Genomic DNA, 56274 nt, shown 5'->3' with positions numbered 1-56274 from the left:
GTCCGCGCTGGTGGCGTCCTCGGCGACCCGGGCGCAGGCCGTCCGCGGCGCGGGCGGGTTGTCGTCGTGCGGCGCGTCCCGCGGCAGCCCGAAGTCGATGACGAGGGCGACCCGCTTGCGGCCGTCCTCGGCGGGGGTGCGCCGGCAGATCTCCTTGAAGTCCGCGGGGCCGCGCGGCTTGGCGGCGTCCTTCGAGTCCTCGGAGACCGAGAAGCGGAACCCCTGCACATCGCCGTCGTCGGGCCGTGCGGTGCCGGGTCCCTGACTGGCGTACGTCCAGGTGCCGCCGTCCCGGTCCCAGAACGACCAGTAGCGGTAGCCGGCGGCCTGGGAGGGCGCGGCGGCGAGGACGCCGAGCAGGGCGGCGACGAACGCCACGACCGCCAGGCGCCCGCGCCACACGCGCCGGGGCGCCAGACCCGTCCGGCCGCGCGTCACAGCTGCTGCTTCTTGCGGTTGGCGCTGTAGAGGAAGCCGATGCCGATGCCGGCGACCATGCCGACGCCGATGATCCACCAGACGCTGATGCCCTTGTTCTCGTCCTTCTTCTCGTCCGAGTCGGCGGCCGAGGAGGAGTCGGACGCGGTCTGCGCGGGCGGGCCCTGGGCGCCGAGCTGCTCGACGAGGTCGGCGCCGCCGAAGTCGCGGGGGTCCATGCCCGCGGCGTGGGCGGCGAGGATCAGCTGGGCGTAGGCGGCGGGACCCGACTCCTTCGCCCACTTCGCGGAGTTCTCCGCGAGCCACTTGGCGGACTTCTCGGCCTGGTCGCGCTGCCCGGCGGCGGCCAGCGCGAGCACGGCGTCGGCGGTGTTGCCGAGGTCCGGCTGGTCCTTGGCGCCCGGCATCGCGGACATCAGGTGGCCGTCGTTGTCGCCGAGGACGTCCAGGAGGTAGCCCGTGCCGTTGCTCGCGGCCTGCGAGGCGGTGTCCGGCTTCGCGCACTTGGGGGCGGAGTCGTCGGTCTTCTTGGCGGGGGCCACGACCAGGCCCTTGCCGAGGCTGCCGAGGACGCCGGCCGCGGTGGCGTCCGCGTTCGGGCTGAGCTTCTTGGACTTGGCGTCGGCGAGGCCGAAGGCGCCGCCGCCCTTGCCGCAGTCCATGGCGAGCTTCGGCAGCGCGTCGTAGGCGGACTTGCCGTCCCGCGACTTCACGCTCGCGGGGTTCTCGCCCGCGGCGACGAGCGCGCCGACCACGATGCCGGTGGAGTTGGCGTCGGTGGGCAGGCCCGGGTTGTAGCCCCAGCCGCCGTCCTTGTTCTGGACGGACTTCAGCCAGGCCACGCTCTTGTCGACCGTCTTGCCGAGGCTCTTGTCCTCGCCGCCGAGCGCGGCGAGGGCCTGCACGGCGGCGGCGGTGGAGTTGCTGTCGACCATCGTCTTGGAGTCGCAGGGCTTGCCCGCGTCGGCGCGGTAGGCCGCGAAGCCGCCGCTCGCGCACTGCTGCCCGGTCAGCCAGGCCACGGCCTTGTCCGCGGGCTTCACACCCGCGGTGTCCTGGGCGAGCAGGGCGTACGACTGCCGGAAGACGCCGTCGAACTTGGGGTCGGACTTGCCGTACAGGCCCGAGGGGAGCGCTTTCGAGGGCGACGGCGAGGCGTCGTCCGCGAAGGCGGCCGGTGCGGCGGCCGTACCGAACACGGCGACGGCGGCCAGGACCGCTGCGCTGCGGCGAACGTTCATGATGCGGCGGGTTGCCTCTCCCTGCGGGGAGCTGGGCGGCACGGACCGTGCGCGCGGGCACGGCTTCCGGGCGGCTCCGGCTCCGTATACCTCGACGGTGCCGCTCATCGGGGGCCCCGATGAAGCGAGCCGGTCACGCTCCGCGCCGGGCATTCCGGCTCACCGCTGGACGCGGTGCACGGAATGGGGCCTCCCCTGCTCGAGCGAAGCCGAGAGCTTGGGGAAGGGTCAGTGCCGGATTCGCACCGGCTTCCCCCTGCGCGGGCGTGAGGACGACCCGGCCACTCTACCGGCCCCCCTCACACCGCCACGTACGTCACCGGATCACTGCCCGGCACCGCCTCCGCCCGCCCCAGCTTCACCAGGCGCCGCACATGGGCCTCCGCCTCCGAGACCGCGATGGTGCGTGAGCCGTAGGGGATCTCGGCCCAGGGGCGGTTCCACTCCATGCGCTCGGCGAGCCGCCACGGGGTGAGGGGTTCGGCGAGGAGGGTGCGGAGGCCGGTCAGGCGTTCCTCGTGGTGGGCCAGGAGTTCGCGGACGCGGGCGGGGGCGTCGGTGAACGCGCGCTGGTGGGCGGGCAGCACCTCGGCCGGGGCCAGGCGCCCGACGCGCTCCAGGGAGTCGAGATAGTCGCCGAGGGGGTCGGTGACCGTGTCGTCCTCGGGATCCTCGTACAGGCCGATGTGCGGGGTGATGCCGGGCAGGAGGTGGTCGCCGGAGAAGAGGCGGCCGTTGCCCCGCAGCCCCGCCGGGTGGTCCTCCTCCAGGTGCAGGCAGACGTGGCCGGGAGTGTGGCCGGGCGTCCAGATCGCGCGCAGGCGGCGGCCCGGCAGGCCGAGGAGTCCGCCCGGGGTGATCGCGCGGTCGGGCAGGGCCGGGTCGAGGCCGGGCAGCTTGCGGGGAAGGCCCTCGTCCCTGGCGCGGACCAGCGGGGCGACGTGCTCGGCGGGGGCGCCCGCGGCGGTGAGCTTCGCGGCCAGGTAGCCGTACCAGCGCGCGGGGGGCTGGGCGCGGGTGCGGCGCACCACGGCGGCGTCCGCCTCGTGCATCGCGAGCCACGCCCCGGACGCCTCGCGGACCTTCGCGGACAGGCCGTGGTGGTCGGGGTGGTGGTGGGTGATGACCACGCCGTGCACGTCCTCGACCGCGACGCCGCACGTGGCGAGCCCGGCGGTCAGCGTGGACCAGGACGCCGGGTCGTCCCAGCCGGTGTCGACGAGGACGGGCCCGGCGTCGGTGTCCAGGAGGTGGACGAGCGTGAAGCCGAGGGGGTTGTCGGGGATCGGGACCTTGATGCTCCAGACGCCCCCGCCGTGCTCGATCACCGGCGGTTCGGTCAGCTGCGGGGTCATGGAGGCCTCGTCTCTTGTCGCCGGGTGCCGCCACTATAACTAGAACTAGTTTCAATAGCCGCCCAAGTCCACTGACCCGGTGGCGAGTTGTCCGCCCCGCCCGTGGACTCCATCAACTAGAACTGGTATCAGTTCTGAAGCAGTGTCAGGCAGGGTCGGGCAGGGTCGGGAAGCGCCCCGCGGGAGGCAGTCAGCCATGACGGAGCTTGTGGAACACGGACAGCTGTTCATCGGCGGGGAGTTGGTGGACCCGCTGGGCAAGGACGTCATCGACGTCGTCTCCCCGCACACCGGGCAGGTCTTCGCCCGCGTGCCGCACGCGGCCCCTGCCGATGTGGACCGCGCCGTCGCCACCGCGCGCAAGGCGTTCGACGAGGGCCCCTGGCCCCGGATGACGCTGGACGAGCGGATCGAGGTCGTCACCAGGATCAAGGACGGCTTCGCGGTACGCCACGAGGAGATCGCCCGCGTCATCAGCTCCGAGAACGGCACCCCGTACACCTCCGGCGTGCTGGTGCAGGCCCTCGCCGCGATGATGGTCTGGGACGCGGCGCTCACGGTCGCCCGCGACTTCTGCTACGAGGAGAGCCGCGAGGGAATCCTCGGGAAACTCCTCGTCCGCCGCGAGCCGATGGGCGTCGTCGCGGCCGTCGTCCCCTGGAACGTCCCGCAGTTCACCGCCGCCGCCAAACTCGCCCCCGCGCTGCTCGCCGGCTGCCCGGTCGTCCTGAAGACCTCGCCCGAGGCGCCGCTCGACGCCTACGTCCTCGCGGAGATCGCCGCGGAGGCGGGCCTCCCGGAGGGCGTGCTCTCGATCATCTCCGCCGACCGCGAGGTCAGCGAGTACCTGGTCGGCCACCCCGGTGTCGACAAGGTCTCCTTCACCGGATCCGTCGCCGCGGGCAAGCGCGTCATGGAGGTCGCGGCCCGCAACCTCACCCGCGTCACCCTGGAGCTGGGCGGCAAGTCCGCCGCGGTGATCCTGCCCGACGCCGACGCGGCGAGCGCGGTCGCCGGGATCGTGCCGTTCGCCTGGATGATCAACGGTCAGGCGTGCGTGGCCCAGACCCGCATCCTCGTGCCGCGCACCCGTTACGACGAGTTCGCCGAGGCCTTCTCCGCTGCGGCCCGCGCGCTGAAGATCGGCGACCCCCTCGACCCCGCCACCGAACTCGGCCCGCTCGTCGCGAAGCGCCAGCAGCAGCGCTCCCTCGACTACATCCGCATCGGCCAGGAGGAGGGCGCCAAGATCCTCGCGGGCGGCGGCCGCCCGCCCGGACTCGACCAGGGCTGGTACGTCGAGCCGACCCTCCTCGGCGGCGTCGACAACGCGATGCGCGTCGCCCGCGAGGAGATCTTCGGGCCCGTCGTCTGCCTGCTGCCGTACGGCGACGAGAGCGAGGCGGTGAACATCGCCAACGACTCCGACTACGGACTCAGCGGCAGCGTCTGGACCGCCGACGTCGAGCGAGGCATCGACATCGCGCGCCGCGTGCGCACGGGAACGTACTCCGTGAACACCTTCAGCCTCGACATGCTCGGGCCCTTCGGCGGCTACAAGAACTCGGGCATGGGGCGGGAGTTCGGGCCCGAGGGGTACGGCGAGTACTTCGAGCACAAGATGATCCACCTGCCCGCCGGCTATGAGGGGAGCGGTGCCTGATGGGCGACCGCTGGCACGTCGAGGTCGACCGGTCGGTCTGCATCGGCTCGGGAATGTGCGCGGTCACCGCACCCGGCGGGTTCACTCTGGACGCCGCCCGGCAGTCCCACCCCACCACCCCCGAGGGCGACGCCGACGAACAGGTCCTGGAGGCCGCCGAGGGCTGCCCGGTCGAGGCGATCACCATCACGCTCGCCGACAGCGGGGAGGTCGTCTTCCCACCGGAGGACTGACCCGGGAGGGATGCCCCAGGAGGACTGACCCGGCGCCCGCGAGGGCTATCCGCGAGGCTCGGCCGTCAGGTCGATGAGGCGGCACACCGTCTCGATGTCGATCTTCACCTGGGCGATCGAGGCCCGCCCCGAGAGCCAGGTGATCAGCGCCGAGTGCCAGGTGTGCTCGATGACCCGCACCGCGGAGAGCTGGCGCGCGCTCGGCGGCTGCTCCAGGCCCATCGCGTCCAGGATGATCGCCGTCGTCAGACGCGAGACCGTGTCGACCTCGGGGCTCACCGAGCGGTCGGCGAAGGTCAGGGCCCGCACCATCGCGTCCGCCAGGTGCGGCTCGCGCTGGAGGGCACGGAAGGCCCGCATCAGCGTCTCGGCGACCCGCTCGGCGGCCGTCTCACCGGCCGGGGGGCGCTTGCGGATCGTCGTATGCATGTGCTGGAGCTGGTCCTGCATGGTCGCGACCAGCAGATGGACCTTGGAGGGGAAGTAGCGGTAGAGGGTGCCGAGGGCCACGCCCGCCGCCTCGGCGACCTCGCGCATCTGCACCGCGTCGAAACCGCCCCGGCTGGCCAGTTGCGCGCTGGCGTGCAGGATGCGGCGGCGGCGCGCCTCCTGACGCTCGGTGAGGGCCGGCGTCGCAGGGCTCGCCGCCTTGGCTTCCGCTGTCATGTAGATGCCCCTCCGAAACGCCTCGCGCGATCGCACAGCATGGCAGGGAGGCCGTCGTGGCGCGAATCACCTGATCCGGGCCCTACACCTCGCCTACCTGCCGGTAGATTCAAAGCTCGTCCAGCGATCAAGTCTGTAACTTGTTCTAGATTACCGTCCCGGCGTAACCTCGCGGACAACTGCACGGAGAAGGGGGCCGAGAGTGACCGCTGAGGCCATGGAGGCGGGCCCCCGGAAGGGCGCCGACGCCGACGGCGACCGACCGTTGCGCATCGCCCTCCTGACGTACAAGGGGAACCCGTTCTGCGGGGGACAGGGCGTCTACGTCCGTCATCTCTCGCGCGAGCTGGCCCGGCTCGGCCACAGCGTCGAGGTGATCGGCGCCCAGCCCTACCCCGTACTCGACGAGGGCGAGGGCCTGGAGGGCCTCAGGCTCACCGAGCTGCCGAGCCTGGACCTCTACCGCTCGCCGGACCCCTTCCGCACGCCCGGCCGAGACGAGTACCGGGACTGGGTCGACGCCCTCGAAGTGGCGACCATGTGGACCGGCGGCTTCCCCGAGCCCGCCACGTTCAGCCTGCGCGCCCGGCGCCATCTGCGGGCGCGGCGCGGCGAGTTCGACGTCATCCACGACAACCAGACGCTCGGGTACGGCCTGTTGGGCGACCTCGGCGCCCCCCTGGTCACCACGATCCACCACCCCATCACCGTCGACCGGCGCCTGGAGCTGGACGCCGCGCCCGACTTCAAGCGCCGCATGTCCGTCCGCCGCTGGTACGCGTTCACGCGCATGCAAAAGCGCGTGGCGCGCCGCCTCCCGTCGGTCCTGACCGTCTCCGGCACATCCCGCCAGGAGATCATCGACCACCTCGGGGTGCGCGAGGACCGTATCGACGTCGTCCACATCGGCGCCGACACCGGCCTCTTCTCGCCGGACCCCGCCGTGCCCGAGGTGCCGGGCCGGATCGTGACGACGTCCAGCGCCGACGTACCGCTCAAGGGCCTGGTCCACCTCGTCGAGGCGCTGGCCAAGGTGCGCACCGAGTACCCGGGCGCCCATCTCGTCGTCGTCGGCAAGCGCGCCGAGGACGGGCCCGTCGCGCAGGCCATCGAGCGCTACGGCCTCGAAGGCTCCGTCGAGTTCGTCAAGGGCATCACCGACGCCGAGCTGGTCGACCTCGTCCGCTCGGCGCAGATCGCCTGCGTCCCCTCGCTGTACGAAGGGTTCTCCCTGCCCGCCGCGGAGGCGATGGCCACCGGCACGCCGCTCCTCGCCACCACCGGCGGAGCCATCCCGGAGGTCGCGGGCCCCGACGGCGAGACCTGCCTCGCGGTGCCCCCGGGCGACGCGGGCGCGCTGGCGCTCGGCCTCAAGCGGCTGCTCGGCGACCGCGAGCTGCGGGCCCGCCTCGGCCACGCCGGCCGTGAGCGGGTGCTGAGGAAGTTCACCTGGGCGCAGGCCGCCAAGGGAACCGCGGAACGCTACCGCGAGGCCATGAGCCGCCCCGCCGCCACGAACCCCGGCCGCCCCGCGGCCACTCCGACGTACTCCGGGAGCCCTCGCTGATGCTGACCGTCGACTTCACCCGCTTCCCGCTCGCCGCGGGCGACCGCGTCCTCGATCTGGGGTGCGGCGCGGGCCGGCACGCCTTCGAGTGCTACCGGCGCGGCGCTCAGGTGGTGGCCCTCGACCAGAACGGCGAGGAGATCCGCGAGGTCGCCAAGTGGTTCGCCGCGATGAAGGAGGCGGGCGAGGCACCGGCGGGGGCGACGGCCACCGCCATGGAGGGCGACGCGCTCAACCTGCCCTTCCCCGACGAGTCGTTCGACGTCGTGATCATCTCCGAGGTCATGGAGCACATCCCCGACGACAAGGGCGTCCTCGCCGAGATGGTGCGGGTACTCAAGCCGGGCGGGCGCATCGCGGTGACCGTCCCGCGCTACGGCCCGGAGAAGGTCTGCTGGGCCCTCTCCGACGCCTACCACGAGGTCGAGGGCGGCCACATCCGCATCTACAAGGCCGACGAACTCCTCGCCAGGATGCGGGAGTCGGGCCTCAAGCCGTACGGCACGCACCACGCCCACGCGCTGCACGCCCCGTACTGGTGGCTGAAGTGCGCCTTCGGCGTCGACAACGACAAGGCGCTGCCGGTGCGCGCTTACCACAAGCTCCTCGTCTGGGACATCATGAAGAAGCCGCTGGCGACCCGGCTCGCCGAGCAGCTGCTCAACCCCGTCGTCGGCAAGAGCTTCGTGGCGTACGCGACCAAGCCGCACCTCCCCAAGGCCGCGGCCGGTGCCGACGCCGCCGCGGTGGCCGCCAAGTGACGAGCCCGGAGCGTACCGAACACCTCGTCCTGCCCGGCGTCCTGACGGCCGATCAGGCGACGGCGACCGTACGGGGCATCCTCGCCGTCCAGCGCGAGGACGGCGCCATCCCGTGGTTCCGCGGCCACCACCTCGACCCGTGGGACCACACCGAGGCCGCCATGGCCCTGGACGCGGCGGGCGAGCACGCGGCCGCCGAGCGCGCCTACGACTGGCTGGCCCGCCACCAGAACCCGGACGGCTCCTGGTACGCGGCGTACGCCGACGGCGACCCGCACGACGTCACCGACCACGGCCGCGAGACCAACTTCTGCGCCTATATCGCGGTCGGCGTCTGGCACCACTACCTCGCGACCGGCGACGAGGCGTTCCTCGACCGCATGTGGCCCGTCGTGGTCGCCGCCGTCGAGTTCGTCCTCGGGCTCCAGCAGCCCGGCGGGCAGATCGGCTGGAAGCGCGAGCCCGACGGCACGCCCGTCGCCGACGCGCTGCTCACCGGCTCCTCCTCGATCCATCAGGCGCTGCGCTGCGCCCTGGCCATCGCCGAGCAGCGCGAGGAGCCGCAGCCCGACTGGGAGTTGGCGGCCGGCGCCCTCGCCCACGCGATCCGCCGCCACCCCGAGCGCTTCCTCGACAAGAGCCGCTACTCCATGGACTGGTACTACCCGGTCCTGGGCGGCGCGCTGACCGGCGAGGAGGCCAAGGCCCGTGTGGAGGAGGGCTGGGAGCGCTTCGTGGTGCCGGACCTCGGCGTGCGCTGTGTCGATCCGAACCCCTGGGTCACCGGAGGGGAGAGCGCCGAACTCGCCCTTGCCCTGTGGGTGTTGGGCGAGTCGGACCACGCCCTGAAGATCCTCCAGTCCATCCAGCACCTGCGCGACCCGAAGAGCGGCCTGTACTGGACGGGTTACGTCTTCGACGACAAGGCGATCTGGCCCGAGGAGCTGACCACCTGGACGGCGGGGTCGCTGCTGCTGGCCGTGGCGGCGCTCGGCGGCGATGAGGCGACCTGCGCGGTTTTCTCCGGCGAGCGGCTGCCGGGAGGGCTCGACCCGGAGTGCTGCGGCTGACCTCCGCCGGGGTGCGGGTCGACCTGCGGGTCGGATTGGGCTGGGCGCGCAGTTCCCCGCGCCCCTTCGGGGCGCTTCCCCTCGGGGCGCTTCCTTTGGGGCGCTTCTCAGTAGCGGCGTAGGCGGCCCGCGATCGCGTGGCCTACCAAGAGGTAGACGACCGCCGCGAGGCCGTAGCCCGCCACGACCCTGGCCCACTTCTCGTCGAAGGTGAACAGGTCGTGCGACCAGCCGGCCAGCCACCGGGCCACGTCGTGGATGAACTGGACGAGGTCGTTGGCGCGGTTCGCGTCCAGCAGGTACATCAGGATCCACAGGCCGAGTATGGCGGCCATGATGTCGGCGACGAGCGCGATGACCCGTGCCGCGGTGCTGCCGTGGGAGTGCCGCGTGGGAGACATGGCGGCCGGGTACCGGGGAGCGCCCTGTTCGAAACCCGTTCGGGTCCGCCCCGCTGGCGGCACCGCGCGCCGGGGGTGAGGCTGCCCGGAGGACCGCTCATCTCTGGAGGCCGCTGCCGTGCCAAGCTCCGTACCCGTCCGCCGTGCCGGAGTCTCCCTCGCCCTGTGCTGCACCCTGCTCGTCGGCGGGACGGCCTGCGGCAGTGACGACAGGGAGACCAAGGCCGCCGCGCCCTCGGCGAGCAGCAGCGCCGAGAAGCAGAAGTTCGCCAAGACCAGGTTCGTCGCCAACGCGGGCCTCGCCGCCGGGGCGACGTATCAGTGGATCGTGAAGCCGTTCCGCGCGGGCAAGTTCAAGAAGGGCGCGAACGGCCGGACCCTCGCCCTCGTCAAGGCGGGCCTCGCGGGAGCGTTCACGTACAACAGGCTGAAGGCGGCGACGAAGAACGCGCAGGGCGACCCGGCTCTCGCCAAGGCGGTGGCCCCGCTCACCGCAGGCATCGACGCCCTGAAGGACCTGCCGTCCAAGCTCCGCAAGGGCGAATCGACGGATTCGATCGTCAACTCCTTCGACGGCGTCATCAACTCCGTGAAGGACGCGGGCAAGGGCGCGGGCGCGGAGGTCAAGGACAAGGTGCCGTCGGCCGGGGAGCTGCGCAAGGGGTAGGTATTTCCTAGGAGTTGAGGTCGGCCAGGACGCGGAGGGTGTGCGGGTCCGGTGCCAGTACCAGGAGGTCCGTGACCGGGCCCGCGCGCCACAGCTCAAGGCGCTCCGCGATCCGTTCGCGGGGTCCCACCAGGGAGATCTCGTCCGCGAAGGCGTCGGGGACGGCACGCAGGGCTTCCTCCCTGCGCCCCGCGAGGAACAACTCCTGGACGCGCCGGGCCTCCTCCTCGTATCCCATGCGGGCCATCAGGTCGGCGTGGAAGTTGCGGGTGGAGTGCCCCATGCCGCCGATGTAGAAGCCGAGCATGGCCTTGACGGGCAGCAGGCCCTCGGCGACGTCGTCGCAGACCTTCGCCCGGGCCATCGGGGCGATCGTGAAGCCTTCCCGCAGGTCGCTCAGCGAGGCCTCGTACGCATCCGTGCGCGTCGGCGACCAGTACAGCGGCAGCCAGCCGTCCGCGAGCCGGGCCGTCTGCGCGATGTTCTTGGGCCCCTCCGCGCCGAGCAGGACGGGCAGGTCGGCCCGGAGCGGATGGGTGATCGACTTGAGCGCCTTGCCGAGGCCGGTGCCGTCCGCGCCGCGATAGGGGTGGGTGTGGAAGCGGCCGTCCAGCTCCACCGGGCCCTCGCGGCGCAGCACTTGCCGGATCACCTCGACGTACTCCCGCGTGGCGGTCAGCGGCGACTTCGGGAACGGCCGCCCGTACCAGCCCTCCACCACCTGCGGTCCGGACAGCCCGAGGCCGAGCATCATCCGGCCGCCCGACAGATGGTCGAGCGTGAGGGCGTGCATGGCCGTGGTGACCGGGGAGCGCGCCGCCATCTGCGCGACGGCCGTGCCGAGCCGGATCCGCGAGGTCCGGGCCGCGATCCAGGTCAGCGGGGTGAAGGCGTCCGAGCCCCAGGCCTCGGCCGTCCACACCGAGTCGTAGCCGAGCCGCTCGGCCTCCTGGGCGAGGGCGACGTGCCCGGGGTCGGGGCCGCGTCCCCAGTAGCCGAGTGCGAGCCCGAGCCGCATACGTCCTCCCGTCCCAGGAGTACCTGACGGTACGTCAGCTGAATGCCGGGACTGTACGACAACGGCCCCCCGCCCGGAAGGGCGAGGGGCCGCGAGGTGCCTGTGGGGTCAGCCGCGCTGGATCCCCGTGGTGTCCTGGAGGACGCCGCGACGGCCGTCCTGCGTCTGGGCCACCAGACCCTGGCCGCGCTGCTCGACGGCCAGGTACCAGGTACCGGGCGCCAGTTCGGCGATCGGCGTCGGCGAGCCGTCCTCCGCGTACAGCGGACGCGGCACCGGCACGGCGAACCAGAACGGCGAGAAGTCGCCGGACGCCTGCGGCTGCGCGGGCGGCGGGGTCTGCCCGCCCTGCGGCTGCGGCTGGCCGCCGAAGGACTGCCCCTGCGGCTGGCCGGGCTGGCCGGGCTGGCCGTAGGGAGCACCCGGCTGCGGCTGGCCCGCTCCGGCGCCCGGGTAGCCGTAGCCACCCTGCGGCTGACCGCCGTAGGGCTGCGGGGCGGCCGGACGCGGGGCGCCCATGAGCGGGGCCTTCAGGGCCGGGACGAGCTGCGTGGCGACCGCGCCGGCGGCGAGCACCAGGGCGCCGATCAGGCCGAGGATGAGGCCGACACCGGCGTCGGGGGACTCGCTGTTGCCGAGGCCGGCACCGACGAGATCGATCAGGAAGCCGTACGACTGGTCGGTGTCGAAGATCGCGCCGAGCGAGCTGAGTGCGGAGGCGATGGTGAACGCCACACCGAGCTGGCCGAGGTCGAGACCCGCGACCTTGCGCTGCTGCGGCATCGCGCGGCCCACGACGATGAGCGCCGCACCGATGATGCCCAGCAGATACACGCTGATCAGCAGGTTGCCGTTTTCCCAGGCGTTGGGCAGCTTGTCACTGTCGCCGCCGTCGGGGTCCAGCGTATTGAGGAACGAGGCGATGAAGAGCAACACCGCTGCTCCGATCACCACGCCGTCGCCTCGAGTGAGGGAGCGGAAATTCACTTCAGGTCCTTCGTCAGTCGTCTCGTCAGTGGAGGCGTCGCTGTCGCCGTAGTCGCGTTCGTGTCGCGGTGCGCGAAGCGCGGGGGTGGCCCCTCATCGTAGGGAGGACAATATCGTCCGTACACAGGGGGTGTCTGCTCGGGATAAAGACGTGCACGTGTGAGTTCGAGGACGTGCACGCGCTAGCCCCGCAGGAATCCGCCGATTCCGTTGGAAATGCCCTGCGCCGCCTTCTGCCGCCACTCGCCGCTCTTCAGGAGCGCCGCGTCCTTCGCGTCCCGCATGTTGCCGCACTCGATGAACACCTTGGGGACGGTGGACAGATTGAGGCCGCCGAGGTCGCTGCGGGTGTCCAGGCCCGTGCCGCCGCCCACGTAGTTGGAGGGGGCGCTGCCGGTCGCGCTCACGAAGGCTCCCGCGATGCGCTCGCCCAACTCCTTGGAGGGGCCGACGATCGCGGAGGTGTCCGCCGCGCCGCCCTTCACCTTCGCGGGCAGGATCACGTGGTAGCCGCGGTTGCCCGCGCCCGAGCCGTCCGCGTGGATGGAGACCACCGCGTCCGCGCGGGCTTCGTTGCCGATCCGGGCGCGCTCGTCGACGCACGGGCCCCAGGGCCGGTCGCCGTCCTGGGTGAACTTGACCGTGGCGCCCTGCTGGAGGAGCAGCGTGCGCAGCTTGCGGGCGACGTCCAGAGTGAACTTCGCCTCGGTGTAGCCGTCGTTGGTCGACGTGCCGGTGGTGTCGCACTCCTTGTGGTTCGTCCCGATGTCGACCTTGCGGTTGATCTCGGTGGCGTGCTGGAAGTTGCCCGGGTTGTGGCCGGGGTCGACGACGACGACCTTGCCCTTGAGGGGGCCGTCCGGGGCGGGGTCGGGGACCGACGGCTTCGTACTCGAATCGTTGTCGTCGCCCTTCCCGTCCCCGCCCTTCTTGTCGCCCTTGCCGTCCTTGTCGCCGTGTTTCCCCTCGCCCGATGCCGAGGGGGAGGACGGACCGGCCTCGGAGGGCGTGGTCCGTTCGGCGGACGCGCTCGGGGAGGACGGCAGGGATCTCGCCGCTTCGCCGCCGTCGGGGCCGCTGGTCGACTGATAGACGAGCCAGCCCGCCAGACAGGTCGGCACCAGCGCGGCCACCATCACCGTCAGCGGACGGCCGAGCCCGCGCTTGGGCGGCGGCTGGGAGGGATCGAATTCCGGACCTACGTACGACACGAGGGCGAGCCTATAGGCGAGGTCAGATCCCCGCTCCCGTTCGCCGCAGCACGCGCAGCGAGTCCGCCGCCGAGACCTCGGTGAACGCACCGGACGCCAGGGCCCTGAGATAGACGCGGTACGGCGCCTGGCCGGTCATGATGTCGACCGGGTCGGGGAACACGTCGTGGATGACGAGCAGCCCGCCCTCGGCGACGTGCGGCGCCCAGCCCTCGTAGTCGGCGGTGGCGTGTTCGTCCGTGTGGCCCCCGTCGATGAAGACCAGGCCGAGCGGCCCGCCCCACACCTTCGCCACCTGCGGCGAGCGGCCGACGACCGCGATCACGTGCTCCTCCAGGCCCGCGCGGTGCAGCGTGCGGCGGAAGGCGGGGAGCGTGTCCATCAGACCGACCTCGGGATCGACCGTTCGGGGGTCGTGGTACTCCCAGCCGGGCTGCTGCTCCTCGCTGCCGCGGTGGTGGTCGACGGTGATCGCGCTGACCCCGGCCCGCCGGGCCGCGTCGGCGAGCAGGATCGTGGAGCGCCCGCAGTAGGTGCCGACCTCCAGGAGCGGCAGGCCGAGCGCGGCGGCTTCCGTGGCCGCCGCGTACAGCGCGAGCCCCTCGCCGCGCGGCATGAAGCCCTCGGCGGCCTCGAACGCGGCGAGAATCTCCGGTCGGGGCTCGGTCTTGGGCTCGGCGGCCATGGGGTTCCTCCAGGTCGTACGCGGGTCGTAGGCGCGGGTCGTACGCGGGTTGTACGTGTGCGCGGCTATGGGCGCCCATGATGCACGCCACCCCCGCCACGGGAGTGACGGGGGTGGCGTGGGAGGTCAGGCCTCAGGCCGGTACGTCGCTGCCGTCCGGCGAGCCGGACAGGGCCAGGTCCACCTGGACCGGGCGCTCGTCGCCGTGGTGGGCCGCCGCCGAGGCGAGCGGGGCGTGGCCCGCCGCGGTGGCCGCGAGGACGTAGGAGCCGCCGGCCGGGACGGCGAGGGCGTAGCGGCCCTCGTCGTCGGTGAGGGCCGCGCCCGCCTGCTTGCCGCGATGGTCGATCAGTGTCACCTTCGCGCGGGCCAGCGGGGCGCCGTCCGCGCTGTGCACGCGGCCCCGGAAGGCCGCGAGGGCCCGGGTCGCGCGCTCCAGGTTGGCGTCCTCCTCGCTGCTGGCGCGCAGCTGCGTGGTGGTGGAGCGGCGCGCGGAGGGCAGCAGCAGGGCGAAGAGCAGGCCGATGGCGACCGCGCCCGTGGCGATCAGGAAGGAGACGCGGAAGCCGTGCATGGTCGGCACGGCGACGCCGCCGACGTGGTCCGCGGTGTTGGCGAGGACCATGCCGATCACCGCGGACGACACCGAGGTGCCGATGGAGCGCATCAGGGTGTTGAGGCCGTTGGCCGCGCCCGTCTCGGACGGGTCGACCGAGCCGATGATGAGCGCGGGCAGCGAGGAGTAGGCGAGGCCGATGCCCGCGCCGAGGACCACCGAGATCACGATGGTCTGCCAGGCGGCGCTCATCAGGCCGAGGCCCGCGCCGTAGCCGATCGCGATGATCAGCATGCCGAGGATGAGGGTGGTCTTCGGGCCGTACTTCGCCGAGAGCCGGGCGTAGACGGGCGCGGTGAACATCATCGTCAGGCCGAGCGGCATCACGCACAGACCCGCGACGACCATGGACTGGCCGAGGCCGTAACCGGTGGCGGCCGGCAGCTGGAGCAGCTGCGGCAGGACGAGCGAGACGGCGTAGAAGGCGACGCCGACCATGATCGAGGCGAGGTTGGTGAAGAGCACCGAGCGGCGGGCCGTGGTGCGCAGGTCCACCAGCGGCGCCTGCACGCGCAGCTCCATCACGCCCCACAGGACCAGCACGACGGCCGCGGCGGCGAACAGGCCGAGTGTGGTGCCCGAGGTCCAGCCCCAGTCGCTGCCCTTGGTGATCGGCAGCAGGAAGAGCACGAGCCCCGCGGAGAGGCCGATCGCGCCGAGCACGTCGAAGGTGCCCTGGGCGCGCATCGGGCTCTCCGGTACGAAGGCGACGGTGAGCGCCATCGCGAGGACGCCGAGGCCCGCCGCGCCGAAGAACAGGGCGTGCCAGTCGGCGTGTTGCGCGGTGAGCGCGGCGAGCGGCAGCGCGAGCCCGCCGCCGACGCCGATGGAGGAACTCATCAGTGCCATCGCGGAGCCGAGCTTCTCGCGGGGCAGCTGGTCGCGCATGAGGCCGATGCCGAGCGGGATGGCGCCCATGGCGAAGCCCTGGAGCGCGCGGCCCGCGATCATCACCAGGAGATTGTCGGTGAATCCGCAGATCAGCGATCCGACGACCATGACGGCGAGGCTGGCGAGCAGCATCCTGCGCTTGCCGAAGAGGTCACCGAGGCGGCCCATGATCGGCGTGGAGACGGCACCGGCGAGCAGGGTCGAGGTCATGACCCAGGTGGCGTTCGAGGGCGCGGTGTCCAGCAGGGCCGGCAGGTCCTTGATGACCGGCACGAGCAGGGTCTGCATCACCGCGACGACGATGCCGGAGAAGGCGAGTACGGGGACGACTCCGCGTATGCCGCGTGGATGGGTCGTCGTCATCGACATTGCGTGGGGCCTCCGGGGCGGAACTCGGGCTCGGCGGGAGCGCGGGTGGTCGGCAGGGGTACGTGTAGCTCGAACCGGTTTCCCGGGGCGACTATTCCGATGGATGTCGTACGAGGTGAAGCCTTGACCGTCTATTGACCCGCTCATCACTCCCGGGCGGCGCCCGCCGCCGAGGGCGCCCCGACTCGGCCGGTATCCGACCTACCGTCGGAGTGGAACACGTTCTACTCTGGCGCGGTCCCGGTCAGGTGCCACCGGCCCGGAGGGGCGAGGGGCGAGGGGTGAGGGGTGAGCGCGTCATGAAGAGCTATGTCGTCGGCGTCGGAATGACCAGGTTCGAGAAGCCCGAGACGCGGGAGTGGCAGTACTGGGACATGGCGAAGGAGGCGGGCGGCAAGGCCCTTGACGACGCCGGGATCGCGTACGACCAGGTCGAGCAGGTGCCCGTCGGCTACTGCTTCCAGGCCTCGACGGCCGGGCAGCGCGCCGTCTACGAACTGGGTCTGACCGGCGTCCCCGTCTACAACGTCAACAACAACTGCGCGACCGGCGCGACCGCGCTGATGATGGCGCGGCAGTTCGTCGAGGGCGGCCTGAGCGACTGCGTGCTGGCGCTCGGCTTCGAGAAGATGGCGCGCGGCTCGCTGGGGGGCGGTGGTGGGGGCGCGGGCGGTGGCACGGGTGACTTCGCGGTGTCTCCCGTGGCCCGCCACTACGGGATCATGGCCGCGCGGCACGGCTTCGAGACGACCCCGCCCACCGCGCAGATCTTCGGCAACGCGGCCCGCGAGCACATGGAGAGGTACGGCACGACCGAGGCGCAGCTCGCGGCGGTCGGCGCCAAGAACCACCGGCACTCGGTGAACAACCCGTACGCCCAGTTCCAGGACGCGTACACGGTCGACGAGATCCTCGCGGCCAGGACGGTCCACCGCCCGCTCACCAAGCTCCAGTGCTCCCCGACGTCGGACGGCTCGGCGGCGGCGGTCGTGGTCTCCGAGCGGTTCGTGGAGCGGCACGGCCTCGCGGAGCGGGCCGTGGAGATCGTGGCCCAGGCCATGACCACGGACACCGATGAGTCCTTCGCCTCCGGATCGTGCGTCGACGCGGTCGGCGTGCCGATGTCGCGGCAGGCGGCATGCCAGGTGTACGAGCGGTCGGGGCTCGGCATCGAGGACGTGGACGTCGTCGAGCTGCACGACTGCTTCTCCATCAACGAACTCCTGACGTACGAGGCGCTCGGCATGTGCGCGCCCGGCGAGTCCGGCAAGCTCGTCGAGAGCGGCGCGACGACGTACGGCGGCCGCTGGGTGGTGAACCCCTCCGGCGGCCTCATCTCCAAGGGGCACCCGCTCGGCGCGACCGGCATCGCGCAGATCGCGGAACTGACCTGGCAGCTGCGCGGCGAGGCGGGAGCACGGCAGGTCGAGGGGGCCGGGGTGGGCCTCGCGCACAACATCGGACTGGGCGGGGCGGCGGTGGTGACGCTCCTTCGCCGGTAGTGGTGACGCTTACGGAGTGTCCTGCTTACGGGCTGTTCGACCTAGGTCTGCCGGACGAGGTCAGGAGGAGCGAATTTCCGATGCACCTTTCGGGTTCCGCTTGAGAGGATGCCCGTCATGGTCCAGACGCCCTCCACCACTTACACCCACGACTCCACCACCGCCCCGCCGAAGAAATCCGTACCGGTGTGGGCCGTCCTCCTGACCGCCTGCGCCGGTCAGTTCCTGGTCGTCCTCGACGTCTCGGTGGTGAACACCGCGCTGCCGTCGATGCGCTCCGACCTCGGCATGAGCGCCATCGGACTCCAGTGGGTCGTCAACGCCTACTCCATCGCCTTCGCCGGGTTCATGCTGCTCGGCGGCCGCGCGGGCGACCTCTTCGGGCGCAAGCGGATGTTCCTGCTCGGGCTCGGTCTCTTCACCGCGGCCTCGCTCGGCGGCGGCCTCGCGCAGGCCGAGTGGCAGCTCCTCGCGGCGCGGGCCGTCCAGGGCCTCGGCGCCGCGGTCCTCGCGCCCTCCACGCTGACGATCCTCACCTCGGCGGTGCCGGAAGGCCCGGCGCGGATACGGGCGATCGGCATCTGGTCCGCGGTCGGCGCGGGCGGCGGCGCGGCGGGCGGCCTGGTCGGCGGCGCCCTCACCGACCTGCTCTCCTGGCGCTGGGTGCTCCTCATCAACGTACCGATCGGCGTCCTGGTGATCTTCGCGGGCGTGGCCTGGCTGGCCGAGAGCAGGGCGGGGCAAGCACGTCGCCTGGACGTGCCGGGCGCGGTCCTCGTCACGGCCGGGCTCGCCACCCTCGCGTACGGGATCGTGCAGACCGAGGAGAAGGGCTGGACGGCGGCCGCGACCCTCGTGCCGCTGGCGGCCGGGCTGGCGCTGCTCGCGGCCTTCCTCGTGGTGGAGGCGCGCACGCGGGTGCCGCTGATGCCGCTGAAGCTGTTCAAGGTGCGTTCGGTGTCGGCCGCGAACGCCGCGATGTTCGTGTGCGGCGGCGGCATGTTCGCCATGTGGATGTTCATGACGCTGTACGCCCAGAACGTCCTCGGCTACTCCCCGCTGAAGGCGGGCCTCGCCCTCATACCGTCCTCGCTCACCATCGTCCTCGGCTCGATGCTGGCGCCGCGCGTGATGCCGGTGCTCGGCGCGAAGAACGTCTCCATACTCGGCATCGTCGTGGCCGCCGCCGGCTTCGGCTGGCAGTCGACGATGACGGTCGACGGCGCGTACGTCACCACGATCATGCTGCCCGGCATCGTGATGATGTTCGGCGCGGGCCTCGCCACGACCCCGCTCGCCTCGCTCGCCACGTCGGGCGCGCAGCCCGGTGACGCCGGGCTCGTCTCGGGCCTGGTCAACACCTCCCGCACGATGGGCGGCGCGCTCGGCCTCGCGGTGCTCTCCACGGTGGCGGCGGCGCGGATGGACGGCTCGACGTCACGGCAGGCGCTGACCGACGGCTACGCGATGGCGTTCCGCACGAGCGGGTTCATCCTGCTGGCGGGTGTGGTGGTGCTGCTCCTGTGGATGCCGCGGCAGCGAGCGGCCACCGAGCGCTGAGGCGACGGAGCTGAGGCGGCGGTGACGAGTGCCCGCGCGCGTCAGGGGTTGTTCAGATAGGCGAGGACGGCGAGGACGCGGCGGTTGCCGGCGTCGTCGTCGGTGATGCCGAGTTTGCCGAACAGCGAGGTGGTGTATTTGCCGATGCTGCTCTCGCTGAGGAAGAGCCGCCGGGCGATGGCCTGGTTGGACAGTCCCTCGGCCATGAGGCCGAGTACGGAGTGTTCGCGTTCGGTGAGCCCTTCCAGCCGTCGGTTCGACGATCCGCTGGACAGCAGCTTGGCGATGACGGCCGGGTCCATGGCGGTCCCGCCCGCGGCGACGCGCTCCAGGGCGTCGAAGAACTGATCGGCGTCGAACACGCTGTCCTTGAGGGTCATGCCGATCGCGATCATCGGCGTCGATCTGATCCCGGGCGTCTGCCCTCCGTGGTACGCCGTGACGCAGGGCGTCTGCATGCTGCCCGTCATCCGAGCCGCGTTCCTCACCCGCGGCGGTGCGCTGCGCGCGGCCTTCCCCGCGTCACGCCGATCCCTGTCGCGCCCCGCTCCAGCCGCCGCTGCCCCTACGGCCGCCTCCGCGACTCGGCCGCGGCGAGTGCCGGGTCGATGACGGTCTCGCCGCGCAGTGCCTGGCGGATGGCCTCCGCAAGCTCCGCGACGGGCCCGTCCTTGACCAGGAAGCCGACCGCGCCCGCCGCCATGGCCCGGCGCAGATAGCCGGGCCTGCCGGAGGTGGTGAGGATGAGGACCCGGCAGTCGGGGCACTCCTCGCGCAGGTCGGCGGCGACGTCCAGGCCGCCGCGGCCGGGCAGTTCGACGTCGAGCAGCGCCACGTCGGGACGGTGGGCCAGGGCCGCGGCCACGACCTCGTCGCCCGCCCCGGCCTGCGCGACGACCTCGATGTCGGGCTCCATCCCGAGCAGCAGCGCGAGCGCGCCATGCGTCATGCCCTGGTCCTCGGCGAGGAGGACCCTCACACACTTCGCCGGGCGGTGGTCCCGGGGCATCTCCGTCACAGCAGAAGAGTAGGGGAGCGGTCGCATCCCGGCAGGCCGGCGAGGGGGCGCCGCGCCGGGTCCGGTGCGCGCCACGCCACCGCGCGGATCCGGGGGCATAGAGACCGGGGATAGGGGGCATGGATCTGACGTCCCGTCAGGAGCCTTCACAACTCCCCGGGGCTCGGCTATACATGGGACGCCGGACTGGAACGCGTTCTAGAACGGCCCTGTCGCGACCTCGGTGCGGTCGACGGTGCGGACGGCCGCACCGAGGTCTTCCGCGCCGGCCAGGAGCCCAAGGAGCTGCCACCCCATGCCCATTGACGCCGAGAAGGCCGTCGCCGCCGAACCCCGGTCCACCGAGATCGCCTGGGACCACAAGGACATCCAGCTCTACCACCTCGGCCTCGGCGCGGGACTGCCCGCCACCGACCCCGCCGAGCTGCGCTACACCCTGGAGTCCAGGCTGCACGTCCTGCCCAGCTTCGCCACCGTCGCGGGTGCGGCCATGGGAGTCGTCGGCGGCCTCTCGGCCCCCGGCATCGAGGTGGACCTCGCCGCGGTCCTGCACGGCGGCCAGAGCATCACCCTGCACCGCCCCATCCCCGTCAAGGGCAAGGCCGTCAACACCTCGAAGGTCGCCGCGGTGTACGACAAGGGCAAAGCGGCGATCCTCGTCCTGCGCTCCGAGGTCACCGACGACGAGGGCCCGCTGTGGACGAGCGACGCCCAGATCTTCGTACGCGGCGAAGGCGGGTTCGGCGGCGACCGCGGCCCCGCCACCCGCCTGCCCGCCCCCGATGGCGACCCCGACCTGGCGGTCGAGCGCCCCGTCCGCGAGGACCAGGCGCTGCTCTACCGCCTCTCCGGCGACTGGAACCCCCTGCACGCCGACCCCGAGTTCGCCGCGCTCGCCGGCTTCGACAGGCCGATCCTGCACGGCTTGTGCACCTACGGGATGGCCCTGAAGGCCGTCGTCGACACCCAGCTCGGCGGCGACGTCTCCCGGGTGCGGAGCTACGGCACGCGCTTCGTCGGGGTCGTCTTCCCCGGCGAGACCCTCCGCATCCGCATGTGGCGCGGCGAGGGCCGCGTCCAGGCCACCGTCACGGCGGTCGAACGGGACGACGCGCCGGTCCTCGCCGACACCGTCGTCGAACACGTCTGAGCCGCCTTCGGACCGCTCCCCGAGGGCCCGAACCCCGCCCGCTTCCCCAATGTCGACGCGTACGTCGATCCGTACGCCGAGAGGAGCCGTACCGCCATGCGCGCAGCCGTACTGCACGAGACGGGCCAGGACAAGCTCGAAGTCCTCGACGACATGGAGGCGATGGGTTTCGGCCCCGGCAAGGTGAGGATCCGGGTCCGGGCCACCGGCCTGTGCCACTCCGACGTCTCCGCGATGAACGGCGTGCTGCCGCAGCCCGCTCCCTTCGTCCCGGGCCACGAGGGCGCCGGCGAGATCATCGACGTCGGCGACGGCGTGACCGGCCTCGCGCGGGGCGACCGGGTGCTGATCTGCTGGCTGCCCGCGTGCGGGGCCTGCCCGGCCTGCAAGCGCGGCCAGACCCAGCTCTGCCTCGCCGGTTTCCTGAACGCGGGCACCCCCAACTTCCGGCGCGCGGGCGGTGACGTCTTCGGTTTCGCGGGCACGGGCACCTTCACCGAGGAGGTCGTCGTCGACGCCGGGTGCGCCGTGCCGATCCCCGACGAGGTGCCCTTCGACATCGCGGCGCTCATCGGCTGCGGGGTGACGACGGGTCTCGGCGCGGCGATCAACACCGCCGAGGTGACGGCCGGTTCGTCGGTCGCCGTCATCGGCTGCGGCGGCGTCGGCATATCCGCGATCCAGGGCGCCCGGCTCAGGGGCGCGGCGCAGATCGTCGCCGTCGACCCGGTCGCCTCCCGCCGCGAGGCGGCGCTGCGGTTCGGCGCGACGGAGGCCGTCGCCCCCGACGCACTGGCCGACGCCAAGCAGCGGATCACCGCGGGCGAGGGCTTCGACTACGTCTTCGAGGTCGTCGGCAAGTCCGCCACGGCCCGCACGGCGTACGAGATGACGCGGCGCGGCGGCACGCTGTGCGTGGTCGGCGCGGGCGCCATGGACGACCACCTCCAGCTCAACATGTTCGAGCTGTTCTTCGACGAGAAGCGGATCCTGCCGTCCATGTACGGCGGGGGCGACGTCCTGCGTTCGTACGAGAGGACCATCGCGCTCTGGCGGGCGGGCCGCATCGACCTGGAGAACATGATCACGCACCGGGTGCGGCTCGGCGAGATCAACGAGGCCCTGGAGCAGATGCGCACCGGGACCGCCCTGCGTACGTGCATCGAGATCTGAGGGGCCGCACGGGATCCGGGAGGACACTGATGTCACTGCCACTGGAGGGCCGCTCCGCGATCGTCACCGGCGCGGGCCGCGGGCTGGGCCGCGCCGAGGCCCTGGAACTGGCGCGGCTCGGCGCGAGCGTCGTCGTCAACGACTTCGGGCAGCCGGGCCGCGACGGCTCCGGGGAGGCGTCGGCGGCGCCCGCGGAGGAGGTCGCCGCCGAGATCCGGGCCGCGGGCGGACAGGCCATCGCCCACACCGGGGACGTCGCCGACCACGAACAGGCCCGCGCGCTGGTGCGGTCGGCGGTCGACACGTACGGAAAGCTCGACATCCTGGTCAACAACGCGGGCATCCTGCGGGACCGGATGATCTTCTCGATGAGCGAGAGCGAGTGGGACTCGGTCATCCACGTCCACCTCAAGGGCCACTTCAACACGACCCACTTCGCGGCCGTCCACTGGCGTGAGCGCTCCAAGGCGGCGGGCGGGCCCGTATACGGGCGGATCGTCAACACCTCGTCTGAGGCCTTCCTCGCCGGGTCCGCGGGCCAGCCCAACTACGCGGCGGCGAAGGGCGGCATCGTTGGCCTGACGACGTCGACTGCGTCGGCACTCGCCAAGTACGGCGTGACGGCCAACGTGATCTGCCCGCGCGCGCGGACACGGATGACCGAGGACGTCTTCCAGGGCTTCCAGGAGCCGGCCGACGGCCACCTGGACCCGCTGGCGCCCGAACACGTCTCGCCCCTGGTCGGCTACTTGGCCTCGCCCGCGGCCGCGCACGTCAACGGCCAGCTCCTCGTCGTGCACGGCGGCATGGTCGCGGTCGTCGAACGCCCCAGGATCGCGGCGAAGTTCGACTCGGCGAAGGAGGCCTTCACCTTCGAGGAGCTGGATGAGCTGCTCTCGCCGTACTACGCGGGCCGGCCGCCCGGAGAGACGTTCGCGGCGTCCGAGGTGCTCGGCCTCAAGCGGGGGTAGGGCGCGCGGGTCGGGCAGGGCGGCCGGGGGAGGGGCGCAGAAAAGTCCCGCCCCCGCGCCGCTTTTGGCGGCACGTGAGCGGGACTTCCGTTCTTGCTTTGCGCCCGTCGAGCTTGTGTCAGGCGTCCGACGTGTGCTTGCGGTGGCGCCCCCGCGGAGTCGTGGCCTCGTCGTGCTCGGCCACCGGGCCCCGGTGCCTACCGGCGCCGCTCCGCGCGGTCGTGTTCGCGGCCGCCGCCTGGCGCGGCTCGGTGTCCCACCGCGGCTCCGTACTGGTCTCGGTCGACATCTCTTTACTCACCCCGTAAGAAGATCCTTCGTACAGCCGGGCGAGTCTAACCGGCCGCCACCCGCCCGGTGAGGGGTGCCTGCTGCAACGGAATGGGGCGGGCCGCGGCGGGCGGCGGCTGCTTGATGCGCGGCGGCTCCACCGGCCCCTGCGCGGGCGCCGGCACCCGCGCGACACCGCAGGGCATCGTGCCCGTCACGTACGGGAGTTGGAGTACTCCGTCCTTTGTCCAGCGGCCGGAACCGGCCAACCAGCCCTCGGGTGCGCGAAGTTGACGCATGCGGCGCTCGGCGGGCCGCCAGACGCCGAGCCAGGTGCCCGCCGCGCCGTCGATCCGCAGCGCCACCGCGCAGCCCTCCGGGAGCAGCGTCTGCCCCGGCTGGATCGCGAACGGCGTGACCGCGCAGTCCGCGAGCCGCAGCGACTCGGGGAAGCGGACGGGCCGGGTGCCGCCGAGCACGCCCCAGCCGAGCCGGTCGTGACCCGGCGCGTTCGAGCGGATGAGGAGCAGGCCGCTGTCCGTGTCGGCGAGCAGCAGCCGGTCGTCGCTCTCCTCCGTGATCTGGAGCAGCGGTGAGACCTCGCCGTCGCGCTCCAGGTCGACCGCCACCGTCTTGACGCAGCCGTCGGACTCCCGGTCGAGCGCCAGCAACCGGCCCGTGCGGTCCAGCCAGACCCCGCCCGAGCAGCGCCCCGGCACCTCGGCGAGGTGCTCGGGCCCGAAGGAGCCGCCCGCCACCAGCCATACGTCCGTCGAGCGGGCGCCGACCGCGAGGGCGTAGGCGCGGGTCCCGTCCGGCGCCGGCGGCAGCAGGCTCAGCTCGCCCTCGCACTCCACGGCGCCCAGCGGGATCTCGCCGGTGTCCGGGCCCGTGGGGTAGAGCAGTGCGAAGGTGTGCCGCCCGTCCACCAGGCGGTGGATGAGGACGCGTCCATCGGTCATCGGCAGCACTTCGGTGCCGGGCTCCTCGGGCTGGTGGCCGGCGAGCGGCACCACGTAGGGCTCGGGGGAGTCCAGCGTCCAGCGCTCGGGAAACCAGCACTCGCCCCGCCGTGCGAGCCGGGCCGCGTAGGAACCGTCCACCGTGATCGTTGCCGCTGTCATCGTCGGTGTCACCTCCGGCCCCGAAGCTAGTTTTCGTACGCGCTGGCGGGGGTTGTGTGGCTGTCCACTTCACACAGAAGGGTGGAGATGTCCTGGTTCGCCTGAGGGTGCGGGGCCGGGTGTGCTGGGCGAGGCGGCCCTGCTTAAAGTTAGGGGAACCTAAGCTCGGCTGGATCCGAGCGGCGCACCCCCTTGGAGCCCCCGATGTCCTTGTCCCCACGGCCCCCGCGGCCCGCACGCTCTGCCCGCACTACGCGATCCGTGCTCCGTTCCGTGCGGGGCGGCCACCGCCGCGGTACCGCCGCGGTCGCTCTCGCCGTGACCGCCGCGCTCACCCTCGCGGGCTGCGGTTCGGGCGACGACGGCTCGGCGAAGTCCGACAACGGCAGCGGCAGCAAGGCCGTGGCCCAGGGCGGCGACGCATTCGCCGAGGCCGCCGAGCAGACGGCGAAGATGGGCACGTCGGCGAAGCAGGGTGAGTTCCCCCGCACCATCAAGCACGCCCGTGGCACGACCGAGCTGGACAAGCGGCCCCAGCGCGTCGTCGTCCTGGACGTCGGCGAACTCGACAACGTCGTCTCCCTCGGCGTCAAGCCCGTCGGCTACGCCCCCACCGAGGGCGACGACGGCATCCCCGGCTACCTGAAGAAGGAGGCCGGCACCCCCAAGAACGTCGGCACGATCAACTCCCTCAACCTGGAAGCCATCGCGAACCTCGAGCCGGACCTGATCCTCGGCAGCGAGCTGCGCGCCGCCAAGCTCTACCCGCAGCTCTCCAAGATCGCCCCCACGGTCTTCTCCATCCGCCCCGGCTTCACATGGAAGGAGAACTATCTCCTGAACGCGGCCGCGCTCGACAGGACCGCCACCGCCGAGAAGAACCTCGCCGCGTACGAGAAGAGGGCGAAGGCGCTGGGCGAGGAGATCGCCGCGGCCCACGGCGGCAAGAAGCCGACCATCACGATGCTCCGCTATATGCCGGACCGCATCCGCCTCTACGCCAAAGCCTCCTTCATCGGCACGATCCTCGACGACGCCGGCCTTCCCCGCCCGAAGAACCAGCAGGTCAACGACCTCGCCGCCGAGATCAGCCCCGAGAAGATCGACCAGGCGGACGCCGACTGGATCTTCACCGGCGTCTACGGCGACGCGGAGAAGACCGGCCGCTCCGAGGCCGAGAAGAACCCCCTGTGGAAGAAGCTCGGCGCGGTGAAGAAGGGCCACGCGAAGGACGTGCCGGACGAGACCTGGTACCTGGGCCTCGGAGTGACGGCGGCGAACAAGGTCCTGACCGACCTCAAGACCCACCTGGCCCGGTAAGAGCCGCCCCGCAGGAGCCGCCCCGCAGGAGCGCGCCGTAAGGGGCGCGGGGAACTGTGCGAGCAACCACAGAAAAGCCGCAGCCGCACCCGCTCGGAACCAGGCGGGCGCGGGCGCTCCGTAGCCGCAAGCTCGCCGCAAGTAACCACCGCCAAGCCAAGCGCAGCGGGAAGGTAGCCTTTCCCCGTGCCCCGTCTGTCTGAAGTCATCGCCGCCCTCGACGCCCTGTGGCCCCCCGGTCTGGCCGAGAGCTGGGACGCGGTCGGCACGGTCTGCGGAGACCCCGACGCGGAGGTCTCCCGCGTCCTCCTCGCCGTCGACCCGGTCCAGGAGATCGCCGACGAGGCGGTGCGCATCGGCGCCCAGCTCCTGGTCACCCACCACCCGCTCTACCTGCGCGGTACGACGACGGTCGCGGCCTCCACCTCCAAGGGCCGGGTCATCCACGACCTGATCAGGAACGGCATCGCGCTGCACGTCGCGCACACCAACGCCGACCGCGCCGACCCGGGCGTCTCCGACGCGCTCGCGGGCGCCCTCGACCTCCGTGTCGTACGCCCCCTCGTGCCGGACCCCGCCGACCCGCGGGGCCGTCGCGGCCTCGGCAGGATCTGCGAGCTTGAACACCCCCTGACCCTCGCCGAGCTGGCCGAGCGCGCGGCGAAGCGGCTGCCCGCCACCGCACAGGGCATCCGCGTCGCGGGCGACCCGGACGCGCTCATCCGCACCGTCGCGGTGAGCGGCGGCTCGGGCGACAGCCTCTTCGACGACGTACGCGCCGCGGGCGTGGACGCCTTCCTCACCGCGGACCTGCGCCACCACCCGGCGTCCGAGGCCCGCGAACGCACACCGCTGGCGCTGCTCGACGCCGCCCACTGGGCCACCGAGTGGCCCTGGTGCGAGCTGGCCGCAGCCCAGCTCGACGAGATCTCCGACCGCAACGGATGGGGCCTTCGCGTCCACGTCTCGCGCACGGTCACCGACCCCTGGACCGCCCACGCGGCCTCGACCACCGACTCAACAGGAGCCCCCAACTGAACGCCGCGCCCGCCGACCAGATCCGCCTGCTCGATGTCCAGGCCCTGGACACCCGCCTCCAGCAGCTCGCGCACAAGAAGAACTCCCTGCCGGAGCACGCCGAGATCGAGTCGCTGACCAAGGACCTCACGCAGCAGCGCGACCTGCTCGTCGCCTCGACGACCGAGGAGAGCGACTGCGCCCGCGAGCAGACCAAGGCGGAGCAGGACGTCGACCAGGTCCGCCAGCGCGCGGCCCGCGACCAGCAGCGCCTGGACTCCGGCGCGGTCACCTCCCCCAAGGACCTGGAGAACCTCCAGAAGGAGATCGCCTCCCTCGCCAGGCGCCAGGCCGACCTGGAGGACGTCGTCCTGGAGGTCATGGAGCGCCGCGAGGCCGCGCAGGAGCGGGTGGCCGAGCTGACCGAGCGCGTCTCCTCGATCCAGTCGCGCATCGACGACGCGACGGGCCGCAGGGACGCCGCGTTCGAGGAGCTGGACGGCGAGGCCGCGAAGGCCACCAAGGAGCGCGAGATCGTGGCGGGTTCGATCCCGGCCGACCTCCTCAAGCTCTACGACAAGCTCCGCGGGCAGCAGGGCGGCGTCGGCGCGGCCAAGCTCTACCAGCGGCGCTGCGAGGGCTGCCGCCTGGAGCTGAACATCACCGAGGTCAACGAAGTGAAGGCGGCCTCCCCGGACACCGTCCTGCGGTGCGAGAACTGCCGCCGCATCCTGGTCCGCACGTCCGAGTCCGGCCTCTAGGAGCCTTGTCCGTGCGGGAGTTCATCGTCGAGGCCGATGGCGGTTCGCGGGGCAACCCGGGGCCCGCGGGCTACGGCTCGGTGGTCATCGACGCGGCCACGGGGGAGACCCTGATGGAGGCCGCGGAGTACATCGGCGTCGCGACGAACAACGTCGCGGAGTACAAGGGCCTGGTGGCCGGCCTGAAGGCGGCGCACCAGCTGGACCCGGCGGCCTCCGTCCACGTCCGCATGGACTCCAAGCTCGTCGTCGAGCAGATGTCGGGCCGCTGGAAGATCAAGCACCCCGACATGAAGCCGCTCGCGGCGGAGGCGGCACGGGTCTTCCCCGCGTCCCAGGTCACGTACGAGTGGATCCCGCGGGCGCAGAACAAGCACGCGGACCGGCTCGCGAACGAGGCGATGGACGCGGGCAAGCGAGGTCTGGCGTGGTCGCCCTCGGCGTCGACCGCGGAGCTGGACACGCGGGCCGCGCGCGCGGCGGCCGCCCGGGAGCCCGCGGGCCCGCCCGGTGACGCGGCGGCGGGGGCGGCGAGGGCGCGGGCGGCGATGGCCGGGGTGTCGGGCAGCGGCGCGTCCGGGACCTCCGGGACTTCCGGGGCCTCCGGAACCTCTGGGACTTCCGGGGCCGGTGAGACGGCCGACCGACGCGCGGCGAGCGGTGTGGCGAGCAGTGCGACCGGCAGCGCGGCGGGCAGTGAGGCCGGCGGCGCGACCCGGACGCCGCCCGTCGGCTGGGCGGCCCCCGCCGACCTCGGAGCGCCCGCCACCTTCGTACTCCTGCGACACGGCGAGACCGCGCTGACACCCGAGAAGCGGTTCTCGGGGAGCGGCGGGACCGATCCGTCCCTCTCCGAGGTGGGGCGCGAGCAGGCCGAGCGCGCCGCGGCCGCCTTCGCCGCGCGCGGCACGATCCAGGCGATCGTCTCCTCGCCGCTCAAGCGCTGCCAGGAGACCGCGCGCACCGTCGCCGCCCGCCTCGGACTCGACGTCCACCTCGAAGAGGGCCTGCGCGAGACGGACTTCGGTGCCTGGGAGGGGTTGACCTTCGGTGAGGTGCGCGAGCGCCACCCCGAGGAGCTGAACGCCTGGCTGGCCTCGCCGAAGGCGGCACCGCCGGGCGGCGAGTCGTTCGCGGCGGTATCGCGCAGGGTGGCGGCCACCCGCGACCGGCTGACGGCGGAGTACGCGGGCCGCACGGTCCTGCTCGTCACGCACGTCACGCCCATCAAGACGCTGGTGCGCCTCGCGCTCGGGGCCCCGCCGGAATCCCTGTTCCGCATGGAACTCGCGGCGGCCTCGGTGTCCGCGGTGGCCTACTACCGCGACGGCAACGCCTCGCTGCGCCTCCTGAACGACACGTCACACCTGCGCTAGCGCCGCCGCCTCGCGGGCGAGGGACTCCACGCGGGCCCAGTCCCTGGCGGCGACGGCGTCGGCGGGAAGCATCCAACTCCCGCCGACGCAGCCGACGTTCTTCAGGGCGAGGTACGTCGGCGCGGTCCCGGCGCTGATCCCGCCGGTGGGGCAGAAGCGGGCCTGGGGGAGCGGCCCCCCGAGGGACTTCAGATAGGCGGTGCCCCCGGCGGCCTCGGCGGGGAAGAACTTCATCTCGCTGACGCCGTGTTCGAGCAGCGCCACGACCTCCGAGGCCGTCGAGACCCCGGGCAGGAACGGCACTCCCGCTCCCTTCATGGCCGCGAGCAGCGACTCCGTCCACCCCGGACTGACGAGGAAGCGGGCACCGGCGGCCACGGAGTCGGCGACGTTCCGCGCGGAGATGACGGTCCCGGCCCCCACGACCGCGCCCGGCACCTCGGCGGCGATGGCCCGAAGGGCATCGAGCGCGACGGGCGTCCGCAAGGTCACCTCGATGGCGGGCAGCCCCCCGGCCACCAGGGCCCGCGCCATGGGCACGGCGTCCCCGAGATCATCGACGACGACCACGGGCACGACGGGCGCGAGATCGAGAACGGAGGGCGCGGAGGGGTTCACAGGGGGCATGGGGGAATCCTGCCCCGGTGCTGGCAGCATGCGCAAAGGGCGTTGCGCATGCTGCAACGAGGCCACCTCAGGTCCTCAACGAAGCAATCTCAGATCCTCAACGAGGCAATCTCAGATCCTCAAAAGGATCTGGTCCTCAATGGGTCTGGTCCTCAATGGATCTCCCGCACCACCACATCCAGCGCCCACGGCTTCCCCGCCTTCGCGGGAGGCTCCGCTTCCACCACGTACCCGAGATCGCGCAGCGCCTCGGTCAACTCCGCCGGGTCCTTCGGCCGCGCGTCCGTCGCCAGCAGGGACCGTACGATCCGCCCCTTCGTGGCCTTGTTGAAGTGCGAGACGACGGACCGCTTCTCGACCCCGTCGACCAGCTGCGCGTGCAGCACCCGTACGGTCGCCGTCCGCCCGGCCACCTCGCCCTTCGGCTTCCACGCCGCCGCGTACGCCGACGACCGCAGGTCCAGGACGAGCCCGTCGCCCGCCGCCTCGGGCATCACGGAGGCCATCGGCGTACGCCAGTACGCGCCGAGCGCGCCCAGGCCCGGCAGCTTCACGCCCATCGAGCAGCGGTAGGAGGGGATCCTGTCACTGACGCCGACGGCGCCCCACAGCCCGGAGAAGACGAGCAGCGAGCGTGCGGCGCGGCGCTTGGCGGCGGCGTCCAGCGAGGCCAGGTCCAGGGCGTCGTACAGCACACCCGTGTAGATCTCCCCGGCCGGCCGCGCGCCCGCCGTGCGCAGCTCGGCGTTCTTGGCGACCTCGCCGCGCAGCCCCTCGCTCAGCCCGAGCACGTCCCGCGCCTTCTCCTCGTCGGCGGCGCACAGCTCGACCAGCTCGTCGAACACCGCCCGCCGCGCCTCGGCGAGCCCCGGCAGCGACAGGCTCTCGGGCTTGAGCGGGGCACCCCGCCCGGACGAGGCCTTGCCTTCGGACGGCGGCAGCAGGACGAGCACGATCGGACTCCTTTGGCGGTACGAGGGAGGGGTGCGGCCCCTGTGAAAAGGTTACGGGGGCGGCAGCGGCCGCCGAGCCCACGGGGCGGACACGTCCTAGAGGGTGCCGAGCCGTCCACGGCCCCCTACGCTCGGGGCATGCCCCGCCGCCACCTCCATGTGACCGGCGCAGCGGAGGCTCCGTTGCGGGCCGCGCTGCGTGAACTGCGTACGACACTCGACGTGCCCGGCGCCTTCCCGGCCGACGTGCTCGCGGAGGCGGAGCGGGCCGCCGCCTCCCCCCGGCTCCCGGACCGCGACGCCACGGACGTCCCCCTCTTCACGATCGACCCGCCCACCTCCGTCGACCTGGACCAGGCCATGCACCTGGCGCGGCGCGAGGGCGGCGGCTTCCGCGTGCGGTACGCGATCGCCGACGTCGCCGCGTACGTCACGCCCGGCGGCACGGTCGACGCCGAGGCGCACCGCCGCGTCACCACCCTCTACTTCCCCGACGAGAAGGTCCCGCTGCACCCCACGGCCCTGAGCGAGGGCGCCGCGAGCCTGCTGCCCGGCCAGACCTGCCCGGCCGTGCTGTGGACGATCGACCTCGACGAGGACGGCCGTACCGAACGCGCCGACGTGCACCGCGCCCTCGTACGCAGCCGGGCGAAGCTGGACTACGCGGGGGTGCAGAGGGACATCGACGAGGGCACCGCGGAGGAGCCGGTCGCGCTGCTGCGGGAGATCGGGACGCTGCGCGAGCGGCTGGAGGCCGAGCGCGGCGGCATTTCCCTGAACGTCCCCGAACAGGAGATCGTCGAGCGTGACGGCACGTACGAACTCGCCTACCGCGCCCCCCTGCCCGCCGACGGCTGGAACGCCCAGATCTCCCTGCTGACCGGCATGGCCGCCGCCCAACTCATGATCGACTCGGGTACGGGCATCCTGCGCACCCTGCCGACCGCCCCCGACGGCGCCGTCGGCCGCCTGCGCCGCACCGCCGCAGCGCTGCACATCGACTGGCCGCACCACGTCCCGTACGCGCGACTCGTACGCTCCCTCGACCCCCGGCAGTCGCACCACGCCGCCTTCCTCCAGGAGTGCACGACGCTGCTGCGCGGCGCGGGCTACACGGCGTTCAGCGGCGGCGAGGTCCCCGACCTCACCCTGCACGCCGCCGTGGCCGCGCCCTACGCCCACTGCACGGCCCCCCTGCGCCGCCTCGTCGACCGCTACGCCTCCGAGCTGTGCCTCGCGGCCTGCGCCGGCGCCGGGATCCCGCAGTGGGTGCTCGCCGCCCTGGACGACCTGCCCAAGGAGATGGCGGACGGCGCCCGGCGTGCCAACACCGTGGAGCGGGAGTGCGTGGACATCGTCGAGGCCGCACTGCTCAAGGACCGCGTCGGCGAGGTCTTCGACGCGGTGGTGGTGGACGTGAAGGACCGTGAACCGACGGTCGGCACCGTGCAGTTGGCCGCCCCCGCGATCGTGGCCCGCATCGAGGGCGGCCCGGCGCATCTGCCCCTGGGGGAGCGGCTGCGGGTCCGCCTCACGCGGGCGGACCCGGGGACGGCGAAGGTCCTGTTCGCGCCGGGTAACATGGTCCATACGACAGACGAGCCCAGCGGGCGGCCGCGTGAAGATCCCCTCGGGGGTCTTCCCGAGGAACGTCCGGGCTCCATAGGGCAGGGTGGTGGCTAACGGCCACCCGGGGTGACCCGCGGGACAGTGCCACAGAAAACAGACCGCCCGGCGCTTCGGTGCCGGGTAAGGGTGAAACGGTGGTGTAAGAGACCACCAGCGCCTGAGGTGACTCAGGCGGCTAGGTAAACCCCACCCGGAGCAAGGTCAAAAGGAGACGCCGCACGCGAGTGCGACGCCTCTGCGCGGACGATCGAGGGCGGCCCGCCCGAGTCCGCGGGTAGACCGCACGAGGCCGGCAGCAATGCCGGCCCTAGATGGATGGCCGTCACCCCGACGACCGCGAGGTCCCGGGGAACAGAACCCGGCGTACAGCTCGGCTCGTCTGTCACCTAGGACCTCTGGCCAGCGAAAACGCTGGTCAGAGGCCCTTTTTTGTGCACTAAGGGGCTCGGGTGGCCCCCGGTACACACCGGTTCAAACCGGACCGCCCGGGTACGTAAGTAGCCACGTAAGTAGCCACGTAAGTAGCCACGGAATCGACGCTCCACCGCCTCGTGCTGGTCACCAGCCCGCGACGCCTCTTCGGGCTATACAGCCCGAGTCGCCCAGACGCAAGACACCCTCGCCCAGCGGGAGGCTGAGCGAGGGTGTCAGGGGATCAAGGTAGTCCTGCGAGGCATCACGCAGCACTGGCGAGTAGAGGCTTCGGCCGGGCCGTCAGGCCAGCCGCGAGTGCCCCGTGCGTCTGGCCGTGGTCCTTCAGGAGGTGGCTGTAGGTTCGCCGGATCTCCTCAACCGTGTCGCCCACCCACGCGGCAACGGTGTGCTCCGGGATTCCGTTCTGGAGGCAGGTGGAGATAAAGGTGTGCCGCAGGTCGTGGAAGGTCGGCAGCTCCCCGTCCTCGTCCTTGATGCCCAGCTTCCTGAGAACGGGCTTCCAGATGTGATCGTTGAAATAGTTACGGTCCATCAGGTTGTTGCGCGGCGTCCAGAAGTAAGCGTTGGCGAACCCGCGCTTGCAGTCGTCGATCTTGCGCCGGTGCTCCCAGATCACATTCTGCGTGCCCCGAGCCGGGTACTTCTGCTGGTACTCGTCTAGGGCGTCCAGGGCGTAGGGGGGCACCGGTACGACCTTTGAGTTGAGGCGTGGGCTCGTCTTGAGGCGATCCACAAGGAGGCACTTGTAGCCGGTTTCCTTGATCCTGAGGACCTGGCGGCGCACGGTCAGCAGGCCCGCGCTCCAGTCGACGACGTCCTCGGCTACAGCGAACGCCTCCGCCTGACGGGTGCCGCATGCGAAGCCGAACATGGGGATGAGGCGGTAGCGCTCAGGGAACTCGTCGTAGATCGCCCACAGCTCCTCGGTAGTGAAGACGTAGTGCTTGGACTGTCCTACGTAGGGGCCGGAGACGCCGTACGTGGGGTTCGAGGTGATCTTTCCATTCTGGAGGGCGTCTTTCATGATCATCTGAAAGACCTTCCAGTGCCCCTCTCCCGTGGAGTTGGCGATGCTCGGGCTGTCCTCGATCTCCTTGACCCAGGTCTGAACGTGGCGCTGCTTGATGGCTTCGAGGCGTTGTCGGCCCCACCGCGGGTTGAGGTGTACGCGTATGGCGATCTCGTACTTCTCGTAGCTGGTGTCCTTCGCCCGGCACCTGCCGAGCCAATCGGCCGCCCACTTCTGGAAGGTGAGCTTCGTGTCGACGGGTTCCGGGATCACGCCGTCTGCCATGCCGTCCAGGATCGCCTGCGCCTGAGCGCGTGTCAGGCCAGAGGAGTCCGGGATGGTGGCGCGAGTGCGATTGCCCTTGTCGTTCGTGCGGTTGTAGTACCAGGAGTGGTTGCAGCCGCCGGTCTTCTTGGGCCTGTTCTGGTCAGAGCAGTCACACCGCTTCTTGGCGGTGGGCTTTTTCGGCACGGCATGCCTCTCGTCGTCAGGTGGGTCCTCGGTGCTGCCCTGGCCAGGGGAGTTGGACTGTACGTAGACGCAGCCGCGGCTGGTCAAGCCGCTTAGAGGGGAGCCGAACGGTCGGCGATCAACCCTCTGGCTGCTGCGATAACAGCTAGGTTGGCAGGTGGAATTTATTCCGTCCGTGCGTCAATCCAGGCTTCGAAATCGCGCTCTCGTACGCGGAGAATTCGGTCACTGACACGTACGACGGGTATTTCCCAGCTCCTGTAGTTGTCGAGCACGGTTCGCTTGGGGACTTCCATCCGTTCGGCGATCGTGTCGAAACTCAGCAATGCGTTGGAGCCACCGCGGGGCATCGTCTTCCCTATTCGCTCGTAGGTGTCCCCCGGCGGACCGTTCCAGCCGGATGGAGCCGGTTGCGTGCAGTCCGGCACCGACAAGTACGTGCATCAGAAAAATTTGTTACGCCGGGGAGGCCACGCGCCTGCCGCGCGGGAGCGCTGGCGCCGCCGTGTGTGCCCAGGGTGACGACCGGGGGGGGGCAGGTACTGCTGACTGGCAGGGTGATCGGGTGCGATGGTGCTCAGTCCGCCGGGCGGCTACTTCTTCAGCCCTGCCGGGCTGCGGCTCGGGCGACGCGGGCCGGGGTAGATGCGCATCACCTGCTGCGCGGCGCCCTGGCCGCGGGTGCGCAGGACGCCTCGTCGGCGGCCGACGCGCACGATGCTGGTAGCGGTCGCACCGACGGTGACCCACTGCTCGAACGGCAGGAGCATCAGGGATCGATCGGTGGTGCTCAGGGACGAGGGCATGGCTGGGGCCTTTCGATTCGGGTCTGTGCCGGCGCCGGGTTGCTCTCCCGGCCTGCGGCGGCACTGTATACCACGGCGGACGTCGCGGAGTGTCGCTAGCCCGTTCGATGCATTTCGGAAATGGGCGGTTATGCTGCCTCGGCGTCGCATCGGAACGTGCACTTCCTCCTGTGAAGGAGCGGTGGAGGTAGCTCGATGGCGGCGTTGCGGCGGATCAGCGCAGCAACAGCACTTGGGGGAGGACATCGGGCCGTGACGGACAATGTGGAGGCCCTGCTCACTCGTGCCGCAGCAGGCGGGGAGGGTGCGGCCGATGCCATAGCGGGGCTGTACGACGAGCTGAACGACACGGTCTACAACTGGGTGCGGTTCTACATCCGGGACGGGCACGTTGCTGAGGACCTGAGTCAGGAGGTCTGGCTCAAGGTCGCCCAGAACATCAGCAAGTACAGGCCCGGCACGAACTTCCGCGCATGGCTCCGGACCATCGCCAAGAACACCACGCTCGACTACCTGCGGGCCGTGCAAAGACGCCCGTCGGAAGTGCTATACGCCGATCATCTGGAACTCGACCGGCCACGGGTGGGCCAAAGCCCGGAGGAGTACGCGGAGAAGCGTGCGCTGGCCCGTGCTGTGGCAGCGCACCTGCCAAGGCTGCGGCCCGAGCAGCAGCAGGTCCTCACCTTGCGGTTCTTCGACGGAGAGAGTCCGGGGAGTACCGCGGAGATCATGGGGAAGACGGCCGGTGCTGTCCGTACATTGACGGTGCGGGCACTGCGTAAACTCGCTGAGGTCATGCCGGCCGGGGAGTCGTCTTCTGAGCTGATAGAGGAGCTGCTGACGGCGGCAGCGGGCAGAAGCAGAGTTGTCGGTACACGGGTCGAAACACGAGAGGCGAGGGCGCATGTCGCGACGCGCTGACCAGAGCGAGCGCTTGGAGCGGGCGCTGGACGGCGGTCCGATCCCTCACGACGAGGAGACCCGCCGGATGCTGGCGGCCGCGGGGGCACTGCGGCCGGGACACCGGCGTAACCCCGCCCGGGTTCGTGCCACCAAGGAAGCGATGCTCCGCGAGTTCGCTCGCGTGCAGAATCCGCAGGAAGCCCGCGAGGACTCGGGGACTGGTGACGGCCTCGACGAGCCGGAGATCCACCGTGAGGAAGTCGAGCTGCCTGGGGGCGGCCACCTCGTACTCACGGACATCGAGGCCATCACGCCTGAGCGTGCAGAGGCGACGGCCGCTCGCATCGCTCGCATTTTGCAGACCAGTGAAGAAAGAGATCGGCAGAGTTGAGCAGCGCAATATCTGACGGTCTGGTGTCGAGGACTCGACCGTGACCTCCGGCACGCCTCCGATCAAGATCCACTTTTTGGACCCGGACGAGAACGGCGACGAAGAAGTGGCGCTCACTGATGTTGGCGTTGCTGACATCAATGGCGAGCGTCACCTGTTTCTGAGCCCGCAGTCCTTCTACTCGGCTGTGCGGCAGGTCAAGTCCGCGATGCCGGACCTGCCAGAGGAGCAGGTCGAGCGGCTGGTGCGGGAGCACTGTGAGTTCAAGGACTTCGACGAGTTGCTGGGGCCGCCCGTCGAAGTTGCTCCGCCTGTCGACCTACCGCCGCCTGTACACGAACCGGACGTGCAGTCGCCGCCGCGCGGCCGTGTGAAGAAGTGGGCCATCGCCGCGGCTCTGATACCGGCTTTGGCCGGGTCCTGGATGCTGGGGCATTACACGGGCGCCGCCCCGGCTCCGGCGAGCGCTCCCGACGCGTCTCCGGACACCGCTTCCGACGAGGCGGCCAGGGACAACCGCAACCTGGGGCCGGAGCCGTTCACGGCCCATGACTTCAAGGATTTCTCCGAGGCCGGGAAGATCCATTGCAGCCCCATCGACAACCTGGAGGCGGAGTGCACGGACTCCGACGGGATGGTGATGGCAACCAAGGCCGCGACGGGACCCGATTCGACGATCTTCACGTTCTCCTACGGGAGGGAGCGCATTGGCCTGCGCATCTTCGGAACCGCCGACTACGCGAAAACTTGGAGTCTGCAAGAGGGCTCGCAGGAGCTGTACCCCAACATGACCCGCTCGGGCCGCTACGTGCTGTGGAGCACAGATGCGGCGAGGCCGCGGTTGAAGGAATACACGAAACTACTGGCGTCGGCGTCGAAGAAGTCGGCCGCAGGAGCGCACCAGGTAAGCATGATGGGCGCGGCGGACCCGCTGCCGCCCCGCCTGGCTGCTCTCACGTTGGGCACCCTGGGGCTCGACAGGCACGACGTCCACACGATCCTCTTCGACGCTCGGGATGCTTCGGTAGACGTGCCCGTGCTGATGGCGGCACGAGCCATCCTGGGCGTGGGTGATCGGACGCCCGCGGTCATGCTGCCTGGTGAGGAGGACATCGTGGCGCTCGCTATGGGAATCGAGCCGTCGCCCGCGGTGGCCGAGCCGGACACTGTCCCTGCACCAGGTGGTTCATCCGCAGGTTCGGCCGTTGTCGTCACGACCCCAGGACCGGTGACGGACGTGAAGCCGGCTGAGATCGAGCAGACGCAGAAGCCGGAGGAGCCGCGGAAGCCGGTGGAACCGCGATGGCCAGCAGAACCGACGGTGCCCGAGCCGAGGCCGGAGCCGGAGGAACCGAAGCCCGAGCCGGAGCCGGAGGAACCGAAGCCCGAGCCGGAGCCGGAAGAGCCGAAGCCCGAGCGTCCCCCCACATCCCCCGATGTCCCGGGGGCCATTCCTCCGGCCGAAGTGCCAACAGCGCCGCAGGAGCCAGACTCCGACGAGACGCAACCGCCTACGGGAAGCGTCGCCGAGGAGCCACCGGCGGCCGAGGAGCCGTCGAGCGCGGACAGCGGTGGGGAACTGCTGGGGCTGCCGCAAGCCTGGATCGCTCCGGCCGCGTAGCGGGTCGCGCCGCGCAGGAGATCACCTGCGCGGCACACGAGGGCTGCAACTCAGAAGGGCGGCTCAGACGCCCACTGGTCGTCGGCTACCGGGCGCCCTGCTGGGCTGCCGACTGGCTGCTGACCGCCGGTCTTGGTGACCTTCGCGGTCGCGTTCTTCAGGCTCACGCCCACGTCTTCGACGTCGAGTTCATACACGGTGCGCTTGACGCCTTCGCGGTCCTCGTAGGAGCGCTGCTTGAGGCGTCCTTGCACGATGACGCGGGCGCCGCGGGTCAGGGTCTCGGCGACGTTCTCCGCAGCCTGTCGCCAGACGGCGCAGGTCAGGAACAGGCCCTCACCGTCCTTCCACTCGTTCGTCTGCCGGTCGAAGGTGCGCGGAGTGGAGGCGACGCGGAATTTGGCTACCGCGGCGCCGGAGGGGGTGAAGCGGAGTTCGGGGTCGTCGACCAGATTTCCGATCAGGGTGATGACGGTCTCGCCTGCCACAGGGGCCTCTCGGGGTGGGCGGTCGGCCTGCCGCGGGGCAGGCCGACCAGGGAAACAAGATCAGGAGAACAACAGACGCCAGGTGAGCGGTCCAGGGATGCCGTCCGGGTCGCCGCACAGCTCCTTGCGGGAGCGCTGGAAGTCGGCGACGTTCTTACGGTCGGCGTCCGACCACTTCGGGCCCGGCCCGGAGGCGTAGTGCGTGCCGAAGCCGCGCTTCACGAGCTGGGTGCCGAGTTGCTTGATGTGGCTGTTGCTCTTGCCCGGCCCGAAGTAGCTCGCGCCAGGGAACGGTGGGGCGGGCTTCGGCGCCGGGGTGGAGCCGCCGCCGGTCGACGGCTTGGAGCCGCCCTTGCCCACGATCGCCTTGGCCTTGGCCAGGATCTTGGCGAACGGCACGTCGCCCGGGTCACCGTGGTAGTTCTCCGGGACATGGAGATGTCCGCAGACGCCGCGGAAGGCGGTCCACTCGGCGTGGCTCATGCGGGCCGACGTCTTGCCGTACGAGGACGGGTAGGCGGGCCACTGGGACGGACCGGTCAGCGGGATGCCGAGGTGGGTGTGCATCCACGCGATCAGCCCGGCGAGGGCGTCGTAGGCCCACTGCGGGGCGTCCGGCCAGTAGACGTAGTGGACGCCCGCCTTCAGCTTGCCCCAGGTGCGCTTGTGCGCCGGGTCGCAGGTACCGATGAGTTCGATCTGCACCGCGTTGCAGGTGTTGGTCTCAACCCCCCCGGGGGCGTTGACCAGGGCGCGAGCCGAGCGGTCGAGCGCGAAGTGCTGGTAGACGACGAATTTCTTCGTCTTGAAGTCCGGCAGGGCGGTCAAGTTCGGAGCGTCGGCGCCGTTGCGGTAGCTGACGATGCCGGTGCCCTCAGTGGTGTGCAGGACCAGTACGTTCGGCTTCATCAGGGAGCCCTGGTACTGGTCGCCGTACCAGTGGGCGCCGCGGATAGCGCCCGGGTACAGGGTGGTGGTCATGTGCGTGCTTCCTCCGGTGCTGGTGAGCAGGGAGGGAGCACCGTGGCCGCAGTCGGGCGCTAGTGTCGCGTGCTGCCGTGGAGGGCACCCTTCGGCTCTGCGGCGCCAACGCGCGCAGCGGCAGCAGGGAGGAGAGGTTGCCGCAGCGCCCGGCCCGGCAAGGTGCGGAAGCGGTCAGCCGTCGACTACTTCGGCTTCCACGACGCTGCCGTCCTCCAGCTCCGGCGGGTCGGGGTATTGCACGGCGAAAAGCGTCTGGTTGAGGCGTTCGGCGAGCGCTTCCAGGTCGACGTGTTCGTCCTGAGCGGGGGCGCCGTTGTCCAGGCCGGTGATGTCGATGGCCAGTGCTGCGTCCTTGCCGTAGTGGGTGCGGTGCTGCCGCTCCAAGTACCAGGCGTCGGCACGCCAATCCGGTGCCGTGCGGTCCTCGGTGATCTCCTCCACGATCTGGCCTGTTTCTGGGTCGCGGAACTTCCTCGTCGTGACCTTGGTGACGATCCCGCCGTCGGCGACCCTTCTGATGTTGGCCATGGCGCGGGCTCCGGCCATCGCGCGTGCGGTGCGGACCTTCTCGAACAACTCGACGTAGGGGTCCTCGTCCCGGTTGGGGGCCTGCCCGTCTTCGCGAGCGGCGACTTCAGCGCGGCCGCGGGCCATCCACCGGTGGTAGGTGGCGCTTGAGATGCCGGCGGCCTCGGCGGCCAGCTCGACGGCGATGCCGGTACGGGACGCAGCGATGATGCGCCCTTCGACTTCTTCGGACAGCAGGCTGGGGCGCCCGGCGCCTGAGCGGCGCGGCTTGCGGCGGGTGGACATGGAACAGCTCCTCAGCGGCCGGGCGTGAATGCGTGGCCACAGGCCGGGCAGGTGGCCACGCGGCCGCGTCCGCCATCGTCCGGGCTGAGGCCGTCGCTGCCTAGACCTTCGTTGCTGTCATCCGGAAGGTGCAGCACGGGCGCCTGGTCCTCGTTGATGGCGCCGGGCAGGGTTTCGGGGTCGACCTGGCGCAGCAGCTTGTCCAGCTCGTCTGCGGAGATGGCGAGCGAGTCGTAGAGGGCAGCGTCCTCGGTCACGATGTCTTCGAGGTACGCGGCGAGGGGACGGGGCCGCCAGCCACCGTCGGCGCCGATCTTGTTGAGCTTGATGTTGAGCGCCTTGGCTTCGGCGTCGGAGCGGGAGGCCCAGCCGCGCTGTATGGGGACGAGCCATCCGCCGTCGTTGTCCAGGAGGAGCCCGGCCGGAAGTGGTTCGCCACGGGTCTGCATCTCGATCAACGCCTCTCGACGACCGTGTCCTCCCAGGATCTTGTGGGTGCGTTCGTCGGCGATGGGTTGATCGACGAAGCCGTGGGTGCGGATGCTCTCGATGATCCGCTCGACCTCGTGGCGCTTGGGGTTGCCCGGTGCGGGGGCGAGGTCGGTGAGCGGCACGTAGGCGGTGTAGCGGGGAGCGGGCACGGTCTCGGTCACGGCAGTCCTTCCGGCGGTTCGTGGTGCCAGCGGCGGGAGCGGTCTGCGAGCCCGCGGACTTCAACCGCGGCGCCCCGCCTCGCAAGCGGGACATGCCGTCATGGCCGGACCGCGCCCGCCGCTGGGCCGGGGCCGCCCTCGTTCCGGATGGAGCGACCCCGGGGTCCGCCCGCCCCAGGCGACGTCGCCAAAGGGGGTGGAACCCGCGGGAAGGTAAGAGGCACAGCCCGCTTGTGTCGCGGTGTCCCGTCAGGCGCGGTCTCTTGACGCGGAGTTCGGCGGGCGGCGTAACACTCGGTGCGACGCATGCTGTACTATTTGTCGTGGCTGGGAGAGCAACCCAGCCCCCTGGGCCTTGGTGTCACAAATTTCGCCGGTCGACGTACTTACTGGCGGCACCCTCTGCGCCTTGCCCAGGACAGACCCGAAAAGCCCTGGGCCGCCACGCCTTGGGTGAGAAAGGACCCCCATGTCGTACGAAGACGCCGACCAGACGCCGGTGCCCGCCCTGTCCCTGGGTGATGCCGCTCTCCTCTCGGTCTTCGCCAAGGTGTTCAAGGAGAGCGTCGTCCCCGCGATCGACGAGAAGATCGCCGCCGTGAAGGTGCCGCTCCTGGCGGCCTACGACGACCCCGACAGCAGCACCAAGTCCGTGGACGCAAAAGTCAACGGTGTCGCCGTCGCCACGCACACGGTTGCCTTCTCCAGGGACAAGTACGACGTCAGTGACGAAGACGCCTTCACCGAGTTCGCGGAGGAGCACGGTGAGGTGGAGGTCATCATCCGGGCCCGCCCCGCGTTCCGCACCGCGATGCTCAAGCGCGCCACGTACGACAAGGCCACGGGCGACATCGTCGACAAGCTCACCGGCGAAGTGATCCCCGGCGTCGTCCGCATCCCCGGCGGCAAGCCGACCGGCACCATCACCACGACGTGGAAGGACGGCGGGAAGGAAGCGCTGATGGAGGCGTTCTACGCGGGAGACCTCGATGGCCTACTGCGCGGCGTGCCGATGCTCCCTGCCGCGCCCGAGCGCGGCGCCCAGCAGTAGCAGCCCGCGCCCGTCGAACGACGGCCCGGCCGCCCACACCCCCCGCCGCGCGGCCGGGCCCCCTTCCCGAAGGACCACCGCCTTGTCCTCCCAGACCAGCATCGCTCCGGCTCTTGCCGGAGGCATATCCGACCGCGCGTTCCGTCTGTACTGCTACCTCGTCCTGAGGAGCGACGGCGGATGGGTCACCGTCCAGGACGCCGCCGACGCGTGCAACCTGACCAACCACCAGGCCCGCGAACCGCTCTCCGAACTCCGCAAGGAGGGCATGGCCGAATCCCGGCGCGTGTACGAGATGGGCGCCCACGGCCGCAAGACGTGGCACACCTACTTCCGGCTGCCGCAGGAAACGATGATCGAGGCGGCAGCGTGACCCACCGCAGCGCGGTACGCCACAACCACCGCCCCTACTACGTCACGGTCGAGTCCGCGACCGTCCGTGACACCCGCATCAGCTACCGCGCGCTTGGTCTGCTCACGTACTGCCTGGATCAGGCAGACAGTTGGCAGGTGCGCTCCGAGCAGCTTGCACACGGTGAGGGGCGCGAGGGGCGCGACGCCGTCCGCAAGGCGCTGCACGAACTGGCCGCGCACGGCTACTACCGGCTGGAGCGTCGCCGCTTCCTCGACGGCACGACGGCCATGGGCGCCGCAGTCAGCCGGTTCCCCGTCGAACAGTGGGCCCAGGACTACGTCACCTTCGGCAAGAAACTGGACGTCCCGGTCATCGAGCAGCAGGACGGATCGTTCCGCGTTCGCTACCCCAACGGCGACCTCGGCCCTGACGGGTTCACGCCTGACCCCGCCCCCACCGTGCCGGGAGACGCCCCCACGACCGTGCCGGAGCGGGAGCCGCAGCAAGAGCCGCAGCCGGAGCCGAAGTCGGAGGCGAAGCCCAAGAAGAAGACGCGTCGCACTCCTCCGGCCGCCGCTCGTGCCGCCGCGAAGAAGAACCAGCAGGCACGGGCACGGGAGGAGCCAGGCGAAGCGGCCGGCGCGGCGAAGGAGAAGACGCCCGCCCAGCAGGTCGCCACCTGGTACTACGACCACGCGAAACAGCACCTTGGCCCCTACGCGGGCAAGCAGAAGTCCGGGTGGTACTTCGGGCTCGTCAAACTCAGCCAACAGGCCCTGGACGCCGAGTACACGCAGAAGCAGGTGGCCAAGGCGTTCCAGCGCACCGGAGTCCACTTCCCCACGGCGCACCAGTTCCAGAGGGCGCTGAGCGACGAGCGGAACAACAAGCCGATGCCCGCCCAGTACGGCGGACGCCCCGCCCCCTACAGCGACGCTGCGACCTGGGGAGCGGACAGCGCGGCAACTCCAAGAGCCACCCAAGACCACGACGACGGCGCCGTCTTCGGCATCGTCCCCGCCTGACGCGAAAGGAGAACAAGCGGTGAGCACCTTGGCGGCCGCACGCGTCGCTCCCCAGCGGGAGCCCAAGCGCCTGTTCGAGATAACGGACCACATGGTCGCCACCCTGCGTCGGGGCGGAGCAGACCTTTCGCAGCTCGGAGTTCCTGCTCCGCCTGAAGAAGACCCCATCGCGCTCTGGGAGGACGTCTCCGTGCCGCAGGCCCACGCCCGCACCCTTGCCTGGACGAACAGCATGAAGGCAGCGGACCACGACGACTACCTGAAGTGGCGGTTGTCCGACCTGGACGACTACCAGCGGCCGCAGGCGCTGAAGGGGTGGCTCGACTCGCTCGTCGAGGCCAAGAGGAAGAAGGCCAGACCGGACACGATGCACTTCATCGTGTCCGGGAACATCGGGTCCGGGAAGACAACGGCTGTGTCGGCGCTCGGCAACGAAGCCAGCAGCCGGGGCCTGCTCGTGCGCTTCGTCCAGCACGCCACGTATCTCACCTGGCGTCGCCCCGACGGGGGCCCGGACGACATGAGTCGCTACCAGGTCCGCAAGCGCCACGTCGAAGACCCGGACCTGCTCATCCTCGACGAGTTGTGCGGCGAGATGGACGGAGTGCAGACGGAGTTCGTCCGCCGGGAGACCACCGATCTTGTCGGCTCCCGTCTGGCCTCGGGCAGACCGACGCTGTTCTCCACCAACCTGCGCCGCGACGGCATCAAGGCTGTCCTCGGCGAGCGGCTGTTGTCCCGCATTGAGGACCGGGCGTACCTGGCGAAGGTCGTCGGGCCCGACCGGCGCACGCCGCGCAAGCCCCTGGAGTGGTGAATTCGGCATCCGAGGACAGGGGGTGACTGGACTTCAGCGATTAGAGGCAGCGCATCAGGCGGCGGGCCCTATATCGTTTGGGCAACCCGAGGACCGACGAGCATAGGTCCCTCGGGCAGACCCAAACGAAAGGGACCTGTCTTGCCTGCCTTGACGACCGTGCGTGCCATCACCCAGGGGGAACGCGAACTGCGAGACTGGCACCGCAGTCTGCGCATCGGAGCTGCGACCGCGGGCTTCGGAATGATGCTCGCCTCCCTCTACCAACTCCACTGGGCCGGGGCGCTCATCGGCTTCCCGTCCCTCGCTGCCGCCGCCATGGCAGGCTCGCTCGAACTCCTTCTGGCGTTCAACGCGGGAGCCGTCACCAGCATCCGCAAGCGCACGGACAAGGGCACAGAGGGCGGCTACTACTGGTCGCTGTGGTGCATCTTCGCGTTCTTGCTGTGCATCTCGATCGCCGCGAACGTCGGCCACGCCATGGTCGCTCTGTCGGAGTGGTTCAGCTCCGGGGAGGCCCCGGTCGTGATGGTGGAGAACCGCGTGTACGTGTACGCCGTCGGTAGCGCCGTGGCCGCTATGGTGCCGCTGGGAGGCAGCTTCGGGCTGCACATCTCCGGCTTCGTCCGCGCGCGCGGTGCTGGCTCGGACTGGGTCGACGAGGACGGTACGGGTGCACTGCTCGATGCGGGTATGACCGCCCCCGTGGCGACCCCGCAAAGCACGACAGCGGCAAGGCCCGTGGCGGAGGCGTCCGCCCAAGGGGATGCGGACCTTGCGCCCGAGCCGCAGACAGAGGCCCCCGCGGTCGTCGCGAAGGGCGAGGCGCCGGAGCGGCCCGAGCCGGAGCCGGCGGCCGCCCCGGAGGGCGAGTCGGTCAAGGTGCTGCGCGAGGAGGAGCTGTACGCCATCTACAAAGCGGCCCGGGATGCCGACGAGACCCACCGGTTCGGCCCGCGGGGTGATCTGAACCCGACCCAGCTCGGACGCCGCCTGGGCCAGAGCCCACAGAACGGCCGGAAGAACGTCGGCCCGCGCTTCGACTCGCGCTACCGAGCGGAGAAGCAGGAGGAGCGCGGCGACGGAGTGAATCTGGAGGGCCTGGAGGCTGACAACGAGGCCGCTCAGACCCCCTGAGGTTCCACACCTGCACGACGGGGCGGCGCGCCCCCGGGGCGGGGGCCCCCGCCGCTGCTGTGTTCGGTGCTGGCGTGATCCTCGGTGAGCTGGGGTCCGAATCCGAGGGACACGACGTTGACCTGCTGCACCGCATTGAATCTCCGCCCAGACACGCTAAAATAGTACAGCGGACGTCAGAGCGCGAAGCTAAGGCCCTGCGCGCCGCAACATCCGGGAGAGCAACCCGGAAGACCCGAAGCGAAAGGCCCCATTCCGTGGCTGGCATCACCGCGCCCCAGCGCACCCGCAAGAGCCGGAAGCCCACCGGCAAGCCGAACCCACCGATCATCCTGCTCACTGGTCTGGAGAAGACCGGCAAGAGTTACGAGGCCGCGCGCGGTTCAGGCTCGGACCTGGTCGGCATGACGTACTGGATAGAGATCGGCGGCACCGAAGGAACTGCCGACTACTACGGCCGTGTGCCGGGCGCCGACTACGAGATCGTGCCGCACGACGGCTCGTACCAGGACATCCTCGACGCGATCCGCTGGGTGAACCACCAGCCCCGTGTCGACGACAAGCCGAACATGCTGGTTATCGACTCCATGACGTCGCTGTGGGACATGCTCAGCGACGAGATCGCCATGTACGCGCGCAACCGCGCGGTCCGTAAGGCGCAGCGTAACCGTTCCCGCGTACCGTCCCTCGACGACCCGGTCGTCATCGACTCCGACCTGTGGAACCGAGCCAAGGACCGCTGGGGAGAGGTGCTGTGGCTCCTGCGCCGCCACCAAGGACCGTGCCTGCTGCTCGCCCGCACGGAAGTCGTCACGGCCTTCGAGAACGACAAGCCGACCCGCAACACCACCCGGAAGGTGAAAGCGGAGAAGAACCTCACCGCGGCCGTGGACGCGATCGTGGACTTGCACGCCGTCGGCGAAGCCTGGCTCACCGGCGTGCGCAGCCTCCACATGAAGATCCAGCCTGGCGAGACTCAGCGGTTTCCCGACTTCACCGTGGATGCACTGCTGCGCCGCCTGGGACTGCAAGACGCGGCCGACTCCCGCTTCGCCTCTGAACTCCGGCCCGACGCCGAGTTGCAGGAGCACGGCCAGCACCCGGCGCCCACCGGGGCCGCTCCTTCCCTGACCGGCGAGCAGGCCGCCAAGCTCATCCGTGACGCCCTGATGCACCCCACCAACCCCGAGAACGCTCTGCGCGAGCTGCGCGAGGAGCACGGCCGCCGCACGCTCGCGGCCGTGACGACGGAGACCGCGTGGGGAGTGATGAGCGCCGACGACCTGATCACCAAGTCGCTCAACCACCTCAAGGCGAAGGCCGAAGAGGCGCAGGCGGGCGGCGGGCAGCCTGACGAGCGGCAAGGGACGGCGGACCAAGAGGCTGGCCAGGAGGACGAGCCGACGGACGCGGGCGGGCCTGAGCCGAGCGGAGACAGCTCGCCGCCGCCCCCTGACCCGGAGGCCGAGCCGCCTTGCTCCGAGCGTCCGGAGGAGGTCAGCGAAGCCGAGGAGCCGCAGGACATCCCCCGGCCCCGGCCCACCCAGGTGAAGAAGCACAACAAGGTGATGGCGGTGCTGCTCACCGAGGCGGAGATCCAGGCCCGCATCCTGGGCGTGTCGATGCAGGAGCACTTGGAATCGATCTCCGTCCCCGACGAGGGCACGCCGCCGCCGATGACGAAGCTGCGGACGTACGTGATCGAGCACCGCCCCGCCGTCATCGGCCTCCTGGAGGAGCGCGGCGAACGGGACCTTGCCAACGCCTACCGGCTCGCGGGCAAGCCGGAGCTGAAGATCGCTGAGATGTTCGCGACGCTCTACTCCGACCTCGCCACCGTCGGCTGAAGGGCCGTGAGGTGGCGCGCTTCGGATGTCCCGGGCGCGCCACTTCGCACTCCGTACAGGAAGGACGCGACCCGCCACCCCGCCTCCCGCCACCTGCCGGTGGCGCGCCCGCGCGCGCCACCGCCCATCCGGGCGCGCGCCACGCCACCACACCGGCGCGCCTTCCCGTGCAGGCAGCGCGCCATGGCGGCAGGAGCGGGCGCGCTCCCGCCATACCGCCCCTCGCGCATGGCGGTGACGACGCGGCGTCCGAGGCGCCACCAAAATGAAGCGCGCCCCGCGCCACCGTGCCCCTGCCGGTGGCGCGCCGAGCCCTCCGGGCGCGCCACCGAGGGCGCGCCGGGGCCCCGACAGCGCGCCACCTCCGAGCGGACACCGCGCCCGCCCCTGGGCGTGCCACGAGGCGGCGCGCCACGCGCTGATTTGCGGCTTCACCGGCACGCCGCGACAGGGCGCGCCTGCCGCGCTACCGGAACGCGCGCCGGGGCGCTGACACGACCGGACAGGCGGTGGCGGCGCGGACGGGGGGCGCGCGCGTGGCGCGCCGCGATGGCGCGGGCGCGCGGGCAAGAAGAAGGGCGCGCCCCATGCGGAGCGCGCCCAGAGCGAGGGTGCGTCGTCAGCTGGTCGAGCGCGCCTGCGCTCGGCGCTCGGCGCGCCGCTGTCGGCGCACTTCCTCGCGCGCCTTCTGCGCGTCGTCGCGCACCGCGTTGAGCAACGTCGAGAACTCCTCCGGGTACTTCTCGGCGAGGAGCCGCATCGCCTGAAGACGGTGGTTCGGCGCGCTCGGCATCCGCCCCCACCGCGCCACCGTGTAGTTCAGGGTGTACTGGAGGAAGCGCAGCTCAGCTTCCAGACGCGAACGGAACTGAGAGACACGCGCCTCGTGCGCCGTACGGGACTCGCCCTGCAAGGCGGGCAGGAAGTCTTCTGGATTCCGCATCATCCGTGTGGCCAGAGCATGGGTGCGCTGTGCCACCTCTGGCGAGCGGAACGCCAGGCCCTGGACGAAGTCGCGGCCGGTCCGCGAACTGCCAGCGACTTCTTGCACAAACGCCGACCACTCGGCGGCGAATGCCTCGTCGTCGAGCTGCGCCAGGTGCTCAGCCTCGTCCGCAGCGAGATCTTCCACCGCCTCCACCACGGGCTGCCGTGCGTCGCGAAGCTGCTCACGGAAGGCGCTGAGGCGGGTCTGGTAGTCACGCTTGGATTCGCCGTCGTGGCGCTCGACCACCGTCTTGAACTCGCGGGCGGCGCGATCAGCGGCGACGAGCGTCCGCGTGGCCAGCCCTGGCGAGCGGAACGCGGCCGCCTGCACCTCCCGCGACGCCCGCTCGTCGGTGCCGCCCAGTACGTAGGTGGTCCATGCCTCGAAGAACGCCTGGTGCGACATCTTCTTCAGGCGCTCGACCTCTGCCGTGGCCTTCTTGGCAGGTGGCTGCGCGTCGGCCATGCCCGCGGTTCCTCCTGGTCGTCTCGGCTCGCTGCTCTCAAGCCGCGGTGTGCCGCGCGAGGCGGCCGGTGCGTAGTAGGCGATGGCCGCCTCGCCACCGAACCCACTCCGTGTGCCGGGTCATCGCAGGAGCAACCACTCTCCGGCCCTGGGCGCTCTGCACGCGCGCAGTGGTCTTGGGCTGTTGGTCTGCTGGCCAGACCCAGGAGGAAAGGCGGACCCGTACTCCCAGACACCAGCAGCAACCCTCAACGCAGTGGGTTCGGCGGCGAAGCGGCCACCTAAATGCGGATGATACCCGCCGGCATCCCAGCGGGTTACCGGCCGCAGTGCTACCCGGCCTGCTCCGGGGCCTTCGGGCTGGTGACCGACTCGATCACCGGAGCGACCTTGCTCGGCTTCCAGATCAGGTCGTACGTGGCCTGGGAAGCGGCGAGGACCGTGGCGAGCGTGGCGAAGGTGAGGGTGCCGTGCTGGAACTGATCCCAGCCCCCGGACGCGGCCACGGTGATGAGGCCCGCGATCAGGGCGAGGACCACGGCCACCGTCTTCTTCAGCTCCGTCGGCCAGGCCGGGCGCTGCACGATCGCGGTGAGCAGCGGCAGGAGGGCGCCAACCTGGGCGCCGGTGGTGAGCGAGTCGAGCGTCGACATAGCGTTCTGGCCTTCCACGAGGTGATGTAAAGGCCAGAGCCTGCGGGGGCTGAAGGTCTAGTGTCGCGTCCTGGCTCTACGGCGGATCATGCCGCTCGATGTCTGCGGAGATCTCGGCAGGCGGCTCCGGCGCCGGGCGGTGAAGCACATCGCGGACCAGGTCCCGCAAGTCGTGGATGTACTCGACGGCGGCCGCTTTCCAGCGGCGCCACTGGCGCTGCTCCTCTTGAAGATGCTCGACACGGCGCTCAAGGGTGTCGTACTTCGCTTCGAGCGTGGCCATCCGTTCCATGGTCTGGTTCGTCGATGCGCGCTGCTGTTCGAGGAGACTGCTGAAGCCGTCGGTGAGATTCTTGACGGCTGCCGCTTCGGTGTTCTTCTTGTTCTGCCGGTACACCAGCCACGCGCCGCCCAACGCACCGAGCATGCCGAAGAGGGGGGCGAGTACGGGCGCCAGCGAGACGAGCCCATCCACTGGCACTCCCTGGGTTCGATGAATCACGGGTGCGCGGGAGCCGGGGCCGGCAAAGCCCGCGGCTCCCCGCAGCGCGCACACTGCACCGGGGCACCCTTTACTGTCTTGGCCTCACGACGTGACCTGTACGAGGTCGGCGATTGGCTGCTCACAGCCCATGCAGACACCGCGGTACAGCGGCGGCTCGGGAGCGGCGTAGTAGGTGCCGGTGAACGGGATACCGCTGACGGGACAGACGGCCGGGTCGGTGTGGCAGGTCGCGATCATGCGCTGCGCGCGGGGTGTGGGTTCCTCGTCGGTGGATGCCATCAGTCTTCTCCGATGATCTGCCAGTGCACGGTGGTCTCGTCGTTGTCAGTGCGGGTGACCCAGATCGTCATGCCCTCGGACGACAGGCCGGTGAAGCCGACCCCCAGCACTCTGTTGCCGGGGTAGCCGGTGTTAGCGGTGAGCTGTGCTCGGAACTTGGAGCCTGCGATGTTGCCGCCGGACAGCGTGACGGGTGTGGGCACGTTGGGGGTGGGTTTGACCTTGACGACCCCCATGACGATGTTGTCGGCGCGCAGGACACCGTTCGCTCGGATGGCGGGGCCGCTGATCGTGGCCTGCTCCGCGGTGAGCTGGATTCGGCTGCCCACGGTCACTGCGGTGCCGTCGAGTACGCGTTCGGCGACCCATTTGTCGTTGCCCTGCCACGTTCTCCACCGCACGGCAGCTCCGTCGCGGTCGCTGAACTTGCCGCTGTGGGTGACAAGGGCGGCTTCCGAGCCCTGGCCCGCCACCTGGAGATAGGCGTAATTGGTGCCGTCATCGCTGGTGAAGTACAGGAAGGGCGACGTCGAATTGGGTTCCAGCACGATGCGCTGTGACCCGTGGCCGTACGCGGTGAGCCGTGATGCGTCCATCACGATGCGTCCGCCGGTGGCCGCAGTTCGTAGGGTCGCGCCGGTGATGATCTTCCCGTCGATGGCCTTCGCGTCGAGCTTGTCCGCGGTCACCGCGCCGTCCGCGATCTGTACCTTGCCGAGGACCGGCTGTACGACCGCGTTGTCGAAGGCTACGGTGCCTGCGGTCGCGTCGTACGAGCCGATTCTGATCTCTGCCTGCACCGTGCCCGGCGGGGCTTGTACGTTGCCGGACAGCTCGTTCCAGGAGCCGCGGGTTGGGTTGCTGTTGGTGACGTGCCCGAATGTCACGTTGCCGGCGGAGTCGATCCACCGTGCGTAGATCCGCACGGAGGCGCCCGTCCAGTCGGTGGAGGGCATCGCGTCGACCGCCAGGTGCAGCTGCTGCCCGGCCAGGATCGGGAACGTGGACAGGGACAGGGTGCGGATGACCGGTGCAGCAGAGGCCGCGTTCACCAGGACGGCCCGTGCCGAGCCGTTGCCGCCGTCCGCGATGGACCAGTACGTCTGCCCGGCGACCAGCGCGGCGCCTCCTGGACCCTCGAAGGAGGGGTCCGGCAACATGTTGGGGCTGCTGGCGATCGTGAGCCGGTCCGCGGTGATCGATCCGACCTTGATGTGGGTGGCGTCGATAGCCCCGGCCCTGATGTGGCTCGCGTCGATGCTGTTGACCGCGATCTTGTCGGCCGTGACCGACAACGCCGCTATCTTGTCGCTGGTGATCGCGAGACTGGCGATCTTCTCCGCGGTGACCGAGAGGCTGAGCAGCTTCTCCGTGGTGACGGACTCCGCGGCCAAGTGGGTGCCGTTGACGGCTCCGAGGGCGATCTTCGCCGCGGTGACGGCCGCCTTGGTCAGCTTGGTCTCGCTGATGATGCCGTCGAGAACGTCCTGCGCGACGACCCGTCCCGGGCCGACAGGCCCCGCAGCCGCGGACGGCTCACCACCTGTGCCGGACAGGGTGCGAGCCAGGAACCGTACGTGCACGGGTACTTCGGTGGGTATCAGGAAGACGCCACCGCGCGGCGACTCGATCGTGCCGACCTGCGTGATCTGCGTCGGCTCGAACACGCTGGCCGTGGAGGCGTGCACCTCGATACGGGAGAAGTCCAGCGGTGCAGAGAGCGCGTCGGTGAACAGCCCGTCCCAGGTCGCCGCCACACCCCCGCGAGCCTCCGCAAGAGTCGGCGTACTGGGGGTCGGGGGCGGGGGCCCGTTGACATGGATGACACCTGTGGTGCCATCGCCCTGCTCGCCGACGACGACCTGGAGGGAGCCGTCCTCGTCGTACACCTCGATGGACCCGCCGTCAACGGACGCGTTCGTCAAGGAGTTGGACCGCTCCAGGTCCTGGATACGGCGCTCAAGCTGCGCCAGGTAGGCCGCGAAGTTCTTCGCCTGCTCGCGCTCGTCGAGACGAAACGACGTGGTCATGTGGTAGCTCCTGTCGCCTCAGCCGTAGTGGTCAGCGCGGGTGAGGGTGAGCACGGCTGTACCGGCCGCGGGGTCGATCTCCTCGGCCGTGACCCGATGCCAGATGGCGAGTTCGCCGACCCACGGCACGTCGACTTGCACGAGAATCCGGTCGCCCAGATGCCAGGAGCCCAAGGGGGCGTTGGGGTGCTGGCGGACAGCGATGGAGGGGATGGTGAGCTGCGCGGAGTGCTTGGCGCGCTCGGTGCGGCCGTACGCGGTCAGGGTGCGGTGGTTCTTCGTGCTCTTGCGGGTGATGACCCGGGCGCGGCGCAGCCGTCGGTCGTTGGTCACCACCCGGGCCCGCGCGGTCTTTGAGCCGCTGCCCTTGCCCAAGACGTAGACCTGGTTGGCGAAGAACTCGCCTTGTCCGCCCGGCGTTGCGATCTCAACGATGTTCTCGCCGCTCGCGAAGCGGAGATCTTTACGAGCCTTGCCCAAGCGGCGTGTGCCGAGGTCCAGGAAGTGCTCGACTTTCTCCCGGTTGCCGTCCCAGCGGTGCCGCTCGCGGAAGTCTGCATGCGCGAGGTTCATGACCTCGGTGATCGTGCTGCCGCAGTCCGGGGTCTCCCACCACTGGAGCTGCCAGGGATCTTGCCCGTTGGCAGAGCCCAGCAGGTGCCCGGAGTCATGGCGGTCGACGATCAGCCCGAGATCGCCGCCCTTGTAGGACTGCAAGTGGTCCCAGATGTGCCGGACGACGTCGTAGGCGTCCCACCGTCGACCGATCTTGTCTTTGGGGCGCGGCGGCATCTTTCTCTTCGGGTGAGAGCCGTCGACGTACCCGTCGTGGTTCTTGTCCCGCCCGTCGTACTTCCACTTCTGCTTGTGCTTGCCGCCGGAGACGATCGTGGAGCCCAAGTACGGCATCCCGTTGGGGTAGGCGGTGTAGCCCGCACACTCCACGCGCATCGCCTGGCCCTGGAAGGACACTTTGGTGACCAGACCGCCCCAGCGAATGTGGCCGTTGTACTCGGCATAGAGCGTGGTCGCCCACTCAGTGATGACGGGCAGGCCGTCCGGCCGGGCCATGAGCCGCATGTACTCCGGGGCGATCGTCCCCGTCATGGCGCCAGGGCCGTTCAACTCTGCTTTGGGCACCGAGTCGGCGACGAACGGCACGTCCCAGTCCAGGAAGTCGCGCGTGGTGGAGCGCTGCGCGATGTACCGCCACCCGCTCATGCGACCACCGGGGCCTGGCTGTAGGTGATCTCCGTGGCGAGGACGGTGCCGTTGTCCGCACGGAGCACCCCGGACATGCCCTCGGTGCCGATGCCCTGCACGGCGATGGGCAACACCGCGCCGCGGTCAGCCGGGGGGAGCGCGAAGGTGTGCCCGCACACCGCGGCGTGGCGTCCGGCGTGCTGGCTGACGAGAGGGAAGCTGCCACCGACCTGCTCGCCTACGATGACCCGCAGCCGCACGGAAGCCTCCGTGGCGTCAGCGTGCAGAACGCCGGTGAGGTGAGCGTGGACCGTGACGTGCGTCGCCCAGGGCGGCGCCGGTTCCTGCCAGCGCGCGCCGAGGGGGAAGTCTTCCCAGGTGTCGGTGAGGAGGCCGACGTCGTCGGGGTTGGGCCAGACGCTGTGCAGGTAGCGCCGCACCGTGTGTGAGCGCGGACGGGCCAGGTGCCGCAGGTCGGTGATCATGCCCTGGGTGATGACGGACGTGGAGGCGGGTACGTCGATGCGCGCCAGGGTGACGGCCGTTGACGCCGCATCGACGTCCTGGAGGCTGGTAGTCCCCGGCGGAACGTCGGAGATCACGCGGGTGTGCACGTAAGGGCCGACGGCCGGGTCCTCGGGCAGCGGCCACGTCTCCCCGCCGTAGGGGTCCTCGATCCGTGCGATGACCAGGTCCGAGCGGGGCCCGTCGGCGGACGTCGGCTCGATGTCGGCCAGGTCGGCGATGGGTAGGCGGGCCGCGTATGCCTCACCGCCGGCACCGGATCGGGGGCGGGCGGCGATCATTGCGCCGGTGCTGACCTGGACCGCGGAGCCGGGCACCTCCAGTGCCGTCACGACGAGGTCAGGGGGCGCGACGATTCCCTCACCGCCACCCGCGGCCGCCGCTACGACCAGGCGCAGTGTCTCCTCGCTTGTCGCCGTGCCCTCCACGAACCACGGGATGCCGTCCCACACCTTGCGTTCTCCTTCACCTTGGTTTCAGGTGAGGCGGAGGGTGAAGGGCGGCGCGGCTTTGTGTCTCGTGCTCACCACCAGGTGTGGGCGTTGCGCCACCGGATCTGCACGTTGGGGCCCGGTCCGCGCTTGTCGACCCGCGTGTATGTCAGGTGGGCGCCCCAGATACCTGGGGGGATGGTCATGTCGGCCAGGCGCGGCGAGGACCTGGTGAGCTTGTCTGCGACCGACGACTGGGAGCCGTCGTGCTTGGTGAGCAGGACCGTGCGGGACCACGGCCGCGCGTCGATCTCGACCGACTCGCCCTGCTTGATCGTCATGTTGAGCTTCACCGCCCACAGGTTCTGGAACTCGATCCGCGGAGCTGTGCACGGGCCCTTGATCTCGATGACCGGCTGCGTGGCGATTCGGCCTGCGTGCTGGATGGCCACGGTCTTGCGGACCGGCTGCGTCATCCACGGCGGCAGTGCATCACCCCACCAAGGCCGTCCCGGTCGCCACGGAATGTGGAACCCGGACATGTCCCACATCTCCCGAACCTGCTCCTCCTCGTCGTAGAAGCGGTCGTCGATGGCCTGGAACTCGCAGATCACCGGCACGTACCCGCGCGCGGCGAAGCGGGAGTGGACGACGTCGAATTTGCGGGGCCTTCCGTACAGGCGGCGGGTGCGTCCGGCGGAGTTGTGCACCAGCCACGCCACTCGGGTGGGGCGCATACGGATTGGGTCGGCTCGCCAGACCTGCCGCAGCATGGCCACGCCGTCCTGGACCCACTCGGCGGATGAGCCCTTCTTCTTGAGCAGGTTCAGGTACGCCTCGTTGTCGACCCAGTCGCCGATGCGCCGGTCCTTGATCATCCAGTACGGCACGGGGTAGTGCCGGTCGACCGGCGCGTCCACTGCGTCCACGCCCAGCTCGAAGGTCACGCTGGCGGAGCGCTGGTAGTCGCGGCCCAGCCGGTTGCCGTCCTCCCCGGGCAGCGGCTGGTCGCCGACTTCGAGTTCCGCCAGCTTCACCTCTGGCTCGCTGAGGCAGTACATGCCGCTGGCCTGCGTACCGAAGTGCAGAGCCGCACCCGGCAGATGGTTGTAGCTGTAGTAACCCAGGTACCACTCGCCGGAGCGCATCAGCCGACTCCTCCGCCGAGTCGGACCTTCCGCAGCTCGTACATGGCGTCCTCCATGGCGTTGCCGACGCCAGCGACCTGGCCGACGTTGATGTTCAAGTCCCCGCCGACCAGCGCCGCGGTGTTCGCGGCGGCAGCTGCCGTGCGCGGCGGGCTTGTTCGAGTGGGGCGGTACAGCGACTGGGCGCCGGCGGACTGGTTCAGCGCACCGTTGGCGAACTGCTTCAAGTCCCGCCCGTAGACGACGGTTCCGCCGAAGAACCCGGCGACAGTGCCGAGGATTTCTTCCGAGCGCTTCCGCTTTGACGGCGCCAGCGGGATATACGCCTCGCCGGGGTACGTCTCGGGCTCGGCCCACAGGCGCATCTCACCCGCCTTCGCGATCTGTGCGATGTGCCGTTCGCTGCCGTTCGCGAACGCCTTCACACGACCGGCCATGGCGCGGATGCCGCCGTCGGCGTAGCGGACGATCCCGCCGTCAGCGTGCTCGGAGACGTACGGCTTGCCCTTCGCGGAGTACACAACGGTGACGTGCACGGTCTTGCCGGTCAGGGAGTTGATCCGGCGCTGGATAGCCCCGACCTGCCCGGAGGCCGTGCCCGCAGGCGCGGTGATCTCGACCTTCTTCCCCTTGAGGCCCCTGATCTTGTAGCCCAGGTCACGCAGTTGCTGCTGAGCGAGGCGGGTCGGGGCGTCGACCTTCACCTTTCGGTTCGCGGGAAGGTCAGCGACCTTGTCCCGGACGGCCTTCAGCTCACCCGCGGCCCTGCGGATGATGGCCTCAACCGTGACCTTCTTCTTGGTGGGCGCGGCCTTGATGTCCGCGGCCAGAGCCGCGATGTTTCCGCGCGCCGCGCCGGTCGGGGCGCTGACCGCCACCTTCTTGCCGCCGGGCAGCGTCTTGACCTTGAACCCAAGGGCCTCAAGCTGTCGGCGCGCCTCCGCGGTAGGT

At 70.7% G+C, this 56274-nt stretch carries 52 protein-coding genes, 1 other RNA gene and 4 pseudogenes (2 of these 57 running past the window's edge); 26 read left to right on the top strand and 31 right to left on the bottom strand.

Annotated elements, in window-relative coordinates; translation table 11 throughout:
* The 3 genes from IG54_RS0105065 to IG54_RS0105055 form a co-directional block, all read right to left on the bottom strand.
* Positions 1–438, bottom strand: partial view of an SCO2322 family protein gene (locus tag IG54_RS0105065; RefSeq protein ID WP_234335979.1) — the 5' portion only. It extends 249 nt beyond the left edge of the window; the window shows 438 of its 687 coding nt (coding positions 1–438); the start codon lies at positions 436–438; the stop codon falls past the left edge of the window.
* A complete protein-coding gene (locus tag IG54_RS0105060) occupies positions 435–1679 on the bottom strand; it encodes a prenyltransferase/squalene oxidase repeat-containing protein (protein WP_030777793.1) in 1245 nt (414 codons plus the stop codon). Before IG54_RS0105060 ends, IG54_RS0105065 begins: the two co-directional genes overlap by 4 nt.
* Positions 1680–1978: 299 nt before the next feature.
* Positions 1979–3034: an MBL fold metallo-hydrolase gene (locus IG54_RS0105055; RefSeq protein ID WP_030777792.1), complete on the bottom strand. Its 1056-nt coding sequence runs from the start codon at positions 3032–3034 to the stop codon at positions 1979–1981.
* A gap of 196 nt (positions 3035–3230) precedes the next feature.
* On the opposite strand from IG54_RS0105055, the gene IG54_RS0105050 reads away from it, so the two are divergent.
* Positions 3231–4697 carry an aldehyde dehydrogenase gene (locus IG54_RS0105050; protein ID WP_030777788.1) on the top strand — a complete coding sequence of 489 codons (1467 nt, stop codon included), beginning with the start codon at positions 3231–3233 and terminating at the stop codon, positions 4695–4697.
* Positions 4697–4930 carry a ferredoxin gene (locus IG54_RS0105045; protein ID WP_030777786.1) on the top strand — a complete coding sequence of 78 codons (234 nt, stop codon included), beginning with the start codon at positions 4697–4699 and terminating at the stop codon, positions 4928–4930. Before IG54_RS0105050 ends, IG54_RS0105045 begins: the two co-directional genes overlap by 1 nt.
* Before the next feature lie 45 nt (positions 4931–4975).
* Here the strand turns inward: IG54_RS0105045 and IG54_RS0105040 are convergent, their stop codons facing one another.
* Entirely contained in the window at positions 4976–5596 is a 621-nt protein-coding gene (locus IG54_RS0105040; RefSeq protein WP_030777784.1) for a TetR family transcriptional regulator, read from the bottom strand.
* Positions 5597–5798: 202 nt separating this feature from the next.
* On the opposite strand from IG54_RS0105040, the gene IG54_RS0105035 reads away from it, so the two are divergent.
* From IG54_RS0105035 to IG54_RS0105025, 3 genes are read left to right on the top strand one after another with little or no spacing between them, the layout of a single operon-like run.
* Complete coding sequence (locus tag IG54_RS0105035) at positions 5799–7163, top strand: glycosyltransferase family 4 protein (RefSeq protein ID WP_051819275.1); 1365 nt, start codon at positions 5799–5801, stop codon at positions 7161–7163.
* Complete coding sequence (locus IG54_RS0105030) at positions 7163–7924, top strand: class I SAM-dependent methyltransferase (RefSeq protein ID WP_030777780.1); 762 nt, start codon at positions 7163–7165, stop codon at positions 7922–7924. Before IG54_RS0105035 ends, IG54_RS0105030 begins: the two co-directional genes overlap by 1 nt.
* Entirely contained in the window at positions 7921–8994 is a 1074-nt protein-coding gene (locus IG54_RS0105025; RefSeq protein ID WP_030777778.1) for a prenyltransferase/squalene oxidase repeat-containing protein, read from the top strand. Before IG54_RS0105030 ends, IG54_RS0105025 begins: the two co-directional genes overlap by 4 nt.
* Positions 8995–9101: 107 nt before the next feature.
* On the opposite strand, the gene IG54_RS0105020 is transcribed toward IG54_RS0105025, so the two are convergent.
* Entirely contained in the window at positions 9102–9395 is a 294-nt protein-coding gene (locus IG54_RS0105020; RefSeq protein ID WP_030777776.1) for a hypothetical protein, read from the bottom strand.
* A gap of 118 nt (positions 9396–9513) precedes the next feature.
* Between IG54_RS0105020 and IG54_RS0105015 the strand changes: the two genes are divergently transcribed.
* Entirely contained in the window at positions 9514–10062 is a 549-nt protein-coding gene (locus tag IG54_RS0105015; protein WP_030777768.1) for a hypothetical protein, read from the top strand.
* Between the two features lie 7 nt (positions 10063–10069).
* Here IG54_RS0105015 and IG54_RS0105010 read toward each other — a convergent pair whose 3' ends face one another.
* The 5 genes from IG54_RS0105010 to IG54_RS0104990 form a co-directional block, all read right to left on the bottom strand.
* A complete protein-coding gene (locus IG54_RS0105010; RefSeq protein WP_030777766.1) occupies positions 10070–11080 on the bottom strand; it encodes an LLM class F420-dependent oxidoreductase in 1011 nt (336 codons plus the stop codon).
* A gap of 108 nt (positions 11081–11188) precedes the next feature.
* A complete protein-coding gene (locus IG54_RS0105005) occupies positions 11189–12067 on the bottom strand; it encodes a hypothetical protein (protein WP_030777763.1) in 879 nt (292 codons plus the stop codon).
* A gap of 182 nt (positions 12068–12249) precedes the next feature.
* Positions 12250–13278 carry an N-acetylmuramoyl-L-alanine amidase gene (locus IG54_RS0105000; RefSeq protein WP_030777761.1) on the bottom strand — a complete coding sequence of 343 codons (1029 nt, stop codon included), beginning with the start codon at positions 13276–13278 and terminating at the stop codon, positions 12250–12252.
* A 22-nt stretch (positions 13279–13300) separates the two neighbouring features.
* Positions 13301–13963, bottom strand: coding sequence for a class I SAM-dependent methyltransferase (locus tag IG54_RS0104995; protein ID WP_030777759.1), 663 nt, complete (start codon positions 13961–13963; stop codon positions 13301–13303).
* A 133-nt stretch (positions 13964–14096) separates the two neighbouring features.
* On the bottom strand, positions 14097–15839 hold the full coding sequence (locus tag IG54_RS0104990; RefSeq protein ID WP_030777757.1) for an MFS transporter: 1743 nt from the start codon (positions 15837–15839) through the stop codon (positions 14097–14099).
* Positions 15840–16138: 299 nt separating this feature from the next.
* Here IG54_RS0104990 and IG54_RS0104985 point away from each other — a divergent pair, with 299 nt between their 5' ends.
* Both IG54_RS0104985 and IG54_RS0104980 read left to right on the top strand, forming a co-directional pair.
* The gene (locus IG54_RS0104985; protein WP_030777755.1) at positions 16139–17341 is read left to right on the top strand and encodes a lipid-transfer protein; all 1203 of its coding nucleotides are present in this window, start codon (positions 16139–16141) and stop codon (positions 17339–17341) included.
* Between the two features lie 117 nt (positions 17342–17458).
* Complete coding sequence (locus IG54_RS0104980; RefSeq protein WP_030777753.1) at positions 17459–18901, top strand: MFS transporter; 1443 nt, start codon at positions 17459–17461, stop codon at positions 18899–18901.
* A gap of 41 nt (positions 18902–18942) precedes the next feature.
* On the opposite strand, the pseudogene IG54_RS0104975 reads toward IG54_RS0104980, so the two are convergent.
* Both IG54_RS0104975 and IG54_RS0104970 read right to left on the bottom strand, forming a co-directional pair.
* A pseudogene (locus IG54_RS0104975) lies at positions 18943–19287 on the bottom strand (LuxR C-terminal-related transcriptional regulator); the annotation flags it as partial.
* Between the two features lie 200 nt (positions 19288–19487).
* Positions 19488–19910: pseudogene (locus tag IG54_RS0104970) on the bottom strand (response regulator); the annotation flags it as partial.
* Between the two features lie 304 nt (positions 19911–20214).
* Here IG54_RS0104970 and IG54_RS0104960 point away from each other — a divergent pair.
* The 3 genes from IG54_RS0104960 to IG54_RS0104950 all read left to right on the top strand — a co-directional run bounded on the left by IG54_RS0104960 (position 20215) and on the right by IG54_RS0104950 (position 23213).
* Positions 20215–21069 carry a MaoC/PaaZ C-terminal domain-containing protein gene (locus tag IG54_RS0104960; protein ID WP_030777747.1) on the top strand — a complete coding sequence of 285 codons (855 nt, stop codon included), beginning with the start codon at positions 20215–20217 and terminating at the stop codon, positions 21067–21069.
* Positions 21070–21165: 96 nt separating this feature from the next.
* A complete protein-coding gene (locus IG54_RS0104955) occupies positions 21166–22242 on the top strand; it encodes a Zn-dependent alcohol dehydrogenase (RefSeq protein ID WP_030777745.1) in 1077 nt (358 codons plus the stop codon).
* A gap of 29 nt (positions 22243–22271) precedes the next feature.
* Positions 22272–23213, top strand: coding sequence for a 3-oxoacyl-ACP reductase (locus tag IG54_RS0104950; RefSeq protein WP_030777743.1), 942 nt, complete (start codon positions 22272–22274; stop codon positions 23211–23213).
* Between the two features lie 118 nt (positions 23214–23331).
* Here the strand turns inward: IG54_RS0104950 and IG54_RS41900 are convergent, their stop codons facing one another.
* Positions 23332–23514 (bottom strand): hypothetical protein, encoded by a 183-nt coding sequence (locus tag IG54_RS41900; protein ID WP_158708825.1) that lies wholly within the window; start codon positions 23512–23514, stop codon positions 23332–23334.
* A gap of 34 nt (positions 23515–23548) precedes the next feature.
* On the bottom strand, positions 23549–24607 hold the full coding sequence (locus IG54_RS0104940) for a hypothetical protein (RefSeq protein ID WP_078593705.1): 1059 nt from the start codon (positions 24605–24607) through the stop codon (positions 23549–23551).
* A 261-nt stretch (positions 24608–24868) separates the two neighbouring features.
* Here IG54_RS0104940 and IG54_RS0104935 point away from each other — a divergent pair, with 261 nt between their 5' ends.
* The 4 genes from IG54_RS0104935 to IG54_RS0104920 all read left to right on the top strand — a co-directional run bounded on the left by IG54_RS0104935 (position 24869) and on the right by IG54_RS0104920 (position 29081).
* Entirely contained in the window at positions 24869–25927 is a 1059-nt protein-coding gene (locus IG54_RS0104935) for an ABC transporter substrate-binding protein (protein ID WP_030777738.1), read from the top strand.
* Positions 25928–26113: 186 nt separating this feature from the next.
* The gene (locus IG54_RS39110; protein WP_030777736.1) at positions 26114–26965 is read left to right on the top strand and encodes a Nif3-like dinuclear metal center hexameric protein; all 852 of its coding nucleotides are present in this window, start codon (positions 26114–26116) and stop codon (positions 26963–26965) included.
* Positions 26962–27705, top strand: a complete 744-nt coding sequence (locus IG54_RS0104925; protein WP_199783138.1) for a zinc ribbon domain-containing protein — start codon at positions 26962–26964, stop codon at positions 27703–27705. Before IG54_RS39110 ends, IG54_RS0104925 begins: the two co-directional genes overlap by 4 nt.
* An 11-nt stretch (positions 27706–27716) precedes the next feature.
* Positions 27717–29081 (top strand): bifunctional RNase H/acid phosphatase, encoded by a 1365-nt coding sequence (locus IG54_RS0104920; RefSeq protein ID WP_030777731.1) that lies wholly within the window; start codon positions 27717–27719, stop codon positions 29079–29081.
* On the opposite strand, the gene eda is transcribed toward IG54_RS0104920, so the two are convergent.
* Both eda and yaaA read right to left on the bottom strand, forming a co-directional pair.
* Complete coding sequence (eda, locus tag IG54_RS0104915; RefSeq protein ID WP_030777729.1) at positions 29067–29708, bottom strand: bifunctional 4-hydroxy-2-oxoglutarate aldolase/2-dehydro-3-deoxy-phosphogluconate aldolase; 642 nt, start codon at positions 29706–29708, stop codon at positions 29067–29069. The two genes, IG54_RS0104920 and eda, sit on opposite strands and share 15 nt — an antisense overlap.
* Positions 29709–29860: 152 nt before the next feature.
* On the bottom strand, positions 29861–30661 hold the full coding sequence (yaaA, locus tag IG54_RS0104910; RefSeq protein WP_030777726.1) for a peroxide stress protein YaaA: 801 nt from the start codon (positions 30659–30661) through the stop codon (positions 29861–29863).
* Positions 30662–30799: 138 nt separating this feature from the next.
* Here yaaA and IG54_RS0104905 point away from each other — a divergent pair.
* Positions 30800–32236 (top strand): annotated as a pseudogene (locus IG54_RS0104905) (RNB domain-containing ribonuclease); the annotation flags it as partial.
* 23 nt (positions 32237–32259) lie between these two features.
* Positions 32260–32672, top strand: an RNA gene (gene rnpB / locus IG54_RS39125) — RNase P RNA component class A.
* 294 nt (positions 32673–32966) lie between these two features.
* Here rnpB and IG54_RS0104900 read toward each other — a convergent pair.
* Both IG54_RS0104900 and IG54_RS0104895 read right to left on the bottom strand, forming a co-directional pair.
* A complete protein-coding gene (locus tag IG54_RS0104900) occupies positions 32967–34205 on the bottom strand; it encodes a tyrosine-type recombinase/integrase (RefSeq protein WP_030777721.1) in 1239 nt (412 codons plus the stop codon).
* Between the two features lie 593 nt (positions 34206–34798).
* Positions 34799–35011: a hypothetical protein gene (locus tag IG54_RS0104895; protein ID WP_030777719.1), complete on the bottom strand. Its 213-nt coding sequence runs from the start codon at positions 35009–35011 to the stop codon at positions 34799–34801.
* Positions 35012–35263: 252 nt separating this feature from the next.
* Between IG54_RS0104895 and IG54_RS0104890 the strand changes: the two genes are divergently transcribed.
* Genes IG54_RS0104890 through IG54_RS39105 form a run of 3 tightly spaced genes read left to right on the top strand, consistent with a single transcriptional unit; the run spans position 35264 to position 37926 of the window.
* A complete protein-coding gene (locus IG54_RS0104890) occupies positions 35264–35932 on the top strand; it encodes an RNA polymerase sigma factor (protein ID WP_030777717.1) in 669 nt (222 codons plus the stop codon).
* Positions 35916–36305 (top strand): hypothetical protein, encoded by a 390-nt coding sequence (locus IG54_RS0104885; protein WP_030777714.1) that lies wholly within the window; start codon positions 35916–35918, stop codon positions 36303–36305. The genes IG54_RS0104890 and IG54_RS0104885 overlap by 17 nt, the downstream gene beginning before the upstream one ends.
* A gap of 40 nt (positions 36306–36345) precedes the next feature.
* The gene (locus tag IG54_RS39105) at positions 36346–37926 is read left to right on the top strand and encodes a hypothetical protein (RefSeq protein ID WP_051819273.1); all 1581 of its coding nucleotides are present in this window, start codon (positions 36346–36348) and stop codon (positions 37924–37926) included.
* A 56-nt stretch (positions 37927–37982) separates the two neighbouring features.
* Here IG54_RS39105 and IG54_RS0104875 read toward each other — a convergent pair.
* The 4 genes and pseudogenes from IG54_RS0104875 to IG54_RS0104860 form a co-directional block, all read right to left on the bottom strand.
* Positions 37983–38414: pseudogene (locus tag IG54_RS0104875) on the bottom strand (single-stranded DNA-binding protein); the annotation flags it as partial.
* Between the two features lie 60 nt (positions 38415–38474).
* Positions 38475–39395: a peptidoglycan-binding protein gene (locus IG54_RS0104870; protein WP_030777707.1), complete on the bottom strand. Its 921-nt coding sequence runs from the start codon at positions 39393–39395 to the stop codon at positions 38475–38477.
* Between the two features lie 174 nt (positions 39396–39569).
* Entirely contained in the window at positions 39570–40211 is a 642-nt protein-coding gene (locus tag IG54_RS0104865; RefSeq protein WP_030777706.1) for a hypothetical protein, read from the bottom strand.
* 11 nt (positions 40212–40222) lie between these two features.
* The gene (locus IG54_RS0104860; RefSeq protein WP_030777704.1) at positions 40223–40864 is read right to left on the bottom strand and encodes a ParB N-terminal domain-containing protein; all 642 of its coding nucleotides are present in this window, start codon (positions 40862–40864) and stop codon (positions 40223–40225) included.
* Positions 40865–41333: 469 nt separating this feature from the next.
* Between IG54_RS0104860 and IG54_RS0104855 the strand changes: the two genes are divergently transcribed.
* The 6 genes from IG54_RS0104855 to IG54_RS39100 all read left to right on the top strand — a co-directional run bounded on the left by IG54_RS0104855 (position 41334) and on the right by IG54_RS39100 (position 47096).
* Positions 41334–41915, top strand: a complete 582-nt coding sequence (locus tag IG54_RS0104855; RefSeq protein ID WP_030777701.1) for a hypothetical protein — start codon at positions 41334–41336, stop codon at positions 41913–41915.
* 82 nt (positions 41916–41997) lie between these two features.
* The gene (locus IG54_RS0104850; protein ID WP_030777699.1) at positions 41998–42288 is read left to right on the top strand and encodes a hypothetical protein; all 291 of its coding nucleotides are present in this window, start codon (positions 41998–42000) and stop codon (positions 42286–42288) included.
* Entirely contained in the window at positions 42285–43295 is a 1011-nt protein-coding gene (locus IG54_RS0104845) for a hypothetical protein (RefSeq protein ID WP_030777697.1), read from the top strand. Before IG54_RS0104850 ends, IG54_RS0104845 begins: the two co-directional genes overlap by 4 nt.
* A 19-nt stretch (positions 43296–43314) precedes the next feature.
* The gene (locus IG54_RS0104840; protein WP_030777695.1) at positions 43315–44112 is read left to right on the top strand and encodes an ATP-binding protein; all 798 of its coding nucleotides are present in this window, start codon (positions 43315–43317) and stop codon (positions 44110–44112) included.
* Between the two features lie 150 nt (positions 44113–44262).
* The gene (locus tag IG54_RS0104835) at positions 44263–45249 is read left to right on the top strand and encodes a hypothetical protein (protein WP_030777693.1); all 987 of its coding nucleotides are present in this window, start codon (positions 44263–44265) and stop codon (positions 45247–45249) included.
* A gap of 257 nt (positions 45250–45506) precedes the next feature.
* The gene (locus tag IG54_RS39100; protein ID WP_051819272.1) at positions 45507–47096 is read left to right on the top strand and encodes a hypothetical protein; all 1590 of its coding nucleotides are present in this window, start codon (positions 45507–45509) and stop codon (positions 47094–47096) included.
* 619 nt (positions 47097–47715) lie between these two features.
* Here the strand turns inward: IG54_RS39100 and IG54_RS0104825 are convergent.
* From IG54_RS0104825 to IG54_RS0104785, 9 genes are all read right to left on the bottom strand, one after another.
* On the bottom strand, positions 47716–48549 hold the full coding sequence (locus IG54_RS0104825; RefSeq protein ID WP_030777689.1) for a hypothetical protein: 834 nt from the start codon (positions 48547–48549) through the stop codon (positions 47716–47718).
* A gap of 332 nt (positions 48550–48881) precedes the next feature.
* Positions 48882–49220 carry a hypothetical protein gene (locus IG54_RS0104820; protein ID WP_234335977.1) on the bottom strand — a complete coding sequence of 113 codons (339 nt, stop codon included), beginning with the start codon at positions 49218–49220 and terminating at the stop codon, positions 48882–48884.
* A 58-nt stretch (positions 49221–49278) separates the two neighbouring features.
* On the bottom strand, positions 49279–49677 hold the full coding sequence (locus IG54_RS0104815; RefSeq protein ID WP_030777685.1) for a hypothetical protein: 399 nt from the start codon (positions 49675–49677) through the stop codon (positions 49279–49281).
* Positions 49678–49788: 111 nt separating this feature from the next.
* Entirely contained in the window at positions 49789–49986 is a 198-nt protein-coding gene (locus IG54_RS0104810) for a hypothetical protein (RefSeq protein WP_030777683.1), read from the bottom strand.
* On the bottom strand, positions 49986–52016 hold the full coding sequence (locus IG54_RS39095) for a hypothetical protein (protein ID WP_051819271.1): 2031 nt from the start codon (positions 52014–52016) through the stop codon (positions 49986–49988). Before IG54_RS39095 ends, IG54_RS0104810 begins: the two co-directional genes overlap by 1 nt.
* Positions 52017–52034: 18 nt before the next feature.
* Positions 52035–53237 carry a hypothetical protein gene (locus IG54_RS0104800; RefSeq protein ID WP_030777679.1) on the bottom strand — a complete coding sequence of 401 codons (1203 nt, stop codon included), beginning with the start codon at positions 53235–53237 and terminating at the stop codon, positions 52035–52037.
* The gene (locus IG54_RS0104795) at positions 53234–54196 is read right to left on the bottom strand and encodes a hypothetical protein (protein ID WP_030777675.1); all 963 of its coding nucleotides are present in this window, start codon (positions 54194–54196) and stop codon (positions 53234–53236) included. Before IG54_RS0104795 ends, IG54_RS0104800 begins: the two co-directional genes overlap by 4 nt.
* A 71-nt stretch (positions 54197–54267) precedes the next feature.
* Positions 54268–55323 (bottom strand): hypothetical protein, encoded by a 1056-nt coding sequence (locus tag IG54_RS0104790; RefSeq protein WP_030777673.1) that lies wholly within the window; start codon positions 55321–55323, stop codon positions 54268–54270.
* On the bottom strand, positions 55323–56274 hold the end of the coding sequence (locus IG54_RS0104785) for a hypothetical protein (protein ID WP_030777670.1). It continues 3098 nt past the right edge of the window; only the last 952 of its 4050 coding nucleotides appear in the window; its start codon lies beyond the right edge, outside the window; its stop codon occupies positions 55323–55325. Before IG54_RS0104785 ends, IG54_RS0104790 begins: the two co-directional genes overlap by 1 nt.

The organism is Streptomyces sp. NRRL S-920 (assembly GCF_000717945.1).
Taxonomy (GTDB): domain Bacteria; phylum Actinomycetota; class Actinomycetes; order Streptomycetales; family Streptomycetaceae; genus Streptomyces; species Streptomyces alboniger.
Note: the sequence above shows the minus strand (reverse complement) of the source record. Positions and strands in the feature narration are given on the sequence as shown.

Bases quoted from the DNA above. Each gene is read 5' to 3' on its own strand.
- IG54_RS0105060 (WP_030777793.1), bottom strand. From the start codon at position 1,679: ATGAACGTTCGCCGCAGCGCAGCGGTCCTGGCCGCCGTCGCCGTGTTC.
- IG54_RS0105055 (WP_030777792.1), bottom strand. From the start codon at position 3,034: ATGACCCCGCAGCTGACCGAACCGCCGGTGATCGAGCACGGCGGGGGC.
- IG54_RS0105050 (WP_030777788.1), top strand. From the start codon at position 3,231: ATGACGGAGCTTGTGGAACACGGACAGCTGTTCATCGGCGGGGAGTTG.
- IG54_RS0105045 (WP_030777786.1), top strand. From the start codon at position 4,697: ATGGGCGACCGCTGGCACGTCGAGGTCGACCGGTCGGTCTGCATCGGC.
- IG54_RS0105040 (WP_030777784.1), bottom strand. From the start codon at position 5,596: ATGACAGCGGAAGCCAAGGCGGCGAGCCCTGCGACGCCGGCCCTCACC.
- IG54_RS0105030 (WP_030777780.1), top strand. From the start codon at position 7,163: ATGCTGACCGTCGACTTCACCCGCTTCCCGCTCGCCGCGGGCGACCGC.
- IG54_RS0105020 (WP_030777776.1), bottom strand. From the start codon at position 9,395: ATGTCTCCCACGCGGCACTCCCACGGCAGCACCGCGGCACGGGTCATC.
- IG54_RS0105010 (WP_030777766.1), bottom strand. From the start codon at position 11,080: ATGCGGCTCGGGCTCGCACTCGGCTACTGGGGACGCGGCCCCGACCCC.
- IG54_RS0104995 (WP_030777759.1), bottom strand. From the start codon at position 13,963: ATGGCCGCCGAGCCCAAGACCGAGCCCCGACCGGAGATTCTCGCCGCG.
- IG54_RS0104990 (WP_030777757.1), bottom strand. From the start codon at position 15,839: ATGTCGATGACGACGACCCATCCACGCGGCATACGCGGAGTCGTCCCC.
- IG54_RS0104985 (WP_030777755.1), top strand. From the start codon at position 16,139: ATGAAGAGCTATGTCGTCGGCGTCGGAATGACCAGGTTCGAGAAGCCC.
- IG54_RS0104980 (WP_030777753.1), top strand. From the start codon at position 17,459: ATGGTCCAGACGCCCTCCACCACTTACACCCACGACTCCACCACCGCC.
- IG54_RS0104960 (WP_030777747.1), top strand. From the start codon at position 20,215: ATGCCCATTGACGCCGAGAAGGCCGTCGCCGCCGAACCCCGGTCCACC.
- IG54_RS0104955 (WP_030777745.1), top strand. From the start codon at position 21,166: ATGCGCGCAGCCGTACTGCACGAGACGGGCCAGGACAAGCTCGAAGTC.
- IG54_RS0104950 (WP_030777743.1), top strand. From the start codon at position 22,272: ATGTCACTGCCACTGGAGGGCCGCTCCGCGATCGTCACCGGCGCGGGC.
- IG54_RS0104940 (WP_078593705.1), bottom strand. From the start codon at position 24,607: ATGACAGCGGCAACGATCACGGTGGACGGTTCCTACGCGGCCCGGCTC.
- eda (WP_030777729.1), bottom strand. From the start codon at position 29,708: ATGCCCCCTGTGAACCCCTCCGCGCCCTCCGTTCTCGATCTCGCGCCC.
- IG54_RS0104895 (WP_030777719.1), bottom strand. From the start codon at position 35,011: ATGCCCTCGTCCCTGAGCACCACCGATCGATCCCTGATGCTCCTGCCG.
- IG54_RS0104885 (WP_030777714.1), top strand. From the start codon at position 35,916: ATGTCGCGACGCGCTGACCAGAGCGAGCGCTTGGAGCGGGCGCTGGAC.
- IG54_RS0104870 (WP_030777707.1), bottom strand. From the start codon at position 39,395: ATGACCACCACCCTGTACCCGGGCGCTATCCGCGGCGCCCACTGGTAC.
- IG54_RS0104865 (WP_030777706.1), bottom strand. From the start codon at position 40,211: ATGTCCACCCGCCGCAAGCCGCGCCGCTCAGGCGCCGGGCGCCCCAGC.
- IG54_RS0104855 (WP_030777701.1), top strand. From the start codon at position 41,334: ATGTCGTACGAAGACGCCGACCAGACGCCGGTGCCCGCCCTGTCCCTG.
- IG54_RS0104825 (WP_030777689.1), bottom strand. From the start codon at position 48,549: ATGGCCGACGCGCAGCCACCTGCCAAGAAGGCCACGGCAGAGGTCGAG.
- IG54_RS0104810 (WP_030777683.1), bottom strand. From the start codon at position 49,986: ATGGCATCCACCGACGAGGAACCCACACCCCGCGCGCAGCGCATGATC.
- IG54_RS39095 (WP_051819271.1), bottom strand. From the start codon at position 52,016: ATGACCACGTCGTTTCGTCTCGACGAGCGCGAGCAGGCGAAGAACTTC.
- IG54_RS0104800 (WP_030777679.1), bottom strand. From the start codon at position 53,237: ATGAGCGGGTGGCGGTACATCGCGCAGCGCTCCACCACGCGCGACTTC.
- IG54_RS0104790 (WP_030777673.1), bottom strand. From the start codon at position 55,323: ATGCGCTCCGGCGAGTGGTACCTGGGTTACTACAGCTACAACCATCTG.